The sequence below is a fragment of the Jiella sp. M17.18 genome, assembly GCF_041027365.1.
Lineage (GTDB): Bacteria > Pseudomonadota > Alphaproteobacteria > Rhizobiales > Rhizobiaceae > VKMB-3413.
This window is the reverse complement of record NZ_JBFTEH010000003.1, coordinates 287,197-341,295: the sequence shown is the minus strand read 5'-3', so window position 1 is coordinate 341,295 and position 54,099 is coordinate 287,197. Positions and strand designations below refer to the sequence as shown.

Here is a 54,099-nt window from a genome sequence, read left to right as displayed (position 1 = left end):
GCCGCCGCCAGCCTCGGAGCGCCGGAGCGGACCGTCTCCTTCACCGTGCCGACCGGCAATTTCGGCGACATCTTCGCCGGCTATGCCGCCAAGCGCATGGGCCTGTCGGTCGACAGACTGATCATCGCGACCAATCAGAACGACATCCTGTCCCGCACGCTCGCCACCGGGCGCTACGAGACCGGCGCCCTGCACGCGACCATGTCGCCCTCGATGGACATCCAGGTTTCCTCCAACTTTGAGCGGCTGCTGTTCGAAGCCGGTGGCCGCGACGCCGGCTTGGTGCGGACGATGATGCAGGGGCTGGCGCAGTCCGGCAGCTTCACCCTTCCCGAACCGCTCCTCGAAGCGATCCGGGCGGAATTCGTGGCGGGCGCCAGCGACGAGCAGGCCACCGCCGAAACGATCCGCCGGACGCTCGACACCACCGCATACCTCCTCGACCCGCACACCGCTGTCGGCGTTGGGGTCGCGGAGAGGCATCTCGGCAAGGCGCCCATGATCACCCTCGGCACCGCCCATCCGGCCAAGTTCCCGGCTGCGGTCGAGGCCGCCGCCGGCGTCTCTCCCGCCCTGCCGCCGAGCCATGCGGACCTGATGCAGAAGCGGGAGCGCTTCGATCGACTGGCCGCCGACCTCGAAGCAGTCGAATCTTACATCTCGGCGCGCTCGCGCGCCGTATCAGCGGGGGCCGAGGCATGAGCGTCGACATCACGCGCCTGTCCAACGGGCTGACCATCGCCACCGAAACCATGCCGACGCTCGAAAGCGCGGCGCTCGGCATCTGGGTAAAGGCCGGCGCGCGCGACGAGAGCGAGCGCGAGCACGGCATCGCCCATCTCCTCGAGCACATGGCGTTCAAGGGCACCAGCCGGCGCTCGGCCCGGCAGATCGCCGAGGAGATCGAGGACGTCGGCGGCGACCTCAATGCCGCGACCAGCGTCGAGTCGACCTCCTATTACGCCCGCGTCCTGAAGGACGACGTGCCGCTGGCGCTCGACATCCTGACCGACATCCTTATCGATTCGCGCTTCGACGAAGCCGAGCTCGAGCGCGAGCAGCAGGTCATCCTGCAGGAGATCGGCGCGGCGGAGGACACACCGGACGACATCGTCTTCGACCACTTCCAGGAGACCGCCTATCGCGGCCAGATCATCGGCCGGCCGATCCTCGGTACCCGGAAGACGGTGAAGTCCTTCACGCCGGACGATCTGAGGACCTATCTCGCCCGGCACTACGCGCCGGACAAGATGGTGATCTCCGCCGCCGGCGCGGTGTCGCACCAGGCGATCGTCGACCAGGTGACAGCGATCTTCGGCAAGGGCAAGCCCGAGGCGCTGCCCGAGATTGCCGAGCCGCGCACGGCCGCCTCCTATCTCGGCGGCGAGTTCCGCCAGAGCCGCGACCTTGCGGACGCGCAGATGGTGCTCGGCTTCGAGGGGCGGCCCTATTACGCCCGCGATTTCTACGCCTCGCAGATCCTCTCGCTGATCCTCGGCGGCGGGATGTCCTCGCGGCTGTTCCAGGAAGTGCGCGAGCGCCGCGGCCTCTGCTACGCGATCTACGCCTTCCACTGGAGCTTCTCCGACACCGGCATCTTCGGCGTTCATGCCGCCACCGGCGAGGAGGAGCTCGCCGAACTCGGTCCCGTCATCATCGACGAGCTGATCCAGGCCGCGCAGGGCATCGACGAGAAGGAGGTGACGCGGGCGCGGGCGCAGATGCGCGCCAACCTCCTGATGTCGCAGGAAAGCCCCGCCGCACGTGCGGGCCAGATCGCGCGCCAGCTGCTGTTCAACGAGAAGATCATCCCGAACGAGGAACTGATCTCGCGGCTCGACGCCATCGACGCGCCGCGGCTCGCCGGTCTCGCCGAGCGGATCTTCCTCGGATCGCAGCCGACGCTGGCGGCGATCGGGCCGGTCGACCGGCTGCCGGGGGTCGACGCGATGGTCGAGCGACTCGGCTCCGCCAACGGCGCGGCCGCCCCCAGAGCCGCGTCCGGGCGGTGATCGCCCGGCGATGAGCTTCATCGACCACATCGGACGTCCGCCGCTCCCGGGCCTGACCGGCGAGGGGATCGTGCTGCGCATGCCGCGCCGCGGCGACTTCGCCGCCTGGCGCGACCTTCGCGCCGACAGCCGCGACTTCCTGAAGCCATGGGAGCCGCTCTGGACGATGGACGAGCTCTCCTGGGCGGCCTATCGCCAGCGCATCCGGCGCTACAATCAGGAAGCGCGCGACGGCACGGGCTTCACCTTCTTCCTGTTCGACGAGGCCGGAACGACCCTCTATGGCGGCATCACCGTCGGCCATATCCGGCGCGGGGTCGCGCAATGCTGCACGCTCGGCTACTGGATGGGCGAGCGCTATGCGGGGCTGGGGCTGATGTTCAAGGCGGTCGAGACCATCAAGATGTTCGTCTTCGACCTCGAGGGCCTGCACCGCATCGAAGCCGCGTGCCTGCCGACCAATGCCCGCTCGATCGGCCTCCTGGAGAAGTGCGGGTTCAAGCGCGAGGGGCTGTTGCGGAACTATCTGAAGATCGCCGGGCGGTGGGAGGATCATTGCCTCTATGCGCTGCTTGCCGAAGAATGGTCGTCTTCCAAGGCTAGCTCGCGCGTCCGCGCCGCGGCCCCGGCCTGAGGGGGCCGGTCTTGGGGGTGGCGATCAGGCGTCGGTGGGGCTGGCAAGACAGCATGCATTCTCTGTTCGGGCGGGCGATCGTCCTGTCTTTCATCGTCGTGGTGATGGCGCTGGCGGGGTTCGGCGCGCCGGCGGCGCATGCCCTTGAACCGGTGAGCGTCTCCGGTGACGACGCCGCCGTCGACCTGAAGCCGGCGACCGACATCTATCGCAACCAGGGGCACAGCTTTCAGGTGGCGACCGTCCCCGGGGCGGACGGCATCGTGCGACGGATCGAGGTCGAGGCGAAGTCGCCGCAGGCTTCCGGCAACTGGGCCGTCTTCGCGCTCGCCAACAATTCCGACGACCAGATCGACCGACTGGTCGTGGTGCCGCATTTCCGCCTCGTCGGCTCCGGCCTGCTCTGGCCGGACCTCGGCTCGCAGCGCATCGCCGCGATCACGCCGAGCCAGGGCTTCGCGCTGGAGCGCCAGCCGAGTACCGAGGCGGACGTCTTCCTGGTGACGCTCGATCCCGGCTCGGTCGTCACCTTCGTCGCCGAGATGACCTCGCCGACCCTGCCGGACATCCGGCTGTGGGAGCCGAACGCCTACAAGGACACGATCAACGCCTTCACGCTCTATCGCGGCATCGTGCTCGGCATCGCTGGCCTGCTGGCGGTGTTCCTGACGATCCTCTTCGTGGTGAAGGGTTCGGCGATGTTCCCGGCCGCCGCAGCGCTCGCCTGGGCGGTGCTCGGCTACATCTGCATCGACTTCGACTTCTGGCAGAAGCTCGTGCCGCTGGCGCCCGGGCAGGAACAGGTATGGCGGGCGGGGACGGAAGTCGCCCTCGCCTTCTCCCTGGCGATCTTCCTCTTCGCCTATCTCCACATCAATCGCTGGCACCGGGCGCTGTCGATCTCGCTGGTCCTGTGGCTGCTGCTCCTCGCCGGTCTCGGCGCCGCCGCGGTGTTCGATCCGGTGGTCGCCTCCGGCATCGCGCGGCTGTCGCTGGCTGCGACCGCCGGCATCGGGCTGGCGCTCATCGTCGGCCTCTCGCTGCACGGCTTCGACCGGGCGGTGATGCTGATCCCGACCTGGTGCCTGATCATCCTGTGGCTCGTCGCGGCGTACATGACCGTGACCGGGCGGATCGACAACGACATCATCCAGCCGGCGCTCGGCGGCGGCCTGGTGCTGATCGTGCTGCTCATCGGCTTCACCGTAATGCAGCATGCCTTTGCCGGCGGCACCTTCGCGCAGGGGCTGCTCTCCGACATGGAGCGCCGCGCCCTGGCGCTGGCCGGCACCGGCGACGCCGTCTTCGACTGGGACGTGTCGCGCGACCGGATCTTCGCCGGCGCCGACGGCGAGGCCCTCGCGGGCATGCCGATCGCCTCGATGAACGGGCCGGCGCGCGACTGGCTGCCGATCCTCCACCCCGACGACCGCGACCGCTTCAAGCTGACGCTCGACACCATCCTCGAACACCGGCGCGGGCGGATCGCACAGGAATTCCGGCTGCGCGACGAGGACGGGCACTATCACTGGGTCTCGCTGCGCGCGCGGCCGGTGCTGGGCTCTGACGGCGAGGTGGTCCGCTGCGTCGGCACGCTGAAGGACGTCACCGACGTGAAGAAGGCCGAGGAGCGGCTGCTGCACGACGCCCTGCACGACCAGCTGACCGGCCTGCCGAACCGCGAACTCTTCATGGACCGGCTGCAGGCGATCGGCGTCCTCGCCGACGCGCGCTCGGACGTCCATCCGACGATCTTCGTCATCGACATCGACCGCTTCAAGCAGGTCAACGACGATTTCGGCATCGCCACCGGCGACACCATCCTGCTCACCGTCGGACGGCGGCTGAAGCGCATCCTGAAGCCGCAGGATTCGCTCGCCCGGCTCGGCAGCGACCAGTTCGGCCTGATCCTCGTCTCGGAGGCGGACGTCGCGGCCATCGCCACCTTCGCCGAAACGCTGCGCGAGGCGATCAAGGCGCCGATCGGGTTGGCGGGCCGCGAGATCATCCTCACCGGCTCGATCGGCCTGTCTGGGTGGACGGAGCAGGCGATGCCCGAGGAGGTGCTGAAGGAGGCCGAGCTCGCCATGTACCAGGCGAAGCGCTTCGGCGGCGACCGCATCGAGCCCTTCCGCCCGTCCTACAAGACCATCGGCTCGGGCCGCCTGCAGCTGGAGTCTGACCTGCGCCGAGCCTTCGAGCGCGGCGAAATGTCGCTGGCCTTCCAGCCGATCGTGCGGCTCGACGGTGAGGCCATCGCCGGCTTCGAGGCGCTGATGCGCTGGGAGCATCCCAAGCGCGGCGCGATCTCGCCGGGAGAGTTCGTCCCCGTCGCCGAGAGCACGGGGCTGATCGTCCAGCTCGGCCAGTTCGCCCTGGAGGAAGCCGCCAAACGGCTGAGCGACCTGCAGCGGCTGACCGGCGACACCGACCTCTTCATGTCGGTCAACATCTCCTCGAGCCAGCTCATCCGCCAGGATCTCATCGCCGACGTGAAGGCGGTGATCGAGCGCTACCGGCTTCCGCCGGCGGCGCTGAAGCTGGAGCTGACGGAATCGCTGGTCATGGACAATCCGGAGCGCTCGGCCCAGCTTCTCGCGCGGCTTCGCCAGCTCGGCGTCGGCCTGTCGCTCGACGATTTCGGCACGGGCTATTCCTCGCTCGCCTATCTCCTCCGCTTCCCGTTCGACACCTTGAAGATCGACCAGTCCTTCCTGCGCAACAGCAACAACCAGCCGCAGCGCCCGATCATCCTCCACTCGATCGTGACGATGGCGCACGATCTGGGGCTGAAGGTCGTGGCGGAAGGGGTGGAGAGCGATCTGGACATCGTCCAGCTGCGGCAGCTCAACTGCGAATACGCCCAGAGCTTCGCCTTCTCTCCGCCGCTGAGCATCGACGCGGTGACGCGGCTCCTGCAGGACCGGATGAACGGGATGAAACGGGCGAGCTGACGACGGCGAAGGCGAACGCCCTCAGGCGTGTCCCGCCTCGCCCGTCAGGAAGGCCGGCTCGATGCCGAGGAGGCCGAGGGCCCGGCGATACTTGGCGTCGAGGTCGACGTCGAAGACGATGCCGAGATCGGCCTTGCAGGTCAGCCAGCCGTTTGCCGCGATCTCGCTTTCGAGCTGGCCCGGCGCCCAGCCGGAATAGCCGAGCGCCATGATCGCGGTGCGCGGGCCGATGCCCTGCGACAGGGCCTTCAGGATATCCAGCGTCGGTGTCAGCGAGATGTTGTCGGCGACCGGGACGGTGGACTCGGAATCGTAGTCGTCGGAGTGGAGGACGAAGCCGCGGCCCTTCTCGACGGGACCGCCCATGCACACCGACACCTCGCGCCCGCCTTCCGGCAGGCGGATGTCGTCCTCGCTCTCGACGATGCCGATCTGCGTCAGGAGCGCCGGGAAATCCATCGGCTGCGCCTTGTTGATGATGAAGCCCATCGCCCCGTTCGGCGAATGGGCACAGAGATAGATGACGGTCCGCGCGAAGGGCTCGTCGCTGATGTTGGGCATCGCGATCAGGAAGTGGCCTTCCAGGGAATGCGCCACCCCTTCATGTTCGGTATCGAGATCGAGATCCACGTCCATGTCACCTCGGCATTGGGCCTGCCGCACACATTCTGGTCACGACAAGGTGGCATCGACTCCGCCGACTTGCCAGAGCAGAATTGTCACGTCTCCTTCAGATAATGCGGAAGAAGCCGGGGCGATGCCAGTCGAAGGTGCCAACATTGATTATGCAGCTAATGTCGTCGGCGCGGCGCGGTGAGATGCAGACGCCCGGATGGTTTTCCGCCCTTGCGGATATCCGGCGGACCGGCCTGTCGGTCCTTGCGGCATCCGGACTGCTCGTGGCCGCATCCGTGCCTGCCGCACGGGCCGACGAGGCGCCCGCGACGCTGCGCACAGATCAGGTGACGCTGCGTCTGGTGCGCGAGGCGCCGGCGGCGGACGGGTCGGTGCGCGGCGCGCTCGACATCGACCTGGCGCCCGGCTGGAAGACCTATTGGACCGATCCCGGCGCTGCCGGCATTCCGCCGACCATCGACTTTTCGAAGACCGGCAACCTCGCGAAGGCCGATCTGCGGCTGCCGGCGCCGCGCCGGTTCGGCGAAGGATTCGGCCGCTCGAACGGCTATGAGCGGCCGATCGCCGCAGCCTTCACCCTGACGCCGAAGAAGGGCGCGGCGATCGGCACGGTGACGGCCTCCGTCATGCTCGGCGTCTGCCACGACATCTGCATTCCCGTCCAGGCGACCCTGACGGCGAAGCCGTCGGACGATCCGCAGGCCGTTCAGGCCGCCTTCGCGGGCCTGCCGAAGCCGAACGGCACCGGCGCGACGATCGGGCCGGCGACGGCGGGTCCCAAGGCGGACACGCTGCGGATTCCGGTCGAGGCGCCGGCCGATGGCGGCAGGCCCGATCTCTTCGTTAGCGAACCGGGCGGCTGGTACTTCGACGAGCCGGCCGCGCCGGAGCGCGACGGCGGCGCCTATGTCTTCACCGTCCCCGTCCTGGAGCGCCCGCCGGGCGCGACCGGCGCGCCGGCACGCGTCGACGCGATCTTCACCGCCGGCAGGACCGCGGTCGAGGCGGATGGCCTGAGCGTCGGCGCCGGCTCCTGAGGCGCTGGACAAAGTCCGCCGGAATGCCACATGCCGGTGTCGACGGCCGGGGTGGCCGGATGCCGCCGCAGGCGGCCAACGCTTGGGGATGACGAAATGACGATAAGCGTGGGCGAAAAGATCCCGAACGCGACCTTGAAGACCAAGACGGAGGACGGACCGAAGGACCTGTCGACCGGCGACATCTTCTCCGGCAAGAAGGTGGTGCTCTTCGGCGTGCCCGGCGCCTTCACGCCGACCTGCTCGATGAACCACCTGCCGGGCTTCATCACCCATAACGACGAGATCCGCGCCAAGGGCGTCGACACCATCGCCGTCGTCGCGGTCAACGACGTCTTCGTCATGAACGCCTGGGAGAAGGCGAGCGGCGCCGACGGCAAGATCCTCTTCCTCTCCGACGGCAACGGCGAATTCGCCCGGGCGCTCGGCCTCGACATCGACCTCTCGGTCGCCGGCCTCGGCGTGCGCTCCAAGCGCTTCTCGATGATCGTCGAGGACGGCGTGGTGAAGGCGCTGAACGTCGAGGAGTCGCCGGGCCAGGCCGACAAGTCGAGCGCAGAGGCCCTGCTCGAGCAGCTCTGAACCGCAATTCCGAGCGACGGACCCGCGGCGCCCGTCGCGGCAACGACACGAGCTTGAGATCCGACGCCGGCGAGGCCGTCCGTTCGCCGAAGTCGTTTACGAGCCGTCTGGCCTCCCCAGCGGTCCCGTACTACACCTGACCTGTCGTGCCGTTTCGCGGAGCCAGCCCGCGGGACGGCTTTCGCATGGCCGCGGCGCGTGCCGCGGGACTGTCAGGGAATGAACTGCCGATGTGGACCTATTTTGCCGAGTGGCTGAGCTTTGCGGTGCGCTGGATCCACGTCGTCACCGCCATCGCCTGGATCGGCTCGTCCTTCTACTTCATCGCCCTCGATCTCGGCCTCCGGCGCCGCCGCGCCCTGCCCGAGGGCGTCTCGGGCGAAGCCTGGCAGGTGCATGGCGGCGGCTTCTACCACATGCAGAAATACACACTGGCGCCGGCCGAGCTTCCGGACGAGCTGACCTGGTTCAAATGGGAGAGCTATTCGACCTGGCTGTCCGGCGCCGCGATGCTGATCCTCGTCTATTATCTCGGCGCGAGGCTCTTCCTGATCGATCCGGACAAGGTCGATCTCCCCGTCTGGGGCGCGATCGCCATCTCGATCGGCGGCCTCGCCCTTGGCTGGATCGTCTACGACTTCCTCTGCAAGTCGCCGCTGAAGAAGAACGACACGGCGCTCCTCGCCGTGCTCTTCGTCTATGTCGTCGCGGCGAGCTTTGGCTTCGACCAGGTATTCTCCGGCCGCGGCGCGATGCTCCACACCGGCGCGATGATCGCGACGATCATGACCGCCAACGTCTTCTTCATCATCATCCCGAACCAGACCATCGTCGTCGCCGACCTCAAGGCTGGCCGCACGCCCGAGGCGCGGCTCGGCAAGGAGGCCAAGCAGCGCTCGCTGCACAACAACTACCTGACGCTGCCCGTCGTCTTCCTGATGCTGTCCAACCACTACCCCCTCGCCTTCGCGACTGAGTGGAACTGGGCGATCGCCGGGCTGGTCCTGCTGATCGGCGCCGTGATCCGGCACTTCTTCAACACCATGCATGCGACGGGCCGGCAGCTCTGGTGGTGCTGGGTGGTGGCCGGCCTGCTCTTCGTCGCCGTCATCACGCTCTCCGGCGCGCCGGGCTGGCGGACTGCGGCCGCGCCACAGACCCGGGCCACGCATGAATGGACCGGCGATCCCGAGGTGGCGCTCGCCGCCTCCCCCTATTTCCAGGAGGCGGAGTCGATCGTCGCCTCGCGCTGCTCGATGTGCCACGCCAAGGAGCCGCTCTGGCCGGGGATGATCCACGCGCCGAAGAACATCCGGCTCGACACGGCCGACGCGATGATCCGCTATGCCAGCCTGATCGAGCGCCAGGCGGTTCGCAGCCACGCCATGCCGCCCGCCAACGTCTCGGGGATCGAGCCGTCCGAGCGGGCGCTGCTCGGCAAATGGATCGCGTCGGACTCCGGCCGCTACGACGCCGTGGCAGCCGGGCTATGAGCAGCGCCGCACAAAAGCCGCCGACCGGCAGCGCCGCGATCCGTGGCCGGCTCGTGTGGTTCGACGCCGACCCGGCGGAGGCATCGGAGGAGGACGCGGTCCGCTTCATCGAGGACGGCATCGTCCTCGTCGAGGACGGCGTCATCCGGGCCGTCGGCGAGGCGCCGGCGATGCTGCGCCAGCTGTCGCCGGGCACGCCGGTCGCCGACCACAGGCCGCATCTCGTCATGCCGGGCTTCATCGACCCGCATCTGCACATGCCGCAGACCCAGGTGATCGCCTCCTACGGCACCGAGCTGATGGAGTGGCTGGCGAAGTACACCTTCCCTGAGGAAAGCCGCTACGGAGATCCCGCCGTCGCCGAGGCCGCCTCGCGCTTCCTCCTCGACACGCTCGCCGCCAACGGCACGACGACCGCCGCGGTCTACTGCACCTCGCATCCGGAGAGCGTTTCCGCCTTCTTCACCGAGGCCGAGCGGCGGAACCTCCGCATGGTCGCCGGCAAGGTGATGATGGACCGCAACGCGCCGGAGACGCTGTGCGACACGCCGCAGGGCGGCTACGACCAGTCGAAGGCGCTGATCGCCGAATGGCACGGGCGGGGCCGGCTGGAATACGCCATCACCCCGCGCTTCGCCCCGACCTCCACCGAGGCGCAGCTGGAGGCGACGGCGGCGCTCGCGCGCGAGCATCCGGACCTGCCGATCCAGACGCATCTCTCTGAGAACCACTCGGAGATCGCCTTTGTCGCCGAGGCCTTCCCTTGGTCGAAGGACTACACCGACGTCTACGACCGCTACGGCCTCGTACGGCCCCGGGCGCTGTTCGGCCACTGCATCCATCTCTCGGCGCGCGAGCACGAGGCGCTGGCTGCGGGCGGGGCGACGGCGGTGTTCTGCCCGACGTCCAACCTCTTCCTCGGCTCCGGCCTGTTCGACCGCGCGACGGTGCGCGGTGCCGGCATCAGCGTCGGCATCGCCACCGACATCGGCGGCGGCACCAGCTATTCCATGCTGACGACGGCGGCGGAGGGCTACAAGGTGCTGGCGCTGCTCGGCCAGAAGCTGCCGGCCTTCGAGGCCTTCCACATGATGACGGCCGGCAATGCCCGGGCGATGGGGATCGCGGACAGGGTCGGCCGGATCGCGCCCGGGCTGGAGGCCGATCTCGTCGTGCTCGACTCCCGCGCCACCGCACCGCTGCGCCGCCGCATGGAGCGGGTGGAGACGCTCGCCGAGGAGCTGTTCGCGCTGATGGTCCTCGGCGACGAACGCACCACCGTCGCGACCTATGCGGCGGGGCGGCGCGTCTACGACCGCGCAAGTGCGACGCGGCGGCCGCTCGCGGCGAAGGCCGACAGCGCGCCGCTGACCAGCCCGCGCCAACCGGGCGGGGCGGATCAGTAGGCGCCAATCATCTTCGGCGTCGGCTCCCTACGGCGCCCCCCTCTGCCTGCCGGCATCTCCCCCACAAGGGGTGAGATCGATCCTGCGCGACTGTCTCCGCCAGCCTGCATACGAGCATGACTTGCGCATCCGGCGACGGAAAAGCGCCGTCGGCAACGCTGCTGATCTCCCCCCTCGTGGGGGAGATGTCCGGCAGGACAGAGGGGGGCGCGAAGGCCGCGGCCTATCCTGAACCCCGTCGCGGACCCAGCGGCGCCTGACGGGAAGGTGCCCGTCCCACCCGTTGGCAACTCCGCCGGAGCGGCATAGATCGGAGAACGTACGAACGGACGGGCCTCGCCCGCGCCAGGACATCCCACCCCAGAAGGACCGCGCCCTCGTGAACATCGACCTCCTGAAGCGCCTGTGCGAAACCCCGGGCGTGCCCGGCCGCGAGCACCGGATCCGCGACCTCATCCAGTCCGAGGCGGAAGGCCTCTTCGACGAGATCCGCATCGATGCGCTCGGCTCGCTGATCTGCACCCGCAAGGGCAAGGGCGAGAATCCGAAGAAGCTGATGCTCCTCTGCCATATGGACGAGATCGGCTTCCTGGTCTCCCACGTCACCGACAAGGGCTTCATCAACGTCGATCCGGTCGGCGGCTTCGACCCGCGCAACCTGTTCTCGCGCCGCGTCCTCGTCTGCACCGAGAACGGCGACCACAAGGGCGTGATGAACGCCGAGGGCAAGCCGATCCACATCCAGTCGCCCGAAGAGCGCAAGAAGATGCCGGAGCCGAACGAGTTCTTCGTCGACATCGGCCACGGCCCGGAGACCAAGACCCTCGTCCAGGTCGGCGACTATGTCGTGATGAACGAGCCCTTCGAGGAGATGGGCGAGAAGATCGTCTCCAAGGCGCTCGACAACCGCATCGCCTGCTGGCTCGGCCTCGAAGCCGTGCGCAAGCTCGTCGAGGACGGGCATACGCATGACTGCGAGGTCGTCGTCGCCTTCACCGCGCAGGAGGAAGTCGGCCTCAGGGGCGCCAAGACCGCCGCCTACGGCATTCAGCCGGACATCGGCATCGGCGTCGACACGACGCTTTCCTGCGACACGCCGGGCGTGCCGGACAAGGACCGCACGACGCTGCAGGGCGCGGGCTTCGGCCTCCACATGAAGGACGGCTCCTTCATCGCCGACATCGGCCTCGTGCGCGAGATCGAGGCGCTGGCGAAGGAGAAGGGGATTGCCTACCAGCGCACCATCCTGGCGCGCGGCGGTCAAGACGGCGCGGCGGTGCAGCAGGCGGCGGCGGGCTCGCGCGCCGTCGGCATCGTCGTCGGCACGCGCTACATCCACACTGTCGCCGAGATGATCGACAAGCGCGACCTTCAGGCCGCGCGCGAGATCCTGACCGCGATCATCGCCGCGCACTGACGGAAGCGGCGGGATGAGCCGGCGGGTGGGACCGGCGCACAGGCCGGTCTCTCCCGCCCCGCCCGTCTCACCGCTCGCGCTTCAGCCCCTTCGCCTGCAGTTCGGCGAGATAGCCCTGCCAGCGCTGGTCCTTCTCGCGGCCGAGTTCGGCGAGGTAGGACCAGGTGTAGATGCCGCTGTCGTGGCCGTCGGAAAAGACGATGCGAACGGCGTAATGGCCGATCGGCAGGACGTTGGCGATGGTCACGTCCTTCTTGCCGCCGACGGTCTTGCGCTGCTCCGGCGCGTGGCCCTGAACCTCCGCGGAGGGCGAGAGGACCCGCAGGAATTCGGCGGAAAACTCGTCGCGCGCTCCCCCTGGAAAGACCACCACGAGCATGCGGCGATCGGGGCTGACGCGCAGCTCCTCGGGTGCGGAAACACTCTGGCTCATGGGCGACACCTACTCGAAGATCGCGGCGACACGGGCGAGGACTTCATCGACGATGAAGGACGGGGCGTCCTCGCTCTTCTTCCCACCCCGGGCGCGCAGATCAAGCGTGCGCGGCTGATTGCACAAGACCACGCCCGTCGCATTCGTTCCGGCGCCGCTGAGCGAGACGGCAAAGCCTTGATGCCGGGCGCTGGCGCCGCCGGTCGTGATCGGGACGACGACGGCCATCCCCAGACGGTTGAACGCGTCTCCCGAAACGATCAGGACGTAGCGGGCTCCCTGCTGCTCATGGCCCTTCACCGGGTTCAGATCGCAGTGCCAGATCTCCCCGCGCCGCATCACAGGGCCTCGTCACCGGCCGGCGCATCGTCGAGCCACGCGCGGTCCTCCTCCGTAAGCGGCGCATCGGGATCGCACTGCGCCACGAGCTCCGCCAGCGTATAGCGCGGGCGCGCCGGCCGGACGGTCAGAACGCCGGTCGCTTCGTCGATCGACACGTCGACCGGGGACGAGGGTTGAAGCCGGGCGGCCTCGAGCATCGATGGCGGGATCGCGACCATGACGGAGCCGCCGACTTTGCGTAGCCGTGCCAAGGCCATCGGGATTGTCCTCGCGAAGAAGCGTCGCTGATGCAGCGATCGTGGGTTATATTTCTATATAACTGCCAATGTTTCAAGCGGGAGCAAGAGCGTCCGCCTCAACGGTGCTTCCGCGGCGGATTCATTCCTTCGTTGAATGGCTTGATTGGGAGAGGCCGCTTGACCGACCCGGCCCCGGCTTCCACATTCGGCACATGACCGAGCATCCGCCCCGCCTGCGCTACAACCTCCTCGACAAGACCGGCGTGATCAAGACGCCGCAGCCTGTCGCGGCTGCGCCGATCCTGGCGCCCCGGTCGGCGACGGCTCCGGCGGCGTCTCCGGCGGCGGGGGAGATGATCGACCCGTTCGGCCGGGCGATATCCTATCTGCGCATCTCGGTCACGGACCGCTGCGATTTTCGCTGCGTCTACTGCATGGCGGAGGACATGACCTTCCTGCCGAAGCGGGACCTCCTGACGCTGGAAGAGCTCGACCGGCTGGCGACGACCTTCGTCGAGAAGGGCGTGAAGAAGCTGCGGCTCACCGGCGGCGAGCCGCTGGTGCGCAAGAACATCATGCACCTCATCCGCTCGCTCTCGCGCCATCTCGAATCCGGCGCGCTGGAGGAGCTGACGCTGACGACCAACGGGTCGCAGCTGACGACCTTCGCATCGGAACTCGCGGCATGCGGGGTCAAGCGCCTCAACGTCTCGCTCGACACGCTCGACGCGGACAAGTTCCGCGAGATCACCCGCCGCGGCGACCTCGCGCAGGTGATGGCCGGCATCCATGCGGCGCAGGCGGCCGGCATCCACGTCAAGCTGAACGCCGTCGCCCTGAAGGGCTTCAACGACGCCGAGATCCCCGAGATGATGCGCTTCGCGCATGGCGAAGGCATGGACCTGACGCTGATCGAGACCATGCCGATGGGCGAGATCGACGAGGATCGCACCGACCAGTATCTGCCGCTGAGCGAGGTGCGCAGGAGCCTTGCCGAGCGCTTCACGCTGACCGACGTCCCGTTCAAGACCGGCGGCCCGGCGCGCTATGTTGAGGTTGCCGAGACCGGCGGGCGGCTCGGCTTCATCACGCCGATGACGCATAATTTCTGCGAAAGCTGCAATCGCGTCCGCATCACCTGCACGGGCACCTTGTTCATGTGCCTCGGCCAGGAGGATGCGGCGGACCTTCGCGCACCGCTGAGGGCGTCGGAGGGGAACGAGTTGCTGTCGAGAGCCATTGACGAGGCGATCGGCCGCAAGCCGAAGGGACATGACTTCATCATCGACCGCGCGACCCGGAAGCCTTCGGTCTCGCGGCATATGAGCGTGACCGGAGGATAGCTCGCATGCTGAAATCACTGGTTCTTTCCGCCGCGGGCCTGGCCTTCGCGGCCACGGCGTTCTGCGCCCCTGCCATGGCCGACGAGGTGACCTACAGGAACGACCGCTACGGCACCTCGGCGACCTTCCCATCCTCCGAGTTCCCCGATCGCCTGCCCGCCCCGACGAACGGCGACGGGATGGCCTGGCGATCGCCCGACGGCGCCGAGCTCTTCATCTATGCACGTCACAACAGGGGCAACGAGACGCCGCAGACGATCATCGCCGACCGGACCAAGGCGGACGACGTCACCTACAAGGCCTCCGGCAACACGTGGGCGGTCGTCTCCGGCTATCACGACGGCAAGATCTTCTACGAGCGCTACATCTTCCGCGGCGACCTGATCCACTCGGTCGCGATCCGCTATCCGAAGTCGCTGCGCTCGGAATATGATCCGCTGGTCGGGGAGATCACCAACTCGCTGCGCGGCCCCTCGCGGGAAGGCTGATCCGTCTCCGCAGAACGCCTGCTGCTCTGCGGTGGGGATCTCGTGCCGGCGGTGCTGCTTAGGCCTTTCGGGGCGGGCGGTGGCTTCCGCCTCAGACCGTGCGGATGCGGCCGGTGAGACTGGTGAGAGCGGTGAATTCCACCGGATCGTCCTCGGCGCTGTCGGGCTCGTCATCCGGCAGACGTTCCGGCGTCTCCGGCTGCACCAGGGATTCGCCGCGAGGCTCGGCCGGCACCGGATCCACAGGATCCGGCGCGTTCGCGAGGGCGTCGATCAGGTCCTCGAAGCGCAGTTGCGACAGATCCGCCCGGCTGATGGCCGGTTCCTCCTGCTCACTGCCGATCCTGTACTCGGCGAGGACGGCGGCCTTGTAGCCGTCGCAGGAGAGACCCGGCCCCGCATCGGCCGGAGCTTGCGGGATCGCCGGATTGGCGACGTCGAAGACGGTGCCGATCGCATCCTCCAGCCCGAGGACGCCATGGCCGTCGCTGCCGGTGACCGGCTCGTGATCCAGAGGCGGGGCTTCGGCTTTGGGACCCGCTTTGGTCGCTGCGCCTTTGGCAGCCGAGCGCGATCGCCCGCGGCGCTTCGGCGGCTTCCGGTAGTCTCCGAGAACGGCACTCACTGCAGAAAAGTCGAACGTCATCCTTTTCCTGCCCGGGTGGAGGAGCCCCATCTCCTGTCGGCTTCGTCAATCTACTGGCTATGACTTAAGATTTTCTCCAGCAGATACATGCGATTTGCGGGAAACATCGATCTGCCTCTGCGCGCCGGCTGGCGCGCGCGAGCAACCACTGCGAGGCGCGGCGCCGAGGCCCGACTCACTCGGCGCTCGCTGCCGGGGTGTCGGGCGCCCGCGGCTCGGCAGCCGCGGCCTCCACGGTTTCCGGTTGCGGAGATCCCGCAATTTGGGTGTATGCACAGGGAGGAGGCTCGCAACCGGCCGAATCGCCGGCAGCGACGAGCGCTCTCTTCCTCGAATGGGCCTTGGCTCTTGCCCAGCGACAACATCCGCGCCGCTCTGTTCATGCTCGCCTCGATGGCGGGCTTCGTCGTCAACGACACGCTGGTGAAGCTGTCGACGGCCGACATCCCGGCGGCCGAGATCATGGCGCTGCGCGGCATGGCTGCCTCGCTCCTGCTCCTCGTCATCGCCTGGCGGTTCAACGCCCTGCGTCCGCCGCGCCTGGCGCTGAAGCCGCAGATGATGCTGCGCACGGGCACCGACGTGATGGCGACCCTCACCTACATCACCGCGCTCGGCCATATGCCGATCGCCAACGCCTCGGCCGTCTTCCAGGCGCTGCCGCTGGTGATCACCCTCGCCGCCGCGCTGGTGTTCAAGGAGCCCGTCGGCTGGCGCCGCTGGTCGGCACTCGGCGTCGGCTTCGTCGGCGTGCTGATCATCGTGAGGCCGGGCACCGACGGGTTCAACGCCTATTCGCTCGCCGTGCTCGGCTCGGTCGGCTTCTCGGCGGTGCGGGACCTGACGACCCGCAGGATGGACCGGGCCGTCCCGTCGCTGTTCATTTCGCTCACCACGGCGATCAGCGTCTCCGTCGTCGGCTGGGTGCTCCTGCCGTTTTCGGGCGGCTGGCAGCCGGTGCCGGCACCGGTGCTCGGCTATCTCGGCGGCGCTGCGCTGGCGATCGCCGGCGGCTATATCTGCATCGTGCAGGCGATGCGGGTCGGCGATCCCGGCTTCGTCGCGCCCTTCCGCTATTCGATCCTGCTCTATGCGCTGGTGATGGGCCTCGTCGTCTTCGGCGACCTGCCGTCGGCGGCGACGCTCTTCGGCTCGGCGATCGTCGTCGCCAGCGGCGCCTACACGCTCTACCGCGAGCGGATCAGGGGCGTGCCGAAGGTCGCCAAGGCGCAGGTGCACTGATCGTGGCGGGCAGGACCAGATGGTGACGAGACCGTCTCGGGAGGGATGCGGATGAAGCCGGCCGGACTGATCCTCGCGGGCGGCCGCGGCAGCCGGATGGGCGCCGGTGTGCCGAAGCCGCTGCGGCTTCTCGCGGGCCGCCCGCTCTTGCTTCATGTCGCCGACCGGCTGCGGCCCGCCTGCGAGCCGCTCTGGGTGAATGCGGCGCCGGGCGAGGGTTTCGAAGCCCTCGGCCTCCCTCTGGTGGCGGACCGGCGGCCGGACTTTCGCGGCCCGCTCGCCGGCATCGAGGCCGGGCTGACGCAGCTCGCGGCCGAGGGCGTAGCGACGCATCTCCTCGTCGCGGCCGGCGACACGCCCTTCCTGCGGGCCGACCTCGCGGCCCGGCTCGCGGAACGAGGCGGCGAGCGGCCCCTCGTCGCTCGCCATGCGGGACGTCTGCAGCCGACCGTCGGCCTCTGGCCCCTCACCACGCTTGCCGGTCTGAGCGACTGGCTCGACGCGGGGCAGCCCTTGGCGATCCGCGCCTTCATCGAAGCGACCGGCTACGATGTCCTGGATTTCGCCGGCGGGGCAAACGCCTCCGAAGGTGATCCGTTCTTCAATGTCAACACGCCGGAAGATCTCGAAGACGCCGAGCGCCGGCTCGCAAGGCGATGAATTTGCGCCCAGCCGGAAAAGTCTCGGTTGCCATGGCCGGATCGAAAGTGGCAGCATGCCGGGATTGTGGGCAGGCCTTTCGAACGTGCAGTCGAACGCACGGGCCGCTCATCCTGACAACCAAGGGGGCTTTATGTCTTTCACCAAAATCCTCGCCGTGGCCGCAGCGCTCTCGGCCGCCGTTCTCGGGCCGGCGGCAGCGCAGGACAACGATTCCGGCAAGGACTGGTCCACCGTCCGGATCGGCACCGAAGGCGCCTATCCGCCGTTCAACTATCTCGACGCCTCGGGCAAGCTGAAGGGCTTCGACGTCGACATCGCCCAAGCGCTCTGCGACCACATGAAGGTCAAGTGCACCTTCGTCACGCAGGACTGGGACGGCATGATCCCGGCGCTGAAGAACGGCAATTTCGATGCCATCGTCGCGTCCATGTCGATCACGCCGGAGCGCGAGAAGCAGATCGACTTCACCAACAAGTACTATCAGACGCCGCCGGCGATCGCCGTGCCGAAGGATTCCAGCATCAAGGAGGCGACCGACGCCGCGCTGAAGGGCAAGGAGATCGGCGCACAGGTCTCGACCACGCATGCCCAGGCGGCCAAGGCGCTGTTCCCCGACGCCGACATCCGCCTCTATCCGACCGCCGAGGAATACAAGCTCGACATCGAGAACGGCCGCCTCGACGCAGTGATGGACGACGTCGTCGTGCTGTCGGAGTGGATCAAGAGCGACGAGGGCAAGTGCTGCAAGATCCTGTCGACGCTGCCGGCTGACCCGAAGATCTACGGTCGCGGCGTCGGCATCGGCCTGCGCAAGGGGTCCGACAAGCTGAAGAAGATGTTCAACGACGCGATCGTCGCCATCCGCAAGGACGGCACCTACAAGAAGATCCAGGACAAGTATTTCGACTTCGACGTCTACGGCGCCGAGCCGAAGTAAGAGTCAGTCCGCCATCGCACGGGGAGACCTTCCAGACAAACGGGTCTCCCCGCGTTCGTGACCGCCGCTGCCAGGCCGGCGCTGGCCCGCATGTTTGCCCGGGGCTCGCAGGCCTTGCCGCCCCGCCGCGGGACACGGATGGCAACCCTCTGCTTGCCCAACGATCCGCCGATGGATAAGCCTCGACGCCGATGAACGAGTACCTGACCCTGATCGGCTTCGGCCCCGACGGATGGGGCGACGACCTCCTCTCCGGCGCCTCCGTCACCATCGCACTGTCGCTCGCCACGCTGCCTCTCGGCCTCGTCGTCGGCTTCCTGATCTCGCTCGCCAAGCAGTCGGACGACCGGCTGCTGAACCTGTCGGCGAACATCTACACGACCATCTTCCGCGGACTGCCGGAGCTGCTGACGCTGTTCCTGGTCTATTTCGGCGTCAACAGCGCGCTGCGATCCTTCGGCGAGGCCGTCGGCCTGCCGAATATCGCGCTGTCGAGCTTCGTCTCCGGCATGGTGGCGCTCGGCCTGGTCTTCTCCGCCTTCGCCAGCGAGGTCTTCCTCTCGGCCTTCCGGGCAATCCCGCACGGGCAGCGCGAGGGTGGCGCCGCGCTCGGCCTGCGCAGATCGCGCATCATGCTGCTGATCATCCTGCCGCAGCTGATCCGGATCGCGCTGCCGGGCCTTGCCAATCTCTGGATGAACCTCCTGAAGGACACCGCCCTCGTCTCGGTCATCGGGCTCGCGGACATCCTTCGCCAGTCCGAGATCGCCGCCCGCGTCAGCCGTGAGCCCTTCCTGTTCTTCGGCGCGGCGATCGTGCTCTACCTCGTCCTGACGATGATCTCCTCGATGGGGATCGGGCGGATCGACCGCTGGACCAAGCGCGGCGAGATGGCGAAGTGAGCGAGGCGACGCTGCCCGCGGAGGCGCCGCCCCGCCCGCGACGCCGGCCGAAGCTCGCCGGGCTCGTCGCGATCGCCGTCTGGATCGCCATCGCCGTCCTCTTCGTCGTCTATCTGGCGGAGGTCTTCGACCCGACGCTGTTCACGCGCTTCGGCTGGAATTATCTCGGCGGCCTCGGGGTGACGGTGTCGCTGGTGCTCGTTTCCTTCGTCTGCGGCGCGATCGTGTCGCTGCCGGTTGCGCTCGGGCGCATGGCGAAGAACCCGGTCGGGCGCGGCGCCTCCTTCGCCTTCGTCTACTTCTTCCGGGGCACGCCGCTGATCGCCCAGATCTTCCTCGTCTACTACGGCTTCGCGGAATTCCGGCACTTCTTCGAGGCGGTCGACCTGTGGTGGTTCTTCCGCGAGGCCTGGTACTGCGCGCTGTTTTCGCTGGCCCTCAATACGGCGGCCTACCAGGCTGAGATCCTGCGCGGCGCGATCGAAAGCGTGCCGCGCGGCCAGTGGGAGGGCGCGCGCTCGCTCGGCCTGTCGCGCACGGTGATCTTCTTCAAGGTGGTCATGCCGCAGGCGATGATCGTGGCGCTGCGGCCCTATGCCAACGAGATCATCCTGATGATCAAGGCCTCGGCGATCGTCGCGATCATTACCGTCTACGATCTCTTCGGCGTCACGCGGCAGGCCTATTCGCGCACCTACGACTTCCAGACCTATGTCTGGGCCGCGATCCTCTACCTCGCGATCGTCGAGGCGCTGCGGATCGTGACGAACCTCGCCGAGAAGCGGCTGACGCGGCACCTCACGCGTTAGCTCTGGGGCGGTCTGTGAGGCCTCGTATCCTCTCGATCACTCGAGATCCCGCTCAAAGTTGCGTCCTCCGTAGAAGACGCCCTCGATCACCACGACATCCTGATGGACCGTGAAGGCGATACTGACGCGGCGCTTGAAACCGACTACGCGAAGGCCTGGCAGAATATCGTCGCGACAAGATCCCCGCAGCGGAAATGTCGCCAGCGATCTGCAGAAAAGCAGGATGCGGTCGGTGTAGCTGTCGGCGCCGGCCTCGGATGTCTCGGCCGAGATGTATGCGTGCAGACTTTGAATATGACGTCCGGCGCGAGGGGTGAAAACGACACGCACCGGCCGGCTCAACCGGCAGCGGGAGGGCGCCGCTTGATCCAGTCGAGGATCTCGTCGGCCGGAATGGCGGCAGACGGATCGGCCAAATATTCCTGATGTCCGGGGACGACCTCTTCCAGGAGCCACCGGTCAATTGCGGCATCACGCTCTGCAAGAGCGCGCATGCCGTCCCCGACGACCTCGCTGATCGACTGATAGTCGCCAGATGCAACCTTGCTTTCGGCCATTTCCGCCAGATCGTCGGGCAGTACGATGCGGAATTCGGTGTTCGCAGCCATGGATGATCCTAACGCGAACTCGAACGAGCGGCCAGTCCGGCCTTCTTGCAATGCGAAGGTCCGCCTTGGAAGTCGCGACGCGACCCCGTCACTCGAACACGATCGACGGCGCCCGGGGCGCCGCGGCGCCGTCCGACAGCTGCGCCAGGACGCGCGCCGCCATGTCCAGATAGACGCGCGCATGCGGGCCGTCCGGCTCGCCCACGACAATCGGCTTGCCAGCGTCCGAGGTCTCGCGGATCGCCATCTCCAGCGGCACCTCGCCGAGGAAGGGGACGCCGAGCTTCTCGGCCTCGGCCTTCGCGCCGCCATGGCCGAAGATGTCGTAGCGCTTGCCGGTGTCGGGGGCGACGAAATAGCTCATGTTCTCGACGATGCCGAGCACCGGCACGTCCACCTTGCGGAACATCGCCAGCCCCTTGCGCGCGTCGATCAGCGCGAGGTCCTGCGGTGTGGAGACGATGACGGCGCCGGCGAGTGGCACCTGCTGCGCCATGGTCAGCTGCGCGTCGCCGGTGCCGGGCGGCATATCGACGACCAGCAGGTCGAGCTCGCCCCATTCCACCTCGCGCAGCATCTGCGTCAGCGCCGACATCACCATCGGGCCACGCCAGATCATCGGCGTGTCCTCGTCGACGAGGAGGCCCATCGACATCGCCTTCAGGCCGTAGGCGTCGAGCGGGACGATGGTGCGCCCGCCGGCCGAGCGCGGCTTGTCCCTGAGCGCCAAGAGCCGCGGGATCGACGGGCCGTAGATGTCGGCGTCGAGGATGCCGACCTTCAGGCCCAGCGCCTGCAGCGCCAGCGCCAGGTTGACGGCGGTCGTCGACTTGCCGACGCCGCCCTTGCCGGAGGCGACCGCGATGATCTGCTTGATGCCGGGAACGCCGGGCTTCTGCGCGGCGGGGCGCTGCTGCTGCGGCGCGGCCCCTGATGCCGCCGGAGGCGGGCGGCGAGCCGGGGCCGACGGGGCGGTGGCGGGCGGCGCACCGGCGGTCTTCTCGGCGGTCAGCGCCACCATGGCGCTGGAGATGCCGGCAATGCCCTTCACCCGCCGCTCCGCCTCGCGGCAGAACGGCTCGAAACGCTCCGCCTCACTCGCCGGAACGGTGATCGAGAAGAACGCCTTGCCGTCGGCGATAAAGATATCCGAGACGAGCCGCCGCGTGACGACGTCCCCCTTCCCGTCCGGTGCGTCCATCGCCTTCAAGATGGCGAGGATCTCCGTCTTCCCAGCGTCGCTCACGATCCCAGTCTCCGTCGTCGCATGTTGGCGCCCCCGTGGGAGCCGCTGCCGCTGATATCGTGCAACGGCGCAAAGTTCCAACCGCTCCCGCAGCGCCGTCCGTTCTTCGGCGGCAGACGCCGAAGGAGGGAGGGGATGCCGCGGCGCGGAGCGATCCCTATTTCTTTCGGCATGAGCGATCCGAACGACTCCGACCAGGGCCGGTTGCAACAGGGCGAAGCGCCGGCTTCTGTCCCTCAAAGCTTCCTGCAGCCGGTGGACGAGGAGACGCGCCGGCTCGCGCGCCGGCTCCTGCGGGGCGCCCGGACGGCGGCGCTCGCCGTGCTTCGGCCGCATGACGGATTTCCTGCCGCGAGCCGGGTGCTGATCGCGACGGAGTTCTCCGGGCGCCCCCTGCTGCTCGTTTCCGGCCTGTCGCTGCACGCCAGGGCGCTGGCGATCGATGCGCGCTGCTCCCTGCTTGTCGGGGAGAGCGGCAAGGGCGACCCGCTCGCCCATCCCCGCATGACGGTCTTTTCGAAGGCGACCATCGTCTCGCCGGACGATCCCGAGCGGGAACGGCTGCGGGAGCGGTTTCTCGCGCGGCACCCGAAGGCCGCGCTCTATGCCGACTTTCCGGACTTCCGCTTCGTGCGGCTGGAGCCGACCGGAGCGTCCCTGAACGGCGGCTTTGCGCGCGCCTTCGAACTCGATCCGGACGATCTCCTGGACGAGGCGGTCGAGGGGCTCGAGGCGGAAGCGATCCGCGCGCGCGACCACATGAATGCCGATCATGCGGATGCCGTGGGCGCGATCGCCGAGCGTTGTGCGAAGACCGAAGCCGCGGGCTGGCGGATCGCCACCGTTGACCGCGCGGGCTTCGAGATCGCCCGCGGCGATCGCCTCGAGCGGATCGAATTTCCCGGCGGTCCGGTTGCGCGAGGCGGCTACCGGCAGGCCTTCGTGGATCTGGTGACGCGGCCGAACGCACGTTCCGCGTAGACGGGTCGCTGAGCGTGTCGCCCCGTCTGCGCTGGCCTATCCGACGGCGCCTGCGTTCCGGTCGATCTCAGCCCTGATAGCCCTGCGGACAGGGCGCGACGAACCGCCGGCTGTTCTTGCCCCTGACATAGATGCACTGGCTCGGCTGGTTGGCGGCAAGGCCGAGGACACGGTCCCCCGGTTCCACGACCGGTTTCGGGATCTGGCCGAGCCGGTAAGGCACGGTTTCTGCGCCGGGCACGCCGAAGACGGCACCGAAGACCGGCGGAAGTTGACCGTGCGAGCCGCTGCAGCCGCCGAGGATGGCCAAGGCGGCGAGGCCGCCCGCTGCGAACGCCGTTCGCATGCGCGCCGGACGCCCGGCGGCCGCTGCCGCGCCGCAAGTCATCGCTCCGTCGGCCCTGTTCATGCCCATGCCCCTTCTGCGGTTCCCCGGCGGCGGCCTCGCCTTGCGACGGCATCGCCGTCACGCCGGAATCGCGTGCTTCCGATTCGCTGCCCACGATGCCACAGGATCGGCGCCAAACGAAAACGCCGCCGGAGTCTCCTCCGGCGGCGCCATGATGATTGCCCGATGCGCTATGCGCTTACCGGTAGCCGCGCGGGCAGCGATAGACGTTGCCGTCGGAATACCGGCACAGGGGCTGACCCTGTTTGTTCCGGCCGATGGCATTGCCGACGACCGCGCCGACACCGGCGCCCAGCGCGCCACCGACCAGTGCGCCCTCGGTGGAGTTGCCGGCGACGGCCGCGCCGATGGCGGCACCGCCGAGACCACCGATACCCGCGCCGCCCGCGGTGTAGCGATCTTCCGTCGTGCAGCCCGCCAGGAAGGCGATCGTCATCAGGGCGGCGATAGCCAGCGTAAATTTCTTGATCATGTTACCTCTCACACACGTGATCGTCCCAATAGCCGAAAGGATAGGGTGAACTTTCGCTTCGTCACCATCCCGTTAGCCGAGACCGATAGGAATTTTAGCGGGACGCCACCAGGCGCGGCGTGGACTGGAAATCGATCGACAACTGGCCCGATCGGCTGACCGACCAGTCGAGCGACGCCGACTGCTGGAACTCGTCGGCCGTCACGGGCTTGCACGCCCCGAAGACCTTATTGTCACTCGTCCCGCTGAGCCGAATCTGAAGTGAAAGATTGCTCTCGCAGTCCGCAACACTCTGATAGGTCGGCACAGGTACCGGTATTTCCTTGCAAACGGAAAGATCTCCCGTGCAGCCCACAAGCAACATGAACGCAGCAATATGTTCCATGGGACCCTCTCCTTCGGTCAGAAAAACGAAGGACCCCGGCATTCGTTCCCGCAGCGGGCGCGAAATGCGTCACAGATTCGTGAAATTTCCGCCGAAACGGTTGACATCGAAACGGCCGGCCGCCCGTACAGTGTGGGGGCGCCCGCATCGCCGAGGCCGGGCGTCAGCGCCAGCCGTGGCCGGCGCTCAGTCCTCGGAGGCTTGGCCCCGCGGCCGGCTGGTGATCTCGTACTGCGCCTCCGGGATCCGCAGCGTGTAGCGGATGCCCTCCGGCCGGTAGTCGAGGCTCGCCGTACCGCCGACGGCGTTCGGCACGATCCGCTCCAGCGTGGAGGTCCCGAAGCGGGCGTCGCGCTCGGCGCGCACGCGCGGTCCGTTCATCTCCTGCCAGACGAGAACCAGCATCCGGTCCCCGTCCTGCTCCTCGAACTGCGTTGTGATGGAGACCTTGCCGCCCGGCACCGACAGCGAGCCATAGGACGCGGCATTGACCGCCAGCTCATGCAGAGCGAGGCCGACATGCAGCGAGGCGGTCGGCGAGAGGTAGATGTCCACCGCCTCGAATTCGATCTGGTCCATCCCGTCCGGCGCGTAGCGCTCGACCTGCGTCGTGACGAGGCTCTGCAGGTCGGCACCGCGCCAGTCGGCGTCGGTGACGATGTCCTGGGAGTAGGAGAGCGACTGGATGCGGCCGCGGAACCGCACCAGGAATTCCGGTACCGTCAGCGAGTGGCGCGCCGTCTGGCTGGCCAGGCTCTGGATGATCGCGAGAAGGTTTTTCGAGCGGTGCGAGAGCTCGCGAAGCAGCGTCTTCAGCGTCTCCTCGCGGCGCTTCTGCTCGGTGATGTCGAAGGAGGTCCCGATGATGCCGCAGACCGTGCCTTCCGCGTCACGGTCCACGTCAAGGCGGATATCGTACCAGCGCACGGAGCCGCCGCGCGCGATCGCCATCTCGAACCGGGCCGGCCGATGCGAGCGGATCACTTCCTTCTTCATCGAAATCGAGCGATCGGACGCTGCCGGCGAGAGCAGTTCCGAATCCGTCATCCCCTCGCGTGCGGCCGCCAGCCAGGACTGGCCGGGATTGCACACCCAGGAGTAGCGCAGATCCAAGTCTTGCGTGAACACGGACATTTCCGTGTTGCCGATCGCGCGCAAGACTTTGGTTGCCAACATCAAACGAAGCTCGAACAAGGCGGAGCGGAGAGGCGCCTGCCCCCTCGGGTCGCCCGGCACCCCTGCCGCGCAGACGCCCTGGCGCACCGACAAGGAATACTGCGGGCACCTCTGGGCGAACCGGCCGCTCCCAATGAAGCCTGAATGCGTGCAACCGGCCGAAGTTCCGGCCCCGCCGCGCCGAGACGGCTGTCACCGGCTCGGCGTCCAAGGTCGGTCGAAGGGCGGGAGGGGCCGGCCCACGGCATCGGCCCCATTTTCCGCCGGATGGCCCGGTCCCACGCCATCGGAGCGGAGCGGCTAGGCCGCCGCCCGCTTGTCGCTCTCGAAGAACAGAGCCTGGCTGATCAGCGCCTTCACCATGTCCGGGTTGAAGGGCTTGGTCACCAGGAAGGTCGGCTCCGGCCGCTCGCCCGTGAGCAGCCGCTCCGGGAAGGCGGTGATGAAGATCACCGGGACAGACACCTTCGCCAGGATGTCGTTCACCGCGTCGATGCCGGAACTGCCGTCGGCGAGCTGGATGTCGGCCAGCACCATGCCGGGGTTCTGCCGCTCGAACAGCGCGATCGCTTCCTTGTGCGTCCGCGCGATGCCGGTGACCGTGTGCCCGAGGCTCTCGACCATCTGCTCGATGTCCATCGCGATCAGCGGCTCGTCCTCGATGACCATGATGTTGGTGGACACCTGGCGGCCGATGTCGGAACTCGCTTGGTCGATCAACCGCGAGAATTCGGCGTCGTCGATCCCGAGGATCATCGCCGCCTCCTCGGTGGTGAAGCCCTCGACCGCGACGAGCAGGAATGCCTGGCGCGGCAGCGGCGCGATGGCCTTGAGGTTGCGCGAGGTGCGTTCCTCCCAGGCGGAGACCGGCGCATCCTCGCGGATGTTCACGTCCAGCGACTGCCACAGCGAGGAGAACAGCTTGTAGAGCGAGATGCGCGGGGAGCGATCGTCGGGGAAGAGGCTGGGATCAGCGATCAGCGCTTCCAGGACAGCGGCAACATAGGCATCGCCGCTGGCCTGCGAGCCTGTGAGTGCCCGGGAATAGCGCCTGAGGTAAGGGATATGCGGCGCTATGCGCGAAGACATCGACATGAAAACTCCCCTCGTGTCGATCGGGATGGACCACAATTGGACTAGAATGACCACGGGATCGTTTAGTTCCAGAGCATGGAACCTCCGCTTCCCTTGCTTCGTTGAAATGGGGTTGAGCCTCCGGGGGAAAAGCCCGGTGACCAAATTTCGATCTAGGCGCATCTCTCCGCCTTGAGGCCTGCCCGGCCGCCTTTATGTAGCGACCACAGCACGCACGAACCACGCGAAGCATTCGCTCTTCTGTCGAAGACGGCTACGAACGGGCTGGCGCCTAAGGGGAAATTCGAGACAGCAAATGGACGATCGCGAGACCAAGGACGACATGTTGCAGACGACGCACGCCCAGCGATCCCAGGCAGGAGCCCCCGACCTCGGGGCCAACACTGCGATCGGCAAGCGCCTGAAGGCGTATTACGACGACGTTGCCAGCGAGCCGGTTCCCGATCGGTTCCTCGCGCTTCTGGACGCGCTCGACAAGGCGGAATCCGCCTCGAAGACTTCGGATCGCGAATAGGGTTCTGATGAGTGAACAATCCGATTTCCGGCGGGAACTGATTGCGATCATTCCCAACCTCCGCGCTTTTGCGGCCTCGTTGTCCGGCTCGTTCGACCGGGCGGACGATCTGGTCCAGGAGACGCTGGTGAAGGCGTGGGACAAGCAGCACACCTTCCAGCCCGGCACGAACATGAAGGCCTGGCTCTTCACCATTCTGCGCAACGAGTTCTACACGCAGATGCGCAAGAAGGGCCGCGAAGTGCAGGATGTCGACGGTATCCATGCAATGCAGCTCGCCGGCCATCCCGAACAGCAGGGCCATCTCGACCTGCAGGACTTCCGCAAGGCCTTGGAAATGCTTCCCGACGACCAGCGCGAGGCGCTGATCCTGATCGGGGCCTCCGGCTTCTCCTACGAAGAGGCTGCGGAAATCTGCAAATGCGCCGTCGGCACGATCAAGAGCCGGGTTTCGCGGGCACGCACCCGGATCGCGGAAATCCTCAAGATCGAGGGTGACGGCGACTACGGGCCGGATTCGATCTCGTCCCAGATCATCGGCGTCGCGCCGGCCGCCTGAACCGGTTCACCATACAGGGCACGATCGGCCGCGGGCGATGGAACCTCCCGCTCGCGAGATGGTTTCGATCACGACCAGTTGGCTGCCGCGCGACATGCGGCGACCGGAGCGCTACCTGGGACAGGCAACTGAGCGACCAAGAGCAACACAGCGAGGCGGGATTTCACCATGGCATCCGACAATACATCCAGCGATTTCACGGCGGGCTCCTCGACCGGGCCGGGCGGCCATGAGGGAACACGCTCGGATGTCGAGGCGCAGATCGCCCGGCTCCGGGAGGATGTCGCCGGTCTCAGCGAGTCCCTGAAGTCGCTCGCCTCGCACCAGGCGGACGAGGCGCGCAAGCAGGCCTACGCCCTGCGCGACGACGTGCGCGACCGCGGCGAGCGGTACTGGCGACAGGCACAGGACACGGCCTCCGAACTGGAGGACGAGGTCAGCGAAAAGATCCGCGCGGAGCCGATCAAGGCTGTGCTGATCGCCGCCGGCATCGGCTATCTCTACGCCCGGCTGTTCCGCTGACCGATGGTCTGGCAGCTCGTCGCCAAGCTTCTGACCGGTGAGGCAGGAGTCTACATTGCCCGGATGAGACGGCTGGTGGTGCTCTACGCGGCACTGACCGTCTTCCTGCTGATGATGCTCGGCTTCCTGACGGGAGCGCTGTTCATCTATATCGCCGGTTTCTTCGGCGACCTCTATACGGCGCTGCTGTTCGCAGCGGTGTGCTTCTTCCTCATCCTCGTCACCTGGATCCTGACCATCGTCGTCCGGCGGCCGCTGCGCAAGCGCGCGGACGACCGGCTGCAACGCGACATCGCCGCGATCGCGGGGACGGCGGCTCTGACCAACGCGCCGCTGATCTTCGAGTCGATGAAGAAGCGGAAGGGGCTGCTGATCCTTCCGGTCCTGGCCGCCGTCGGCTACGGCGCCTGGCGTGCTGTTTCCGGCTATGGCGAGCGCATCCGTTAGGGCGGTCGGGCGTTTAGATGGATGGGCGGCCCTTCGGGGCGGCCCCCATCGAAATTCAGACTAGGGAGTTGCGCCATGGCCGCTCTACGGATCGACAACCACACCTGGATTCTCGTTGCGGACGGCGAGAAGGCATTGTTTCTGGAGAATGCCGGCGACGCGACGCTGCCGAATTTCCAGGTGCGCCGCGTCGAGGAGCATGACAACCCGCCCGACCGTGAGCAGGGTGCCGACCGGCCCGGGCGCATGTCCGACGACACGACCGGGAGCCACCGTTCGGCAGTCGCCGACACGGACTGGCACGTGATCGAAAAGGATCGCTTCGCCAAGGAGATCGCGGACATCCTCTACAAGATGGCGCACCGGGGCCGGTTCGAGCGCATCGTGATCGTCGCTCCGCCCCACATCCTCGGCGATCTGCGACAGGAGATTCACAAGGAGGTGGCGGACAAGGTGGTCGGCGAGGTCGCGAAAACCCTGACCAACCATCCGGTCGACAAGATCGAGACGCTGCTCGCGGCCTGATCGTCGTTTCCGTGACTGTAGGTCCAGATCACGCCGCCGGAGGGGACCGTTCTCCAGCGCCAGACGCAGATCGCGACGGGGTTCCCCGCAGCGACAAGGCGACGCCGGTCCTGCTGTTCCTCGCCTGCAGCCTGGCAATCGCGGCGCTCGCGCTGACCGGCTTCGACGCCTATCGCTGGATGACGACGAAGGGACCGGCGGTGAAGGATGCGGCCGCTCCGGCGCTGACCACCACCATCAAGCCCGTGACCGACGACCAGCCGCCGGCCGTGACGCTCGTTCCGGCCGGCGACGCCGCGGACAAGGGATAATCCCGTCCGCCTCGACATCGAGGCGGCCCCATCGAAGGAAGGACGTCACATGTCCAATACCCACGACCGCAGCGAAGGCGATGTCCTTCCCCTCGACATCGCGGTCGGCGACGACGCCGATCAGCCGGGCATCAGCCAGCCCGTCACCCAGGCCGAGATCGACGACATCCTCAACGATCCCGACATGCTGATCGAGGAACGGCAGGCAAGACTGCAGGAGCTGGCCGACCGGGTGGGCATGCGCGAGAACATCGATCGCGGCGACGAGTTCGACCCGCTGATGATGCAGATCAGCGAGGCGCTCAACATGGTCGCCGCGGGCGGCCATACCTACGGCACGCTCACCGGCGCCGGGCTTGATCGCGATGCGCGCTCGGATGCGCGCGCCGCCGACGAGCAGCCCGTCGAACGCGACGAGGAGTCGGACATCTGAGGCTTTGATGCCGGGTGGAGACGCGGCCGGCGCCTGCGGGCGGCGCTGCGAGCCCGGCCGAAGCTCCCTCGCCGCCCGGGCTCCGGCGCTTGCCGACGAGACAGGGCGGAAGGCCGCCGCGCCCCCGGCAGCGATACATTATATCGCGTCGGCCGGATGCGCTGTGGCGGTCTGCGCCGCCGCCTCGCTGCCGTGCGGCAAGTACGTCGCATCCGACGGCACCAGAACCTTGAGCGCCAGCGGCTTGATCTCCACGATCGAGCGATCGTCGAGGAGGTCCAGCTCGCCGTCCCGCACGGCCCTGTTGGAGTGGTTCCGGCCGGAATAGGCGATCTCGACCCGATGCGCGCTCTGCACTTCCAGGTCGGGGTTGCCGCGCCAGCGTCCCACCAGGATGTCCATCGTCAGCTTCATCACGCGGCGCATGTTCCGCTGGCGGCAGACATAGACCCCCAGGACGCCGCCGCGCGGGTTGTCGGCAAAGGGCAGATGGCCCGGACCGTAGAGATTGTTCGAGATCGCCACGGCCGAGGATTTGATCCGTTCGACCTTGCCGTCGATGTCGATGGTCAGTTCCACCACCGGCAGGCGCCGCAGCGCCAGGAAGACCGCCCGGGTCGTCGCCCACATCTTGCCGATGCGCGAACCGTAGGCGATGTGCTCGCGGAACCGCACCATGCGCGCGTGCAGACCGACGGCATACTGATGGACGAAGGGCTCGTCGTTGACCATGCCCATGTCCACCTCGGTGGTGGTGCCCGACGCGAGCGCCGCGACCGCCTGCGGAATGTCGAGCGGGATCTGCAGGCTGCGGGCGAACAGGTTCATCGTGCCCGCCGGCAGGATCCCCAGCGCCACCGATCCGCCCATCAGCGCGCTCGCAGCCGCTGAAACGGTGCCGTCGCCGCCGCCGACGAGGAGAACGTCGATGTCGTTCCGCGAAGCGTGCCGCCGGATCGCCTCGACGATGCCCTTTCCGGCGCAGCGCTCGACCGTGATCTCATGCCCGTGGACCTGGAACTCGTCGCGCAGCAGCTCCGACAGCCAGTCGAGATCGGTGGTCTTCAAGGTGCCGCCGTCGCGATTGAGGAGAACGAGGATCTTCATACAGGCGTCCGGTGTCGGGAGGGGTGGCTGGCGCGTCGACGCCTTTACTTAGGCACGAAACAGGGCGCGTCGAAGAGCCGTTCGGCCGATGCATGCGGCGCCCGCCCGCGGGGACGCTCGGCACCGTCGGACGGCGGCCGGCCCGCCGCAACGGGAACCGTTGCTAATGGAACCGATCGGGGAAGCCGTCGTTCCGCTCCGACCGCCGGGCAGGGGTTCGGCTCTTCAGAGGAGCATTCCATGATCACGTGGATCATCATCTTGCTGATCGTCGCGGCGATCGCCAGCCTGCTCGGCTTTCAGGGCGCCGCCGGCGCTGCGGCGGGAATCGCTAAGGTCCTGATCTTCGTGGTCCTCTTGGGACTGCTGCTTATGGTCATCTTCGGATTTCTCGTGGTCGCCTGAGCACAGGCAGCAAAGCCGAGAGAGGCCGATGCTTTTTTCCCCTTCGACGAAATCATTTGGCCGGCGGAACCGATCGCCGGCCAAATGATTTTCCCGGCTACAAAGCTCCGCGGCTTTCGCCACATCCCCGGCCGCGCGGCTCGTCTATCGAATACAATAGACAGAGGTAATCCCATGACCATCCGCAAACTCTTCGCCACCACCGCTCTCGCCGGTATCCTGGCGGCGTCCGGCGCCTATGCGCAGGATGCGAACACCGCCAACCAGTCGATGCAGACGCCGGCGGCGACGCAGTCCCAGTCGAACGACCAGATGCAGTCGAACACGGCGGGCGGCCAGCAGGCTTCCGCCATGCAGGGCAACTTCCTGCAGAAGCTGTCGAACGATCAGTACCTGGCGTCGAACCTGACGGGCAAGTCGCTCTACCAGGGCAATTCGCAGGACGCCAAGAGCATCGGCGACATCAAGAACTTCCTGATCGACAAGAACGGCAAGGTCGTCGCGGCGATCGTCGATGCCTCGATCAACGACCAGTCGAAGACCGTGGCCATCCCCTTCCAGCAGATCAGCTGGACGATGGACAAGAACAACGAGCCGCGCGCGGTTCTGTCGGGCGACATGAATGCCCTGAACAGCGCCCCGGCCTTCAAGACCCCGAGCGAGCAGCAGTCGGCTCAGCAGAATGCCGCCGCGACCGCCGGTGCGGGCGCCAACGGCACCGCCTCCGGCACCATGGCCGCCAACGGCGGCGCCGGCATGAACGCCGCCTCCCCGGCTCCGGCCGCCGGTTCGCAGGACATGGCCGCGAACTCCCAGGCGAGCGCTCCGGCTGCCGGCGACCAGGCGCAGACCGCGTCTGCAAACACCTCCGCCAACGGCCAGTATCCCGCTTCGGCCGGCCCGGACCAGTTCCTGTCGGAGAACCTGATCGGCACCAGCGTCTATGACGGCACCGGCGACAAGGCCGACAATGTCGGCGACATCAACGATCTCGTCTTCGCCTCGTCGGGCCAGATCGACGCGGCGGTGATCGGCGTCGGCGGCTTCCTCGGCATCGGCGAGAAGGACGTCGCCGTTCCGCTCGACCAGCTGCAGATGAGCCGCGATCAGAACAACGACATCCACATCGTCGCGCAGCTGAACAAGGACCAGCTCGACAAGGCGCCGGAGTTCGACGACAGCCGCGACAACGCGCAGAACCAGAACACCGCTTCGGCCGCCGGCTCGAACGCGGGCGCGGCGATGAACAACGCCGTGGATCAGACCCAGCAGGCGGCGAACAACGCCGGGAATGCGCTGAGCAGCGCGGGCGCTGCCGCGACCGGTGCCGCCACCGGCGCAGCCGCCGGCATGACCGCCAACAACAACGCGTCTGCCGACGCCACCACGACGGCCTCGACCGGCGGCCAGAGCATGAAGGCGCAGATGACGCCGGTGAAGGACAGCGAGCAGCTGACCGCCAAGGATCTGATGGGCACCACCGTCTATGGTCCGAACGACGACACCGTCGGCGATATCGGCAACCTGGCGATGACCTCGTCGGGCAAGATCGACGCGGTGATCGTCGACGTCGGCGGCTTCCTCGGCATCGGCCAGAAGCCGGTCGCGGTCGGCATGGATAACCTCAACTTCATGCGCGACAAGAACGGCAAGCTGTACCTCTACACCGACTTCACCGAGGATCAGCTGAAGAATGCGCCGGCCTACGACAAGCAGACCTACGCGCAGAACCGCGACACGATGCGGCTGAACGCCTCGGGCGGCAATGCGAACAACGCCAACATGTCGAACGGCAACGGTGCGGCGAACCAGCCTCAGGGCGTCGCCGACCCGAATGCCAATGGTGCGGCGAACACCGCCCAGTAAGACTTCGACATCGACAGCATGCGAAGGGTCCGCCGAAAGGCGGGCCCTTTTTCGTGCGGCGTGCGGCCATTCACGCCCGACATGCCGCAAGTGTGATGGCGGCCGGCGGGCGACATCGCAGATCGTAACGAATTCAGTGAGAAAGCTGCCTTAGTATCGGCTAGGCTGCGGCGGCGCAGACCCCAGGGGTAAATGACACTCCCGACAGCACGGACCGCGACCTTTCGCCGATGGCCTTTCTGAAGCAGATCCTCGTCACCATCCTCGTTCTGCTCCTCGCGGGGGCGGTCTATCTGAAGTTCGATCCGGAAGCCGCCCGCCCCCTGCTTTCGCCCGACACGTCGCTGCCGGCCCCTTTGCGCACCGCCCTCGTCTGGATTGCGCCGGAGGCCGCTGGTCCCCCACCGGTGGGACCCACCGAGGCCGCCGGTGGCAGACACGGCCGCGGCGGACCGACCCTCGTCGTCACCGATCCGGTCAGGGTCGGCCGCACCAGCACGCAGATGCGCGCGATCGGCACCGGCGAGGCACAGCACTCCGTCACCGTCTATCCCGACAACACGACAGGCATCGTCGACGCGGTGGCGGTGAATTCCGGCGACAGGGTGAAGGCCGGGGCCGTGCTCGTCCAGCTGGAGCAGGCCACGGAGGAACTGGCGGTTTCGCGCGCGCAGATCGCGCTCGACGCGGCCGAGGCCAAGCTGCAGCGCTATGAGAGGCTGGCACAGGCCCGCACCGCCTCCACGGTCGAGGTCGACGACGCCATACGCGCGCGGGACAACGCCAAGCTCGATCTGCGCTCCGCGCAAATCGCGCTCGGCAAACGGGCGATCCGGGCGCCGCTCGAAGGCCGTGTCGGCATCGTCGGCGTCGAGAAGGGCGATCTCGTCACCAGCCAGTCGGCGATCGCGACGGTGGACGACCGGTCGAAGCTGAAGGTGATCTTCTATACGCCGGAGCGCTTCGTCGACGCGCTGAAGGTCGGCCTTCCGATCGAGGCCGTCTCCACCGCGCAGCCCGGCAAGGTCTATCAGGGCCAAATCAGCGCGATCGATTCGCGCCTCGACGAGGCGAGCCGCACGCTGAAGACCGAGGCCTTGATCGACAATTCCGCCGATACGCTTCGGCCCGGCATGTCCTTCACGATCTCGCTGTCGCTGGAAGGCCGCGACTATCTCTCCGTCGATCCGATCGCCGTCGTCTGGGAGCGAACAGGGCCGATCGTCTGGCAGGTCGAGGGCGGCAAGGCGAAGAAGGTTCCCATCCGCATCGTCGAACGCAATATCGACCGCGTGCTCGTCGCGTCCAAGGCGCTTGCGGCGGGCGACCCGGTGATCGTGGAAGGGCTGCAGTCGGTTCGCGAGAACGGCCCGGTGACGGTTCAGAACCAGCCGGCCCCCGCGACGCCGAGGACGGGCGCCGATGCGCCTCAGGGTGGCGCGGCCCCTTCGAGCGAAAAGACCGCGTCGTCCGGCGGTCCCGCCCCCGCCGCGTCCGCCGGCGGCGCACCCGGCCTCGTCGAGGCCCGCGCCGACGAACCCCGCCAGTCGGCCGAGACATCGTCCGCCACCAGTCCCACGCCTGCCGCGAGCACCGCTCGATGAGCGGCGGCAAGCCGATCGACGGGCTGACCGCTTTCACCAGCCTGTTCATCCGCCGGCCGGTGCTGACGATCGTCATCAACCTCCTGATCGTCGTCGCCGGCCTTGCTGCCCTCGGCGCCGTTGAAATCCGCGAACTGCCGAACGTCGACCGGCCGGTGATCACCGTGACGGTCGACTTCGAGGGCGCCTCGCCGGAAACGGTCGACCGGCAGATCACCGGCCAGATCGAGAGTGCCGTCGCGCGCGTTTCCGGCATCGCGTCGGTCTCCTCGCAGTCGCAGTTCGGCTCCAGCCGGGTGACCATTGAGTTCACCGACAAGACCGATCTCAACGTCGCGGCGAGCGACGTGCGCGACGCCATCGGGCGGATCGTGAAGGCTCTTCCGGACGGCGCCGACGAGCCGCGCATCGTCAAGGCCGATGCCGACGCGCAGGCGATCATGCGGCTGGCGGTCACCGCGCCGGGGATGAAGATCGAGGACCTGACGACCCTCGTCGACGACCGCATCACCGATCAGCTCTCCGCCGTCGACGGCGTCGCCGACGTCCAGGTCTACGGCGACCGCGAAAAGCTGATCTATGTCGACATCGACCCGGACAAGCTCGCGACCCGCGGCCTGACGATCGGCAATGTCGCGACGGCGCTGCAGAGCGTCGCCATGGACGTGCCGGCCGGCTCGCTCGCCTCGCCGACGCAGGAGCTGATCGTTCGCGCCGACGCCAATGTCGACACGCCGGAGGCCTTCGAGAAGATCTATCTCGACAGCCGCACAAGGCTCGGCGACGTCGCCAATGTCCGCTTCGGCCCGGACCAGGAAGGCACCCAGCTCCGCGTCAACCGGATGACCGGCATCGGCCTCGGCATCGTGCGCCAGGCCGGTTCCTCCACCCTCGACATTTCCAGGGGCGTCCGGCGCGAGGTCGCCAATCTCAACCGGACCCTGCCGGACGGCGTGTCGGTCCGCGTCACCAGCGACGACGCCGTCTTCATCAACGGTGCGCTGCACGAGGTGGAGCTCGCGATCGGCCTCGCCGTGCTGATCGTCGTCGCGGTGATCTTCCTGTTCCTCCTGAACCTGCGCGCGACCTTCATCCCCGCGGTGACCATGCCGATCGCGATGATCGGGGTCATCAGCTTCATCTATCTCGCCGGCTTCTCCATCAACATCCTGACGCTGCTCGCCCTGGTGCTGGCGACCGGCATGGTGGTCGACGACGCGATCATCGTCCTCGAGAACATCGTGCGCCGGCGCGACATGGGCGTGCCGCCGAAGGCCGCGGCGGTGCTCGGCACGCGCGAGGTGTTCTTCGCGGTGATCTCGACGACGGCGACGCTCGCCGCCGTCTTCGTACCAATCTCCTTCCTGCCCGGCCAGGCGGGCGGGCTGTTCCGCGAGTTCGGCTTCGTGCTCGCCAGCGCCGTCGTCATCTCCTCCTTCATCGCGCTGACGCTCTGCCCGATGCTCGCGGCGCATTTCCTGAAGGCGCGCGAGGACGAGACGGCGCCCGGCCTGTTCGCACGGGCGACGCAGTGGATCGGCGGCCGGCTCGCCGGCCTCTACGCCGTCTGCCTGCGGTTCTGCCTCGCCTTCCCGCTGCTCGTGGTGATCGGCGCCGGCCTCTTCTCCTTCGCCGCCTACACCGTCTTCCGGACGATGCCGCAGGAACTGACGCCGTCGGAAGACCGCGGCGTCGTCCTGATGCGCATCAGCGCCCCGCAGAGCGCCAGCCTCGACTATACGAGCGTCGAGGTGCGGCGCGTCGAGGACGTGCTGATGCCCTATGTGAAGAGCGGCGAGGCCGACAACGTCTTCGCCATGACCGGGCGCGGCGGCTCCAACCAGGCCTTCGTCGTCCTCAGCCTCGTCGACTGGGCGAAGCGCCAGCGCTCGCAGCAGGCGATCGTGGCCGAGATCAACGGCAAGCTGCGCGACATCGCCGGTGTCCGGGCCTTCGCCATCCAGCCGAATTCGCTCGGCATCCGCGGCGGCGGCCAGGGCCTGCAGTTCGCCATCGCCGGCCAGAACTTCGGCGAACTGGCGCAGAGCGCCGACAAGCTGCTGGCGGCGATGCAGAAGGACGGGCGCTGGGGCCTCGTGCGGCTGTCGCAGGACGCCACGCAGCCGCAGCTCTCGGTGAAGATCGACCGCACGAGGGCGTCCGATCTCGGCATCGACGTCACCGGCCTCGCCACCGCCATGCAGGCGGTGCTCGACGGCGACGAGATCGGCCAGACCTACATCCAGGACAAGCAGGTGCCGATCCGGCTGATCTCGACCAGCGATCCGGTCAACGATCCCGGCGATCTCAGCAACGTCTTCCTGAAAGCCAAGGACGGACGGATCGTGCCGATGTCCTCGGTCGCGAGCGTCGAGGAGAAGCCGATCGCGCCGACGCTGTCGCGCGAGAACCGCGCCCGCGCCGTCGGCCTCGCCGCGCAGCTGCGGGACGGCTACTCGATCCAGCAGGGCTGGACCGACGTGCAGGAACTGGCGAAGACCATCCTGCCGCCGACGCAGCGCCTCGTCCCGCTCGCCGAGGCCGCGACCCTGAAGGAGACCAATAACGGCCTCGCCATGGTCTTCGGCTTCGCCGTCGTGGTGGTCGTCCTGGTGCTGGCGGCGCAGTTCGAGAGCTTCGTCTCCGCCCTCATCATCGTCGCCACCGTGCCGCTCGGCGTCGCCTGCGCGATCTTCGCGCTCAACTTCTTCGGCGAGAGCCTCAACCTCTACAGCCAGATCGGCCTCGTCCTGCTCGTCGGCATCATGGCGAAGAACGGCATCCTGATCGTCGAATTCGCCAACCAGCTGCGCGAGCGCGGCATCGCCCTGCGGCCGGCGATCGAGCAGGCGGCGCTGATCCGGCTGCGGCCGGTGATGATGACCATGGTCGCGACGGTCGTCGGCGGCGTGCCGCTGGTCTTCGCCTCGGGCGCCGGGGCCGAGGCGCGCATCTCGCTCGGCTATGTCATCGTCGGCGGCCTCGGCCTCGCGACCTTCTCGACCCTGTTCGTCACGCCCGTCGCCTATCTGATCCTCGGGCGGTTCTCGCAACCGGTCGCCGAGAAGACCGCCGAACTCCACCGCGACATCGCGGCGGCGGAAGCGGAGTACGGAGCCGGGCACGAGGGGTCGGCGTCCCTTCCGGCGGAGGAGCCGCGCAAGGGACGGCGGGGAGAAGCGCCTGACGACGGCGCCTTCGCGCCGGCGGAATAGCGAGGAGGCCGCTCGGACCTCCCGTTCGGGCCGGTTCACGCGCGGCGACCGGACGGGCGGGCAGCCGCCCTGCCCTTCGCCTTCGCCTTCGCCTTCGGAAAATCCGATTCCGATTTGCCGGGCGATGCTCTAGAACGCGGCCATGGCACCCCCTCCCCTTCTCCGCCTCGACGGCGTGCGCCTCACCTTCGGCGGCACGCCGCTGCTCACCGGCGTCGAACTCAATGTCCTTCCCGGCGACCGGATCGCGCTGGTCGGGCGCAACGGCTCGGGCAAGTCGACCCTCCTGAAGATCGCCGCGCGCCAGGTCGAGCCCGACGGCGGCGAGGTCTTCCTGAAGCCCGGCACGACGCTGCGCTACCTGCCGCAGGAGCCGGACTTCGGCGACTTCCGCACGGTCGGCGACTACGTCTCCTCCGGCCTCGGGCCGGCCGACGATCCGTACCGGGTGACGATGTGCCTCGACGCCCTCGGCCTCACCGAGGACATGGTGCCGGCGAACCTCTCCGGCGGCGAGGCGCGGCGGGCAGCGCTCGCCCGCACGCTGGCGCCGGAACCGGACATCATCCTGCTCGACGAGCCGACCAACCATCTGGACCTTCCGACCATCGAGTGGCTGGAGGGCGAGATCCGGTCGATGAAGAGCGCCATGGTGGTGATCAGCCACGACCGCCGCTTCCTCGACACCGTCACGAAGGCCACCGTCTGGCTCGACCGGGGCACGGCACGCCGGCTCGACGAAGGGTTCGCGGGCTTCGAGGGCTGGCGCGACAAGCTGCTTGAGGAGGAGGAGCGCGACCTCCAGAAGCTCGACCGCAAGATCGTGCGCGAGGAGCACTGGCTGCGCTACGGCGTCACCGCAAGGCGCACCCGCAATCAGCGCCGGCTGGAAGCGCTGCACACCATGCGCCAGGAGCGGCGCGACGCCCGCCGCGCCGTCGGGCAGGCGGTGATGCAGGCGGGCGAGACGCGCGAGAGCGGCAAGCTGGTGATCGAGGCGGAGGGCATCTCCAAGGCCTATGACGGGCGCGAACTCGTCAAGGACTTCTCGACCCGGATCGCGAGGGGCGACCGTGTCGGCCTCGTCGGGCCGAATGGCGCCGGCAAGACGACGCTCCTGAAGATCCTCATCGGCGAACTCCAGCCGGATTCCGGCCGCGTGCGCATGGGCACCAATCTCGACCTCGCCTTCCTCGACCAGAAGCGCGCCGCCCTGCGCGACGACCTCTCCGTCTCCGACGCGCTCACCGACGGGCGCGGCGATCAGGTGATGGTGAACGGCGAGGCACGCCATGTCGCCGGCTATCTGAAGGACTTCCTGTTCGCCCCCGAGCAGATCCGCACGCCGGTCGGCAACCTCTCCGGCGGCGAGCGGGCGCGGCTCTTGCTCGCCAAGACGCTGGCGACGCCCGCGAACCTCCTCGTCCTCGACGAGCCGACCAACGATCTCGACATGGAGACGCTGGACCTGTTGCAGGAGCTGATCGCCAACTATCCCGGCACCGTGCTCCTCGTCTCCCACGACCGCGACTTCCTCGACCGCACGGTGACCAGCGTCATCTCGCCGGACGGCACCGGCCGCTGGCTGGAATATGCCGGCGGCTATACGGACATGCTGGCGCAGAAGCGCGAAGCGGCTGCTGCGTCGCCGGCAAAGGGCGGCGGCAAGGCCTCGGCACCGTCTCCCGGCAAGGCGGCGCCGGCGGGTGGCCAGACGTCCGGAGGCGGCGAAGGCGGCGGCAAGTCCGCAACGTCGAAGCTGTCGTTCAAGCAGAAGTTCGCGCTGGAGACCCTGCCGAAGACCATGGCCGGCCTCGAAGCCTCGATCGCCAAGGCCGAGGCCGAGATGGCCGATCCGAACCTCTTCTCGAAGAACCCGCAGCGCTTCCAGACGCTGGCAAAGACGCTCGACGAGGACCGGCAAGCGCTGGCGAAGGCCGAGGACGAGTGGCTGGAGCTGGAGATGCTGAAGGCCGAGATCGAGGGCTGACCCGCCCGAACGGCGCGGAGCCGTTCGGCTGGCCTGACCGCCGCCTCTGTGACACACAGCATCCGCCAGGCGCGCGCCAAACGCCCCATGACGAACCCCATGCAGACGGTGCCCCGATGATCCTCTATCCCGCCATCGACCTGAAGGACGGCGCCTGCGTGCGCCTCAAGCTCGGCCTGATGGAGGAGGCGACGGTCTACAATCCCGACCCCGCCGGCCAGGCCCGCGCCTTTCAGGACGCCGGCTTCAGCCATCTCCATGTCGTGGACCTCAACGGCGCCTTCGCCGGCAAGGCGGTCAACGATGCGGCGGTAGATGCAATCCTCGGTGCCGTCGGAGCAAAGATGAAGGTGCAGCTCGGCGGCGGCATCCGGACGATGGCCGACATCGAGCGCTGGCTGGAGAAGGGCCTCGCCCGCGTCATCCTCGGCACGGTGGCGGTGCGCGATCCGCAGTTGGTCAAGGACGCGGCGAAGCGCTTCCCCGGCAAGGTCGCCGTCGGCATCGACGCCAAGGGCGGCAAGGTCGCCGTGGAGGGCTGGGCGGAGACGTCGGAGCTGTCCGCCGTCGATCTCGCCCGCCAGTTCGAGGACGCCGGGGTCGCGGCGATCATCTACACCGACATCGATCGCGACGGGGTGCTCGCCGGCATTAATTGGGAGGCGACCATCGCCCTCGCCGAAGCGATCCGGGTCCCGGTCATCGCATCCGGCGGCCTCGCCTCGATGGACGACGTCCGGCGCCTGACGCAGCCGGACGCGGCGAAGCTCGAGGGCGCGATCTCCGGCCGCGCGCTCTATGACGGCCGCATCGATGCAGCGGAAGCGCTCAAGGTGCTCGCCGGCCGGCGGTAGGCCGGATAATCGCCTGAGAAACCGCGCGATCCGTGTCGCTCCGATCTCCCCCCTTGTGGGGGAGATGGGTGGCAACCAAGAAGGGCGTAAGGAACCGCCGCCGCCGCGAGCCGCACTCGAAAGAGCGAGGAGACGAGATTCCCTTCGGCTTACATCCCTCTGCCTGCCGGCATCTCCCCACAACGGGGAGATCCTGCTGCTTGCCTCACCTGGGCGCCCTTCATCGGGCGCCGCTCGGGGACTACCTCCTCATCCGTCAATCGGTCAGATCGACGGCGCGCCGCGGCGCGGCTCCTTGTCCTCGGCCTCGATGTCCAGTCCCTCGAAGAGGGCGGTCGAGAGGTAACGCTCGGCGAAGGACGGGATGATGACGACGATGTTCTTGCCCGCCATGTCGTCGCGCTGGCCGACCTTGATCGCCGCCGACAGAGCAGCTCCGGACGAGATACCGACCGGTACGCCTTCCAGCCGCGCGACCAGGCGGGCGATCTCGAAGGATTCGTCGTTGGTGACCTGCACGACCTCGTCGTAGATCTCGCGGTCGAGGATCGCCGGTGCAAAGCCCGCGCCGATGCCCTGAATCTTGTGTGGGCCGGGTTCGCCGCCGGAGAGGACGTGCGAGGCCTCCGGCTCGACCGCGACGACGCGGATACCGGGCTTTCGCTGCTTCAGCACCTGACCGGCACCGGTGATCGTGCCGCCGGTGCCGATGCCGGCGACCAGCACGTCGACGCTGCCGCCCGTGTCGTTCCAGATCTCCTCGGCCGTGGTGACGCGGTGGATCTGCGGATTCGCCGGATTCTCGAACTGCTGCGGCATCACCGCATCGGGAATCTCGGCGATCAGTTCCTCGGCCTTGGCGATGGCCCCCTTCATGCCTTTCGCCCCCTCCGTCAGGACGAGATCGGCGCCGAGGAGCCGCAGCATCTTGCGCCGCTCGATCGACATCGTCTCGGGCATGGTCAGGATCAGCCGGTAACCCTTGGCGGCGGCGGCGAAAGCGAGCGCGATGCCGGTGTTGCCGGAGGTCGGCTCGACCAGCGTCGTCTTGCCCGGCTGGACCTTGCCGTCCGCCTCGAGCTTCTCGATCATCGCGACGCCGATGCGGTCCTTCACGCTGGCGATCGGGTTGAAGAATTCGAGCTTGGCGAGAAGGTTCGCCTTCACGCCCTTCTCGCGCGCCAGCTTGTTCAGCCGCACGATTGGGGTGTCGCCGATCGTGTCGACGATGGAGTCGTAGATCTTGCCGCGGCCTTTGGTGCGGGCCTGGCTCCCGGTGGCAGGCTTGTCCATGAGGATCCTCCGTCTGCGGCGGCCATTCGCAAGCGGCCGTCTGTGAATTCGACGACCCCAATCTAGGTCAGGATGCCGCAGGCGTTGAGGTCATCCCATGCCAAAGCCGTGCCGCTTGCCGGAAAACCGTTCCCGCCAGCGCGCCCTGCCGGCACGAAGGCCGGAAATGCCGTCGATCGCTCGATTGCGACGGATTGGCGAAAGATTTTGTTTCTGCGGTCGCGGCATGATGGGCGCTCGGGGACGGAAGGAGAGTTTGGTTCGCCGGTGCGCCGGGGGAGATCGTCATGCGTCGCTCGTTTGCCCATGTTCAGGCCATCTGCGGTGAGTTCCTGTTGATCGTGGGGGCGGTGACACTCGTCTCCCTCCTCGCGGCCTTCACGCTGTTCAAGCCCTATGGCGAGGGAGCGCTGCTGAACGCGCTCGTCCTTTCGGTCGCGATCCCGCTGATCAGCGCGATCCCCTACCTCATCTACATCGCTCTGCGCGTCACCAATCTCATGGCCGACAATGACGGTCTGCAGCGGGCCGCCACCACCGACCGGCTGACCGGCGTCCTCAACCGCCAGGGCTTCGACCGCAGGGTGCGGCGGCACATCCAGGCGCTCGCGGGGCCGACGAGCCATGGCCTCCTCGTGCTCATCGTCGATGCGGACCACTTCAAGCGCATCAACGACCGGCTCGGTCATCCCGTCGGCGATATCGCGCTGAAGAAGATCGCCGCGACGCTGCAGCGCTCGATCCGGTCCAGCGATGCGGTGGGGCGGCTCGGCGGCGAAGAATTCGTCGTCTCGCTTCCGTGCACCGATCCGGAACAGGGCATGGCGATCGCCGAGCGCCTGCGCCTCGCGATCAACCGTCATGTCGTCGGCCAGGGCACGAAGAGCGCGCAGCTGTCCGTCTCGATCGGCGGCGCCTTCCTGAAGACGCCGCAGCCCTTCGACCGGATCTACGCCGTCGCCGACGCGAACCTCTATCGCTCGAAGCAGGACGGCCGGAACCGCTGCACCATCACCTCGATCGCCGCCGGCGGCCGCGGGCATCTGCGAACTCCGTCGGCACGGCCGCTTGCACTGGTCGACGCGCGGTAGGCGCAAGCCGCGGGGTCGAGCCGATGCGCCGCCGCTCGGCATCCCGGCTCCGCCTTGCCCCTCACGCGCCGCTCTCGCCTCGCGGGCGATGAACAGCAGGCTCGTCAGGACAGGCCGGTGGAGCCGAAGCCGCCGGTGCCGCGAGGCGTTTCGGTCAGCTCCGCCGCTTCAAAAAAGCGCGCCCTCGCCACCGGCGCGACCACGATCTGCGCAATCCGGTCTCCCCGGGCGATCGTCACCGGCTCGGTGCCGAGATTGACGAGGATCACCATCACCTCGCCGCGATAGTCGCTGTCGATCGTGCCCGGCGTGTTGAGGACGGTCACGCCGTGGCGCGCCGCGAGCCCGGAGCGCGGGCGCACCTGCACCTCGAAGCCGTCGGGGATTTCGAAGCTCAGCCCGGTCGGAACGAGGGCCCGGGATCCCGGCAGGAGTTCCAGGGGCTCCGCGATCGCCGCTCGAAGATCCGCCCCGGCAGCGCCGGCGGTGGCATAGTGCGGCAAGGCGAGGCCTTCGCCATGCGGCAGCCGGCGGATGGCAACGGTCGGCGCGCTCGTCATGCCCGCTCCGCCGCGTCCAGTCGCGCGGCAATCCAGGCCGCCAGCCGCCGCGCCACCTCGGTCTTGTCCATCTGCGGCCAGTCCTCGACCCCCTCGCGGGTCAGGATATGCACCGTGTTCGCCGTCCCCCCCATCACCCCGCCAGCTGCCGAAACGTCGTTGGCGACGATCGCGTCGGCTCCCTTGCGCTCGAGCTTCGCCGCCGCGTGTTGCAGGAGATTGTCGGTCTCTGCGGCGAAGCCGACGACGAGACGCGGCCGGTTCGGCGCATGTCCGATGGTCGCGAGGATGTCCGGGTTCTCCGCCAAGGGCAGGCTCGGCGGGCCGGCGTCGCCCTTCTTGATCTTGGCCTCGCTCGCCGCCGCCACCCGCCAGTCCGCGACCGCCGCAACGAAGACGGCAATGTCGGCCGGCAGCGCCGCTTCGACGGCGGCCAGCATTTCGCGCGCCGTCTCCACGTGCCGCGCGGCAACGCCGGCGGGATCAGGGATCGAAACGGGACCGCTCACCAGCGTCACCTCGGCGCCGAGCGCGGCGAGCGCCGCGGCGATCGCATGGCCCTGCCGGCCGGAGGAGCGGTTGGCGATGTAGCGCACCGGGTCGATCGGCTCGTGCGTCGGACCGGAGGTGACGATGGCGCGGCGTCCGGCGAGCGGGCCGGCGGCCGGCGCTTCTCGCCCTTCCGCGAACAGAGCCTCCGCTGCCGCCACGATCTCCAGCGGCTCGGCCATGCGACCGATCCCCGCTTCGCCGCTCTCGGCCATCTCGCCCGCCTTCGGGCCGACGAAGCGCACGCCGTCGGCGGCGAGTTGGGCGACGTTGCGCCGGGTCGCCGGATGGTCCCACATCGCCGGGTTCATCGCCGGCGCCATCAGCACCGGCGCCCGCGTCGCCAGCAAGACCGCCGTGGCGAGGTCGTCAGCCGCGCCATGCGCGCTGCGCGCCATGAAGTTCGCCGTCGCCGGTGCGACGATCATCGCGTCCGCACCGCGCGCGAGACGGATATGCCCGACATCGTGCTCGTCCTCGCGGTCGAAGAGGTCCTCGAACAGCTTCGACGCCGAGAGGGCGCCGACGGCAAGGGGCGTGACGAAATGCTTCGCCGCCGCGGTCATGACCGGGGTGACGATGGCGCCCCGTTCCCGCAGCCGGCGGATGAGGTCGAGCGCCTTGTAGGCCGCGATGCCGCCGCCGATGACGAGGAGAATGCGTTTGTCGGACAGAGAACTCATGCCACGCGAACCAGTTCGACATCGGTATGGCCGAAGTCGTCGCCCTTGAACAGCAGCGGGGCGCCGAGCGACAGGGCGAGGGCGTAGGAGAAGCAGTCGCCGAAATTCAGCCGCGCCGGGCTGCCCGATCCGCGGCCGTAGCGCCGCCACGCGCCGGCGATGTCGGCCTGTGCGGCGTCGAAGGGTATGACTGTGATCTTGGAACCGTCAATCAAGTCGCGAACCAGATCCGCGCCCTCGACCGGAAACCGGCTGCTCGCCACAATGTGGGCCTCCAGCATAGTCGGCGCAGCAATTGCCAAATTCGCCGCAGCTGAGATGGTCAACATCAGCTGGCCTGCGTCGGGCTCGCTTTGAATGATCGCGATGATGGCCGAGGTGTCGACCACGATCATTCGACAAAGCTCCAAAGCTCGTCGGTGAACGCCTTCTGGTCAAAGGGCTCATCAAGCTTGCGCCCAAGCGATTGGAGAAGCTTCAGAACCCTCTCTTGTTCTCCCGGAGAGCGACGCGGCTGCCCCTTCAGGAACGTGTCCGCGTTTCTTTGCTCGGGCTTGAGGGCCTCGGCTCCCGACACCCGCGCCGTCAGCACCCCCTTCGCTTCCTCTTCGACCGAGCGGCCGTTGGCGCGCGCGATCGCCTCCAGCCGGCGCAGGGCGTCGTCGTCGAGATCGGGGATGGTCAGGCTCGCCATGGTTGCCTCGCAAGAAAGGCCGCGGCGCTTCGCCGCTTCGCCTTCCAATCTAAGCGGCGCCGGGCGGGCGGGCAACGGCTCGGCGCGAGCCAGGCCATCCCGTGGCGCTCCGGCTGTGGCCGCTTCGGCGGAGACTCATAGACCCCGGCGAAGCGGGTGGCGCCTCAGCCGAAGATCAGCGCCGCTGCGATCCCCACCAGCGCCAGCGCGATGATGCTGCGCTCGATATGGCCGAAGACGATCGAGGTCTTGGAATCCTTCACCAGCTCGACCAGCGTGTCGTCGTTCAGCCTGAGGCCGTTCTCGATCAGCTCCGGCAGCTGCGTCGACAGGACGTCGAGGCCGACGGCGAAATCCGGCAGGCGGCGGGCGAGCCGCGCCACCGCCTCGATGCCGGCCCGCGCGTCGCGCAGCTTCGCCGCGGGGCCGAGCTCGTTCATGATGTAGTCGGAGACGACGGGCTCGGCCGCGACCCACATGTTGAACTTCGGATCGAAGGTCCGCGCGACACCCTCGACGACGACCATGGTCTTCTGCAGGAGGATCAGCTCGGGGCGCGTCTCCATGTCGAACAGCTCCGTCACCTCGAAGAGCAGCGACAACAGGTGCCCCATCGAGATGGTCTCGGCCGGCTGCCCATAGATCGGCTCGCCGATGGCGCGCAGCGCCTGCGCAAAGCTCGCGACATCCTGGTTGCGGGGCACGTATCCCGCCTCGAAATGCAGTTCCGCGACCCGCCGATAGTCGCGCCGGATGAAGCCGTAGAGGATTTCCGCCAGGAAACGCTTGGAGTTGTCCGACAGCCGCCCGACGATGCCGAGATCGACCGCGACGATCGCCCCGTCGGGCGCGACGAACAGGTTCCCCTGATGCATGTCGGCGTGAAAGAAGCCGTCGCGCATGGCGTGACGGAGGAAGGACTGCACGACGGTGACGCCGAGCTGCTTCAGGTCATGGCCGGCCGCCGCCACGGCGGCGACGTCGTTCATCTTGATGCCCTCGATCCACTCCATGGTGAGGACGTCGCGGCCGGTGCGCTCCCAGTCGATGCGCGGCACCCGGAAATCGAGGTCGTCGGCGGTATTGTCGGCCATTTCCGAGGAGGCGGCGGCCTCGAGGCGCAGGTCCATCTCGATCTTGGTCGACTGCGCGAGGGTCTGGACGATCGCGACGGGCCGCAGCCGGCGCGAGGAGCGCACGAAGCGCTCGAGAAAGCGCGCGATGAAGCCGAAGGCCTCCAGTTCGCGGCGGAACTGGCTCCTAATGCCCGGCCGGATGACCTTGACCGCCGCGATGCGCTCGGTGCCGTCCTCGTTGCGGATCCGCGCCTTGTAGACCTGCGCGATCGAGGCGGCGCCGACCACCTCGCCGAGGTCGATGAAGAGATCCTCGACCTTGCGCCCCAGCGTCGTCTCGATCTCGGCGACGGCCTGCTCGCGGGGAAAGGGCGGCACCTTGTCCTGCAGGCTGCCGAGGGCCCGGGCGATGTCCGGGCCGACGATGTCCGGCCGCGTCGCCAGGAACTGCCCGAGCTTCACGTAGGAGGGCCCCAGGCGATGCAGCGCGCGGGAAAGATTGTCGGAACTCGCCCGGTCCTCCGCCGAGCCGCGCGCCATCAGCCGCGCGACGCCGTGCATCAAGAGCGCGCCCGGCGGCAGGCCGTCGGTCGGGAAGGCGGCGAATACGCCTTCGCGCGCCAGAACATAGACTGCCCGAACGAGCGCGAGCGTACCGTAGACGGGATTGGCCAAGGCTTCGTTCGCCCAGTCTTGTCAGAATTTCCAGCCGGAATGGATTGCCGCGATGCCGCCAGACAAGTTGCGGTAGTCGACGCGCTCGAAGCCGGCTTCCCGGATGGCGGTGGCAAAATTCGCCTGGTTCGGAAAGCGGCGGATCGATTCCACCAGATATTCGTAGGATTCGCGGTCGCGCGCCACCATCTCGCCGATCCGCGGGATCGCCTTGAACGACCAGGCCTCGTAGAGCCGGTCGAGGCCGGGCATGTCGACCTCGGAAAACTCAAGGCACATGAAACGGCCGCCGGGCTTCAGGACCCGGTACGCCTCGGAGAGGGCGACGCCGATCCGCGGCACGTTCCGGATGCCGAAGGCGATCGTATAGGCGTCGAAGCTGGCATCGGGAAACTTCAGGGATTCGGCGTTGTTCTCGACGAACACGAGATTCTCGTCGAGGCCGCGCTTGGCGGCGCGCTCGGCGCCGACGCCGAGCATCGATGCGTTGATGTCGACGACCGTGCCGCGCGCCCGCCGGCGCGAGGCCTCGACGATGCGGAAAGCCACGTCGCCGGTGCCGCCGGCGACATCGACGAACTCCCAGCCGGCCCGGTGCGGCGGGCTCAGCCAGGCGACCATCGCGTTCTTCCAGAGCCGATGCATGCCGCCCGACATCAGATCGTTCATCAGATCGTAGCGCTCGGCGACCCGGTGGAAGACGGCGTTGACGCGCTCCTGCTTCTCGGCACCACCGGTAACGGTCGAATAGCCGTAGGCGGTCTCCATGGCATCGGCGCCGGTCACGCGGGTCTGCGACATCACTTCACCTTCGTTGCAACGCATCGCGCCGATGCGGATATAGGCGGAAGAGCCGCAGCGCGTCCCGGCTTCGGGGCGTCAGAGCGGCGATTCGCGCGAGGAGGGCCTCACGCGATCCTGGATGTGGGACTTAAGCGAAAATGCCGGAATTGCCAGAGGTGGAGACGGTGCGCCGCGGTCTTCTCCCCGTTCTCGAGGGCGCGCGGATCGAGCGCGTCGACCTCAGGCGGCCGGATCTCCGTTTTCCCCTGCCCGAGAACTTCGCCGAGCGCCTCGCGGGACGGCGGATCGAAAGCCTCTCGCGACGTGCCAAATATCTGATGGCCGACATCGAAGGTGGCGCGGTGCTGGCGATGCATCTCGGCATGTCCGGGTCGTTCCGCATCGAGAGCCGGGAGGGCACGAGCCTGCCCGGCCAGTTCGTCCATCCGCGCTCGACTGAACGGCTGCACGACCACGTCCGCTTCGAGGTGGTGTCGCGCGAAGGCACGCCCGCCTCGGTCGTGTTCAACGATCCGCGGCGCTTCGGCTACATGACCCTCGTCGCCCGCTCCGACCTCGGCGCCCACCCCTATTTCCGCGGTCTCGGCATCGAGCCGACCGGCAACGCTCTTTCCGGCGCGGCGCTGGCACCGTCCTTCGCAGGGCGTTCGGCGCCGCTGAAGGCGGTGCTGCTCGACCAGCGGGTGATCGCCGGCCTCGGCAACATCTACGTCTGCGAGGCCTTGTGGCGCGCCCGCCTGTCGCCGCGAAGGGCGGCTGGCACCCTCGTGAACACCAACGGCGCGCCGACCCGGCGGCTCGAGGACCTCGCGGTCCATATCCGCGAGACCATCGCCGATGCGATCGCGGCGGGCGGCTCCTCGCTGCGCGACTACCGACAGGCGGACGGCTCGCTCGGCTATTTCCAGCATTCCTTCGCCGTCTACGATCGCGAGGACCAGCCCTGCCGGCACGAGACCTGCCGCGGCATCGTCAAGCGAATCGTCCAGTCCGGCCGCTCGACCTTCTTCTGCCCCGTCTGCCAGCGGTGACGGCGCGGCCGCGGCGCGGCCGCAGCGCGCGGAAAGGCTTTGGTCGTCAAGAAGGGGCGACGTCCCGCCGGATTGCGTTCGCGGGATCGATCGGCCACTCATGGCAACAAGGGCGTCGGTCGGCGCCCACACCGTCCGTTTGGGAGGACCGCATGGCCTACGACACGATCAAGGTGGAGACGCGCGGCCGCGTCGGACTGATCACGCTGAACCGCCCGAAGGCGCTGAATGCGCTGTCGATCCAGATGATGCACGAGATCCTGCAGGCGATGGGCGGGTTCGGCGGTGACGCGAAGATCGGGGCGGTCGTCCTGACCGGCTCGGAGAAAGCCTTCGCCGCCGGTGCGGACATCAAGGAGATGCAGCAGATCAGCTTCGCCGATGCGGCTCTCGCCGACCTCTGGGGCGAGTGGGAGACGTTTGGGCGGTTCCGCAAGCCGACGATCGCGGCGGTCGCAGGCTATGCGCTGGGGGGCGGCTGCGAGGTCGCGCTGATGTGCGACTTCATCATCGCCGCCGACAACGCCAAGTTCGGCCAGCCGGAGATCACCCTCGGCACGCTGCCGGGCATGGGCGGCACGCAGCGCCTCGCCCGCTCCATCGGCAAGGCCAAGACCATGGACCTCTGCCTGACCGGCCGGCTGATGGACGCCGCCGAGGCCGAGCGGTGCGGCCTCGTCGCCCGGATCGTGGCGGCGACGGATCTGATCGAGGAGGCGCTTCGTGCCGCCGAGAAGATCGCGGACTTCTCCCTGCCCGCCGTCATGATGGCCAAGGAATCGGTCAACCAGGCCTTCGAGACCCCTCTTTCCCAGGGGCTGCGCTTCGAGCGCCGCCTGTTCCATTCGACCTTCGCAACCGACGACCGCGCGGAAGGCATGGAGGCCTTCGTCCAGAAGCGCAGCCCGCAGTTTCGCAACCGCTGAGGACGTCCTGGCGGGTTCGACGGGCGGGCGGGCACATGAAGCTCGGGCCGACGGCCCATGCGGGCGCCCTACGGTGTTCGCCGAGGGTCATCGGCCGCGGCAATAGCGGACGAGTCACGGGCTGCGGCGGTCGTCGGCGCTGACAGGCGAGGTCGGACGTGACTGCCGGCCGAATGTCGACCACTCCGCGGGATCGGCCGGCCGCGCTCGGATCCACGGCGCGGCACGCAACGGCTCCGCAGATCACGATATTCGCCCGAGTAAAAAAGTCATAAGCCTCGCAGACGAAGAATAAGCTTCGTCTGACGGACTCGTGATCAGCTGTCGCGGCGTCGAAACGTTCACAACGCTCTTGCCAATTTCGGCTGCCGATGGAATCATTCTCGCGGGGCTGCATCGTGGCAAGATAAAATGCTCATCCATTTTCCTGGCCGGCTCGACCTGGTTCGAGATGCGCTCCCCTTTGCATCCGTTTCCCCCGCCAACTGGCGCGTTGTTCTGCGTGCGGCGGAACGGATTCTCCCTCGCTGTAGAATTCGGCTGGACGCGGTGACCCTCGGCGTCGCCGATGTCGGCAAGGCGACGCTCGCCGTCGGCGGCTCGGCCGGGAACTCGTTCGACGAAGCGGGCCCGTGCGGCGGCCTCGCCAGCCTCGCCGCCGGATCGATCTTCGAGATCGACGGCGCGCCGGAGTGGCGCATGGCGCCACACGAATGGGTCCCGCCGGAGCCCTCCGCCAGCTGCGGCGCCGGGCTGGTGCTCGAGGCGCGGCCGGGCCTGCGCTGGGTGTTCTCGGCGCTGGGTCCTGCCGGTGCAGGCCGATCCTACGTGCCGGCCATCCGCGCCGTTCTTCGCCGACTGGCGCCGGAGTTGCAGCAGGCCTTCGCGGTCTCTCACGGGCTCGGGACGCAGCGACAGCCGCCACGCACGGCCATCGAGGCGGCGTGGGACCGGCTGGAAACGCCCGTCATGCTGCTCCGTGCCGACATGTCGGCGGAAGCCATGAACGTCGCGGCCGAGGAACTGCTGTCGGCACGGCGGCTGTTCATGCCGCCCGGCCCCGGGCATCGGCTGAGAGCAGCCTCGCCCGCGGACCGGGAGCGGCTGTTGCAGGCGGCCGAGCGGATCCGCGGGGGGCTGCGCAAACGCGCAAGGCTGGTTCTGACAGGTAGGCGCAGGGACGTCGCGCTGCCGGTGGAACTGTCTCTGGCCGGCGGAACGGAGGGCCACCGTCCCGGCGATCAGTGCGGGCTCCTGGCGGTGTTCGGCGAAATCGCCGACCGCCGCTGAGCGCAATCCTCGACGTCCGCTCCGTCGCGGCATCGGGCAAACCGATCTGCCGCCATCTCTGCAAAGCGGCGGCTCGCGCATCTCTGCTTTGCGCGCCGTTACGTGCTCGGCAGGGAGATTCCCGCGACCACGCGCTCATCTCTCCATGGGACACAGCGGACGGCAAAGCCGATGGATATGCGGCTTTGGAGCGCCGGAAACGAGACGACGAGCCTCTGTCTCGGCGGATGCCAGGATCGGCATCGGCCGAGAGGGACAAGGCGATCACGGGCGGCGGACCGGCGAGCGCAGCTCCGCCGCTCGGGGACTGTCAGCCGCGGGGCGCCAGCACCATCATCATCTGACGGCCTTCGAGCTTCGGCTCGGCTTCGACCTTCGAGAAATCGGCGGTCTCTTCGCGGACGCGGTTGAGGAGCTGCATGCCGAGTTCCTGGTGCGCCATCTCGCGCCCGCGGAACCGCAGCGTCACCTTCACCTTGTCGCCCTCGTCGAAAAACCGGCGGACCGACTTCATCTTGGTCTCGTAGTCGTGCTCGTCGATGTTCGGACGCATCTTGATCTCTTTGACCTCGATGGTCTTCTGACGACGGCGCGCCTCTGCGGCCTTCTTCTGGCCCTCGTATTTCAGCTTGCCGAGGTCGAGGATCTTGCAGACGGGAGGATTGGCGGTCGGCACGATCTCGACGAGATCAAGCCCGGCCTCCTCCGCCAGCGCCAACGCTTCAGAAGTGTCGGTGGGGCCGCGGTTCTGGCCCTCTGCATCGATCAACTGGACCTGCGGAACCCGGATCTCCCGGTTCGAACGCGGCCCTTCCTTCTGGGTCGGGGGTGCACGAAATGGTCTGCGAATGGTCGTTTTCTCCTGTTTTTGACGACGAACACTGCATATAGGGACGTGCGGACGAAATGCGACCGCTGCCGCATCCGATTGCCCGCGTCACGCGTCGAGCACGGCCTTATAGCATCTGCCGGGCGCTTTGGCACGCCCGGCGTGCCACAAAATGGCGGTGGCGGCCTCGCGTTCCGGCTTTGCGGAGGCGATGACGCGGTCTTTTGCGCGATGCGCCCTCCCGCCGAACGACGGAGACCGAGATGACCGAGAAGGACGCGATCGACCAGCCAGGGACGCTTCTCGTCGGCACCGGCGAGAACGCCCGACAAATCGGGTTCCGCAGCCGCCCGGGCGCCGAGCCGACGCTGGTCTGGCTGGGCGGCTACCGCTCCGACATGCGCGGCACCAAGGCCGAGCATCTCGCGGCGACGGCGGCGGACGCCGGTCTCGGATTCTGCCGGCTCGACTATTCCGGCCACGGCATCTCCGGCGGCCGCTTCGAAGACGGCACGATCAGCCGATGGACCGAAGAGGCGGCCGCCGTCATCGCGCACGCGGTCTCCGGCCGGATGATCCTCGTCGCCTCGTCGATGGGCGCCTGGATCGCGCTCCGCCTCGTGCAGCGCGCCGCCGAATTCGCCCTCTCCGGCCGGATCGCCGGCCTGCTCCTCCTGGCGCCCGCGCCCGACTTCACGCACCGGCTGATGAAGCCGCAGATGAGCGAGGAACATTTCCGCGCGCTTCGCACCGACGGCTTCTTCACCGAGCCCTCCGAATACGGGCCGGAGCCGAACATCTACACGCGCGCGCTGTTCGACGACGGCGACGCGAACCTCGTGATGGAAGACCTGATCGAAACGCACTGCCCGGTGACCATCATCCAGGGCATGTCCGATCCGGACGTCCCTTACCAACATGCGCTGGAACTCGTCTCGCACCTGCCGTTCCACGGCGTGGTGACGACCCTCGTACGCGACGGCGACCATCGGCTCTCCCGTCCGCAGGATCTCGCCCTGATCCGGCGGGCGGTCCTGGATCTGGCGGATTCGATCGCCAAGGAGGGCTGACAGAAAGGTTCCATGAGCGTAGCGATTTCATCACGTTAGCGGGCAGCTGTGTCGGTTTTGTCACGCTCTCGAAGTCCGTTTCCGGAAGCCCTTCCAAAACAAACACTTGCCCCTAAGCGGCGGGACGCCAGGCAGGCGCACCGGGCCAGATTTCGGCCGGTCGGACCGCAATATCTGGTGCGAAGCTTGAAAATGCCCTCCTGAGGGCACTGCCCAATCGATTGACAGCTCTCCGGATTGCTCCGAACATCGCCACCTAACGATCCTGTCGACTGCGCATGAGGGGGGCTCATGGTGGAAATTCGCGCGATTGGCGCCACGGCATTGCTGTGCCTTGCGATGGCGGCTCAGCCGGCTGCGGCCGAGGTCCGAGGACCCTTCATGACGATCGGCGCGCAGACCAGCCGACCGATCGGCCACGAGCAGTTCTGCCATGTCCATCCGGCGGAATGCCGTCCCCTGGATGCGCACCAGAGTCACCGGCCGCTGAAGCTCACGCCGGCGATGATCGTCGCCATCTCAGCCGTCAACACGGGCGTCAACGTCGAGATCAAGCCGGAGTCGGACCAGAAGGTCTACGGCGTGAAGG

At 67.8% G+C, this 54,099-nt stretch carries 58 protein-coding genes (2 of these 58 cut by a window edge); 36 read left to right on the top strand and 22 right to left on the bottom strand.

The genetic code is table 11. From position 1 onward, the window contains the following. The 4 genes from thrC to AB5S17_RS07995 form a co-directional block, all read left to right on the top strand. Positions 1-702 carry the end of a threonine synthase gene (gene thrC / locus AB5S17_RS08010; RefSeq protein WP_369237984.1) on the top strand. Its footprint begins 708 nt before the window's first position, so the window shows 702 of its 1,410 coding nt (coding positions 709-1,410); the start codon falls outside the window, past its left edge; its stop codon occupies positions 700-702. Beyond that, positions 699-2,012 (top strand): M16 family metallopeptidase, encoded by a 1,314-nt coding sequence (locus AB5S17_RS08005; protein WP_369237982.1) that lies wholly within the window; start codon positions 699-701, stop codon positions 2,010-2,012. Before thrC ends, AB5S17_RS08005 begins: the two co-directional genes overlap by 4 nt. A 10-nt stretch (positions 2,013-2,022) precedes the next feature. Then, a complete protein-coding gene (locus AB5S17_RS08000) occupies positions 2,023-2,646 on the top strand; it encodes a GNAT family N-acetyltransferase (RefSeq protein ID WP_369237980.1) in 624 nt (207 codons plus the stop codon). A gap of 104 nt (positions 2,647-2,750) precedes the next feature. After that, the gene (locus tag AB5S17_RS07995) at positions 2,751-5,600 is read left to right on the top strand and encodes an EAL domain-containing protein (RefSeq protein ID WP_369238340.1); all 2,850 of its coding nucleotides are present in this window, start codon (positions 2,751-2,753) and stop codon (positions 5,598-5,600) included. Positions 5,601-5,621: 21 nt separating this feature from the next. On the opposite strand, the gene AB5S17_RS07990 is transcribed toward AB5S17_RS07995, so the two are convergent. Further along, positions 5,622-6,236 (bottom strand): YqgE/AlgH family protein, encoded by a 615-nt coding sequence (locus tag AB5S17_RS07990; protein ID WP_369237978.1) that lies wholly within the window; start codon positions 6,234-6,236, stop codon positions 5,622-5,624. A gap of 182 nt (positions 6,237-6,418) precedes the next feature. Between AB5S17_RS07990 and AB5S17_RS07985 the strand changes: the two genes are divergently transcribed. From AB5S17_RS07985 to AB5S17_RS07965, 5 genes are all read left to right on the top strand, one after another. Continuing rightward, positions 6,419-7,273, top strand: coding sequence for a protein-disulfide reductase DsbD domain-containing protein (locus AB5S17_RS07985; protein ID WP_369237976.1), 855 nt, complete (start codon positions 6,419-6,421; stop codon positions 7,271-7,273). A 96-nt stretch (positions 7,274-7,369) separates the two neighbouring features. Beyond that, entirely contained in the window at positions 7,370-7,855 is a 486-nt protein-coding gene (locus AB5S17_RS07980) for a peroxiredoxin (protein ID WP_369237974.1), read from the top strand. Positions 7,856-8,085: 230 nt separating this feature from the next. After that, positions 8,086-9,348 carry a urate hydroxylase PuuD gene (locus tag AB5S17_RS07975; RefSeq protein WP_369237972.1) on the top strand — a complete coding sequence of 421 codons (1,263 nt, stop codon included), beginning with the start codon at positions 8,086-8,088 and terminating at the stop codon, positions 9,346-9,348. Beyond that, entirely contained in the window at positions 9,345-10,754 is a 1,410-nt protein-coding gene (gene guaD / locus AB5S17_RS07970; RefSeq protein WP_369237970.1) for a guanine deaminase, read from the top strand. The genes AB5S17_RS07975 and guaD overlap by 4 nt, the downstream gene beginning before the upstream one ends. 379 nt (positions 10,755-11,133) lie before the next feature. Then, positions 11,134-12,171 carry a M42 family metallopeptidase gene (locus tag AB5S17_RS07965; protein WP_369237968.1) on the top strand — a complete coding sequence of 346 codons (1,038 nt, stop codon included), beginning with the start codon at positions 11,134-11,136 and terminating at the stop codon, positions 12,169-12,171. Positions 12,172-12,238: 67 nt separating this feature from the next. Here AB5S17_RS07965 and AB5S17_RS07960 read toward each other — a convergent pair whose 3' ends face one another. From AB5S17_RS07960 to AB5S17_RS07950, 3 genes are read right to left on the bottom strand one after another with little or no spacing between them, the layout of a single operon-like run. Then, positions 12,239-12,604 carry a gamma-butyrobetaine hydroxylase-like domain-containing protein gene (locus tag AB5S17_RS07960; protein ID WP_369237966.1) on the bottom strand — a complete coding sequence of 122 codons (366 nt, stop codon included), beginning with the start codon at positions 12,602-12,604 and terminating at the stop codon, positions 12,239-12,241. 9 nt (positions 12,605-12,613) lie between these two features. Beyond that, on the bottom strand, positions 12,614-12,943 hold the full coding sequence (locus AB5S17_RS07955; RefSeq protein WP_369237964.1) for a type II toxin-antitoxin system PemK/MazF family toxin: 330 nt from the start codon (positions 12,941-12,943) through the stop codon (positions 12,614-12,616). Beyond that, a complete protein-coding gene (locus AB5S17_RS07950; RefSeq protein ID WP_369237962.1) occupies positions 12,943-13,203 on the bottom strand; it encodes an antitoxin in 261 nt (86 codons plus the stop codon). Before AB5S17_RS07950 ends, AB5S17_RS07955 begins: the two co-directional genes overlap by 1 nt. A 335-nt stretch (positions 13,204-13,538) precedes the next feature. Here AB5S17_RS07950 and moaA point away from each other — a divergent pair, with 335 nt between their 5' ends. Together moaA and AB5S17_RS07940 are read left to right on the top strand one after the other, a co-directional pair. Continuing rightward, positions 13,539-14,528, top strand: coding sequence for a GTP 3',8-cyclase MoaA (moaA, locus tag AB5S17_RS07945; RefSeq protein ID WP_369238338.1), 990 nt, complete (start codon positions 13,539-13,541; stop codon positions 14,526-14,528). A gap of 5 nt (positions 14,529-14,533) precedes the next feature. Then, positions 14,534-15,016 carry a hypothetical protein gene (locus AB5S17_RS07940; protein WP_369237960.1) on the top strand — a complete coding sequence of 161 codons (483 nt, stop codon included), beginning with the start codon at positions 14,534-14,536 and terminating at the stop codon, positions 15,014-15,016. Between the two features lie 91 nt (positions 15,017-15,107). Here the strand turns inward: AB5S17_RS07940 and AB5S17_RS07935 are convergent, their stop codons facing one another. After that, entirely contained in the window at positions 15,108-15,662 is a 555-nt protein-coding gene (locus AB5S17_RS07935) for a hypothetical protein (RefSeq protein ID WP_369237958.1), read from the bottom strand. Between the two features lie 348 nt (positions 15,663-16,010). On the opposite strand from AB5S17_RS07935, the gene AB5S17_RS07930 reads away from it, so the two are divergent. From AB5S17_RS07930 to AB5S17_RS07910, 5 genes are all read left to right on the top strand, one after another. Continuing rightward, positions 16,011-16,904 (top strand): DMT family transporter, encoded by an 894-nt coding sequence (locus AB5S17_RS07930; RefSeq protein ID WP_369237956.1) that lies wholly within the window; start codon positions 16,011-16,013, stop codon positions 16,902-16,904. 51 nt (positions 16,905-16,955) lie between these two features. Continuing rightward, positions 16,956-17,564 carry a molybdenum cofactor guanylyltransferase gene (locus tag AB5S17_RS07925; RefSeq protein ID WP_369237954.1) on the top strand — a complete coding sequence of 203 codons (609 nt, stop codon included), beginning with the start codon at positions 16,956-16,958 and terminating at the stop codon, positions 17,562-17,564. Between the two features lie 133 nt (positions 17,565-17,697). Further along, positions 17,698-18,504, top strand: a complete 807-nt coding sequence (locus AB5S17_RS07920) for an ABC transporter substrate-binding protein (RefSeq protein WP_369237952.1) — start codon at positions 17,698-17,700, stop codon at positions 18,502-18,504. A 191-nt stretch (positions 18,505-18,695) separates the two neighbouring features. Continuing rightward, positions 18,696-19,406: an ABC transporter permease gene (locus tag AB5S17_RS07915; RefSeq protein WP_369237950.1), complete on the top strand. Its 711-nt coding sequence runs from the start codon at positions 18,696-18,698 to the stop codon at positions 19,404-19,406. Then, positions 19,403-20,215, top strand: a complete 813-nt coding sequence (locus AB5S17_RS07910; protein ID WP_369237948.1) for an ABC transporter permease — start codon at positions 19,403-19,405, stop codon at positions 20,213-20,215. The genes AB5S17_RS07915 and AB5S17_RS07910 overlap by 4 nt, the downstream gene beginning before the upstream one ends. Before the next feature lie 36 nt (positions 20,216-20,251). Here AB5S17_RS07910 and AB5S17_RS07905 read toward each other — a convergent pair whose 3' ends face one another. From AB5S17_RS07905 to apbC, 3 genes are all read right to left on the bottom strand, one after another. After that, on the bottom strand, positions 20,252-20,545 hold the full coding sequence (locus AB5S17_RS07905; RefSeq protein ID WP_369237946.1) for a type II toxin-antitoxin system RelE/ParE family toxin: 294 nt from the start codon (positions 20,543-20,545) through the stop codon (positions 20,252-20,254). Between the two features lie 8 nt (positions 20,546-20,553). After that, positions 20,554-20,823, bottom strand: a complete 270-nt coding sequence (locus tag AB5S17_RS07900) for a type II toxin-antitoxin system ParD family antitoxin (RefSeq protein ID WP_369237944.1) — start codon at positions 20,821-20,823, stop codon at positions 20,554-20,556. An 88-nt stretch (positions 20,824-20,911) separates the two neighbouring features. Next, positions 20,912-22,069, bottom strand: coding sequence for an iron-sulfur cluster carrier protein ApbC (gene apbC / locus AB5S17_RS07895; RefSeq protein WP_369237942.1), 1,158 nt, complete (start codon positions 22,067-22,069; stop codon positions 20,912-20,914). A 135-nt stretch (positions 22,070-22,204) separates the two neighbouring features. Here apbC and AB5S17_RS07890 point away from each other — a divergent pair, with 135 nt between their 5' ends. Continuing rightward, positions 22,205-23,050: a HugZ family protein gene (locus AB5S17_RS07890; protein ID WP_369237940.1), complete on the top strand. Its 846-nt coding sequence runs from the start codon at positions 22,205-22,207 to the stop codon at positions 23,048-23,050. A 67-nt stretch (positions 23,051-23,117) separates the two neighbouring features. Here the strand turns inward: AB5S17_RS07890 and AB5S17_RS07885 are convergent, their stop codons facing one another. The 5 genes from AB5S17_RS07885 to AB5S17_RS07865 form a co-directional block, all read right to left on the bottom strand. Continuing rightward, positions 23,118-23,459 carry a hypothetical protein gene (locus AB5S17_RS07885; protein ID WP_369237938.1) on the bottom strand — a complete coding sequence of 114 codons (342 nt, stop codon included), beginning with the start codon at positions 23,457-23,459 and terminating at the stop codon, positions 23,118-23,120. Positions 23,460-23,637: 178 nt separating this feature from the next. Continuing rightward, positions 23,638-23,895 (bottom strand): hypothetical protein, encoded by a 258-nt coding sequence (locus AB5S17_RS07880; RefSeq protein WP_369238336.1) that lies wholly within the window; start codon positions 23,893-23,895, stop codon positions 23,638-23,640. A gap of 130 nt (positions 23,896-24,025) precedes the next feature. Then, on the bottom strand, positions 24,026-24,316 hold the full coding sequence (locus AB5S17_RS07875) for a hypothetical protein (protein ID WP_369237936.1): 291 nt from the start codon (positions 24,314-24,316) through the stop codon (positions 24,026-24,028). 186 nt (positions 24,317-24,502) lie between these two features. Next, the gene (locus tag AB5S17_RS07870; RefSeq protein ID WP_369237934.1) at positions 24,503-25,450 is read right to left on the bottom strand and encodes a sensor histidine kinase; all 948 of its coding nucleotides are present in this window, start codon (positions 25,448-25,450) and stop codon (positions 24,503-24,505) included. Positions 25,451-25,792: 342 nt separating this feature from the next. Further along, the gene (locus AB5S17_RS07865) at positions 25,793-26,587 is read right to left on the bottom strand and encodes a response regulator (protein WP_369237932.1); all 795 of its coding nucleotides are present in this window, start codon (positions 26,585-26,587) and stop codon (positions 25,793-25,795) included. Between the two features lie 295 nt (positions 26,588-26,882). Between AB5S17_RS07865 and AB5S17_RS07860 the strand changes: the two genes are divergently transcribed. The 7 genes from AB5S17_RS07860 to AB5S17_RS07830 all read left to right on the top strand — a co-directional run bounded on the left by AB5S17_RS07860 (position 26,883) and on the right by AB5S17_RS07830 (position 29,898). After that, positions 26,883-27,101, top strand: coding sequence for a NepR family anti-sigma factor (locus AB5S17_RS07860; RefSeq protein WP_369237930.1), 219 nt, complete (start codon positions 26,883-26,885; stop codon positions 27,099-27,101). Positions 27,102-27,108: 7 nt separating this feature from the next. After that, positions 27,109-27,660, top strand: coding sequence for a sigma-70 family RNA polymerase sigma factor (locus tag AB5S17_RS07855; protein ID WP_369237928.1), 552 nt, complete (start codon positions 27,109-27,111; stop codon positions 27,658-27,660). Between the two features lie 168 nt (positions 27,661-27,828). Next, on the top strand, positions 27,829-28,182 hold the full coding sequence (locus AB5S17_RS07850) for a YqjD family protein (RefSeq protein ID WP_369237926.1): 354 nt from the start codon (positions 27,829-27,831) through the stop codon (positions 28,180-28,182). A gap of 3 nt (positions 28,183-28,185) precedes the next feature. Continuing rightward, positions 28,186-28,629 (top strand): hypothetical protein, encoded by a 444-nt coding sequence (locus AB5S17_RS07845; RefSeq protein WP_369237924.1) that lies wholly within the window; start codon positions 28,186-28,188, stop codon positions 28,627-28,629. A 75-nt stretch (positions 28,630-28,704) separates the two neighbouring features. After that, positions 28,705-29,154: a host attachment family protein gene (locus AB5S17_RS07840; RefSeq protein WP_369237922.1), complete on the top strand. Its 450-nt coding sequence runs from the start codon at positions 28,705-28,707 to the stop codon at positions 29,152-29,154. An 11-nt stretch (positions 29,155-29,165) separates the two neighbouring features. Then, positions 29,166-29,465 carry a hypothetical protein gene (locus AB5S17_RS07835; RefSeq protein ID WP_369237920.1) on the top strand — a complete coding sequence of 100 codons (300 nt, stop codon included), beginning with the start codon at positions 29,166-29,168 and terminating at the stop codon, positions 29,463-29,465. 49 nt (positions 29,466-29,514) lie between these two features. Beyond that, positions 29,515-29,898 (top strand): hypothetical protein, encoded by a 384-nt coding sequence (locus tag AB5S17_RS07830; protein WP_369237918.1) that lies wholly within the window; start codon positions 29,515-29,517, stop codon positions 29,896-29,898. Between the two features lie 138 nt (positions 29,899-30,036). On the opposite strand, the gene AB5S17_RS07825 is transcribed toward AB5S17_RS07830, so the two are convergent. After that, positions 30,037-31,005, bottom strand: coding sequence for a diacylglycerol kinase family protein (locus tag AB5S17_RS07825; RefSeq protein WP_369237916.1), 969 nt, complete (start codon positions 31,003-31,005; stop codon positions 30,037-30,039). Between the two features lie 240 nt (positions 31,006-31,245). Here AB5S17_RS07825 and AB5S17_RS07820 point away from each other — a divergent pair, with 240 nt between their 5' ends. From AB5S17_RS07820 to hisA, 6 genes are all read left to right on the top strand, one after another. Next, a complete protein-coding gene (locus AB5S17_RS07820; RefSeq protein WP_369237914.1) occupies positions 31,246-31,410 on the top strand; it encodes a DUF1328 family protein in 165 nt (54 codons plus the stop codon). A 174-nt stretch (positions 31,411-31,584) separates the two neighbouring features. Then, the gene (locus AB5S17_RS07815) at positions 31,585-33,276 is read left to right on the top strand and encodes a PRC-barrel domain-containing protein (RefSeq protein ID WP_369237912.1); all 1,692 of its coding nucleotides are present in this window, start codon (positions 31,585-31,587) and stop codon (positions 33,274-33,276) included. Between the two features lie 230 nt (positions 33,277-33,506). After that, positions 33,507-34,880, top strand: coding sequence for an efflux RND transporter periplasmic adaptor subunit (locus AB5S17_RS07810; protein ID WP_369237910.1), 1,374 nt, complete (start codon positions 33,507-33,509; stop codon positions 34,878-34,880). Then, entirely contained in the window at positions 34,877-38,095 is a 3,219-nt protein-coding gene (locus AB5S17_RS07805) for an efflux RND transporter permease subunit (protein WP_369237908.1), read from the top strand. The genes AB5S17_RS07810 and AB5S17_RS07805 overlap by 4 nt, the downstream gene beginning before the upstream one ends. A 142-nt stretch (positions 38,096-38,237) precedes the next feature. Next, positions 38,238-40,085, top strand: a complete 1,848-nt coding sequence (locus tag AB5S17_RS07800) for an ATP-binding cassette domain-containing protein (RefSeq protein ID WP_369237906.1) — start codon at positions 38,238-38,240, stop codon at positions 40,083-40,085. Between the two features lie 116 nt (positions 40,086-40,201). Further along, positions 40,202-40,939 (top strand): 1-(5-phosphoribosyl)-5-[(5-phosphoribosylamino)methylideneamino]imidazole-4-carboxamide isomerase, encoded by a 738-nt coding sequence (gene hisA / locus AB5S17_RS07795; RefSeq protein ID WP_369237904.1) that lies wholly within the window; start codon positions 40,202-40,204, stop codon positions 40,937-40,939. 264 nt (positions 40,940-41,203) lie between these two features. Here hisA and cysK read toward each other — a convergent pair whose 3' ends face one another. Beyond that, complete coding sequence (cysK, locus tag AB5S17_RS07790) at positions 41,204-42,232, bottom strand: cysteine synthase A (protein ID WP_369237902.1); 1,029 nt, start codon at positions 42,230-42,232, stop codon at positions 41,204-41,206. 287 nt (positions 42,233-42,519) lie between these two features. Between cysK and AB5S17_RS07785 the strand changes: the two genes are divergently transcribed. Next, complete coding sequence (locus AB5S17_RS07785; RefSeq protein ID WP_369237900.1) at positions 42,520-43,323, top strand: GGDEF domain-containing protein; 804 nt, start codon at positions 42,520-42,522, stop codon at positions 43,321-43,323. Positions 43,324-43,427: 104 nt separating this feature from the next. On the opposite strand, the gene dut is transcribed toward AB5S17_RS07785, so the two are convergent. The 6 genes from dut to ubiE form a co-directional block, all read right to left on the bottom strand. Beyond that, entirely contained in the window at positions 43,428-43,883 is a 456-nt protein-coding gene (dut, locus tag AB5S17_RS07780) for a dUTP diphosphatase (RefSeq protein ID WP_369237898.1), read from the bottom strand. Further along, positions 43,880-45,115, bottom strand: a complete 1,236-nt coding sequence (coaBC, locus tag AB5S17_RS07775) for a bifunctional phosphopantothenoylcysteine decarboxylase/phosphopantothenate--cysteine ligase CoaBC (protein ID WP_369237896.1) — start codon at positions 45,113-45,115, stop codon at positions 43,880-43,882. Before coaBC ends, dut begins: the two co-directional genes overlap by 4 nt. Next, complete coding sequence (locus AB5S17_RS07770; protein ID WP_369237894.1) at positions 45,112-45,510, bottom strand: type II toxin-antitoxin system VapC family toxin; 399 nt, start codon at positions 45,508-45,510, stop codon at positions 45,112-45,114. The genes coaBC and AB5S17_RS07770 overlap by 4 nt, the downstream gene beginning before the upstream one ends. After that, positions 45,507-45,809 carry a hypothetical protein gene (locus AB5S17_RS07765; RefSeq protein ID WP_369237892.1) on the bottom strand — a complete coding sequence of 101 codons (303 nt, stop codon included), beginning with the start codon at positions 45,807-45,809 and terminating at the stop codon, positions 45,507-45,509. The genes AB5S17_RS07770 and AB5S17_RS07765 overlap by 4 nt, the downstream gene beginning before the upstream one ends. Positions 45,810-45,973: 164 nt before the next feature. Then, a complete protein-coding gene (ubiB, locus tag AB5S17_RS07760; RefSeq protein WP_369237890.1) occupies positions 45,974-47,560 on the bottom strand; it encodes a 2-polyprenylphenol 6-hydroxylase in 1,587 nt (528 codons plus the stop codon). Positions 47,561-47,581: 21 nt separating this feature from the next. Further along, the gene (gene ubiE / locus AB5S17_RS07755) at positions 47,582-48,361 is read right to left on the bottom strand and encodes a bifunctional demethylmenaquinone methyltransferase/2-methoxy-6-polyprenyl-1,4-benzoquinol methylase UbiE (protein WP_369237888.1); all 780 of its coding nucleotides are present in this window, start codon (positions 48,359-48,361) and stop codon (positions 47,582-47,584) included. Positions 48,362-48,501: 140 nt separating this feature from the next. Here ubiE and mutM point away from each other — a divergent pair, with 140 nt between their 5' ends. The 3 genes from mutM (at position 48,502) to AB5S17_RS07740 (ending at position 51,611) form a co-directional block, all read left to right on the top strand. Next, positions 48,502-49,395, top strand: a complete 894-nt coding sequence (gene mutM / locus AB5S17_RS07750; protein WP_369237886.1) for a bifunctional DNA-formamidopyrimidine glycosylase/DNA-(apurinic or apyrimidinic site) lyase — start codon at positions 48,502-48,504, stop codon at positions 49,393-49,395. Between the two features lie 152 nt (positions 49,396-49,547). Then, the gene (locus tag AB5S17_RS07745; RefSeq protein WP_369237884.1) at positions 49,548-50,321 is read left to right on the top strand and encodes an enoyl-CoA hydratase; all 774 of its coding nucleotides are present in this window, start codon (positions 49,548-49,550) and stop codon (positions 50,319-50,321) included. Positions 50,322-50,732: 411 nt separating this feature from the next. Continuing rightward, the gene (locus AB5S17_RS07740) at positions 50,733-51,611 is read left to right on the top strand and encodes a hypothetical protein (protein WP_369237882.1); all 879 of its coding nucleotides are present in this window, start codon (positions 50,733-50,735) and stop codon (positions 51,609-51,611) included. A gap of 310 nt (positions 51,612-51,921) precedes the next feature. Here AB5S17_RS07740 and infC read toward each other — a convergent pair whose 3' ends face one another. Beyond that, the gene (infC, locus tag AB5S17_RS07735) at positions 51,922-52,461 is read right to left on the bottom strand and encodes a translation initiation factor IF-3 (protein WP_369238334.1); all 540 of its coding nucleotides are present in this window, start codon (positions 52,459-52,461) and stop codon (positions 51,922-51,924) included. A gap of 242 nt (positions 52,462-52,703) precedes the next feature. Between infC and AB5S17_RS07730 the strand changes: the two genes are divergently transcribed. Beyond that, complete coding sequence (locus AB5S17_RS07730; RefSeq protein WP_369237880.1) at positions 52,704-53,510, top strand: alpha/beta hydrolase; 807 nt, start codon at positions 52,704-52,706, stop codon at positions 53,508-53,510. Between the two features lie 381 nt (positions 53,511-53,891). Continuing rightward, positions 53,892-54,099, top strand: partial view of a transglutaminase-like cysteine peptidase gene (locus AB5S17_RS07725; protein ID WP_369237878.1) — the start only. The gene runs 320 nt beyond the window's last position; only the first 208 of its 528 coding nucleotides appear in the window; the start codon lies at positions 53,892-53,894; its stop codon lies off the right edge, out of view.

What these genes read in the sequence shown, in the direction of transcription:
- AB5S17_RS08005 (WP_369237982.1), top strand. Translation starts at nt 699, where the DNA reads ATGAGCGTCGACATCACGCGCCTGTCCAACGGGCTGACCATCGCCACC.
- AB5S17_RS08000 (WP_369237980.1), top strand. Translation starts at nt 2,023, where the DNA reads ATGAGCTTCATCGACCACATCGGACGTCCGCCGCTCCCGGGCCTGACC.
- AB5S17_RS07995 (WP_369238340.1), top strand. Translation starts at nt 2,751, where the DNA reads ATGGCGCTGGCGGGGTTCGGCGCGCCGGCGGCGCATGCCCTTGAACCG.
- AB5S17_RS07990 (WP_369237978.1), bottom strand. Translation starts at nt 6,236, where the DNA reads ATGGACGTGGATCTCGATCTCGATACCGAACATGAAGGGGTGGCGCAT.
- AB5S17_RS07985 (WP_369237976.1), top strand. Translation starts at nt 6,419, where the DNA reads ATGCAGACGCCCGGATGGTTTTCCGCCCTTGCGGATATCCGGCGGACC.
- AB5S17_RS07980 (WP_369237974.1), top strand. Translation starts at nt 7,370, where the DNA reads ATGACGATAAGCGTGGGCGAAAAGATCCCGAACGCGACCTTGAAGACC.
- AB5S17_RS07975 (WP_369237972.1), top strand. Translation starts at nt 8,086, where the DNA reads ATGTGGACCTATTTTGCCGAGTGGCTGAGCTTTGCGGTGCGCTGGATC.
- guaD (WP_369237970.1), top strand. Translation starts at nt 9,345, where the DNA reads ATGAGCAGCGCCGCACAAAAGCCGCCGACCGGCAGCGCCGCGATCCGT.
- AB5S17_RS07960 (WP_369237966.1), bottom strand. Translation starts at nt 12,604, where the DNA reads ATGAGCCAGAGTGTTTCCGCACCCGAGGAGCTGCGCGTCAGCCCCGAT.
- AB5S17_RS07955 (WP_369237964.1), bottom strand. Translation starts at nt 12,943, where the DNA reads ATGCGGCGCGGGGAGATCTGGCACTGCGATCTGAACCCGGTGAAGGGC.
- AB5S17_RS07950 (WP_369237962.1), bottom strand. Translation starts at nt 13,203, where the DNA reads ATGGCCTTGGCACGGCTACGCAAAGTCGGCGGCTCCGTCATGGTCGCG.
- moaA (WP_369238338.1), top strand. Translation starts at nt 13,539, where the DNA reads ATGATCGACCCGTTCGGCCGGGCGATATCCTATCTGCGCATCTCGGTC.
- AB5S17_RS07940 (WP_369237960.1), top strand. Translation starts at nt 14,534, where the DNA reads ATGCTGAAATCACTGGTTCTTTCCGCCGCGGGCCTGGCCTTCGCGGCC.
- AB5S17_RS07935 (WP_369237958.1), bottom strand. Translation starts at nt 15,662, where the DNA reads ATGACGTTCGACTTTTCTGCAGTGAGTGCCGTTCTCGGAGACTACCGG.
- AB5S17_RS07925 (WP_369237954.1), top strand. Translation starts at nt 16,956, where the DNA reads ATGAAGCCGGCCGGACTGATCCTCGCGGGCGGCCGCGGCAGCCGGATG.
- AB5S17_RS07920 (WP_369237952.1), top strand. Translation starts at nt 17,698, where the DNA reads ATGTCTTTCACCAAAATCCTCGCCGTGGCCGCAGCGCTCTCGGCCGCC.
- AB5S17_RS07915 (WP_369237950.1), top strand. Translation starts at nt 18,696, where the DNA reads ATGAACGAGTACCTGACCCTGATCGGCTTCGGCCCCGACGGATGGGGC.
- AB5S17_RS07900 (WP_369237944.1), bottom strand. Translation starts at nt 20,823, where the DNA reads ATGGCTGCGAACACCGAATTCCGCATCGTACTGCCCGACGATCTGGCG.
- AB5S17_RS07890 (WP_369237940.1), top strand. Translation starts at nt 22,205, where the DNA reads ATGCCGCGGCGCGGAGCGATCCCTATTTCTTTCGGCATGAGCGATCCG.
- AB5S17_RS07885 (WP_369237938.1), bottom strand. Translation starts at nt 23,459, where the DNA reads ATGAACAGGGCCGACGGAGCGATGACTTGCGGCGCGGCAGCGGCCGCC.
- AB5S17_RS07880 (WP_369238336.1), bottom strand. Translation starts at nt 23,895, where the DNA reads ATGACGATCGCCTTCCTGGCGGGCTGCACGACGGAAGATCGCTACACC.
- AB5S17_RS07875 (WP_369237936.1), bottom strand. Translation starts at nt 24,316, where the DNA reads ATGGAACATATTGCTGCGTTCATGTTGCTTGTGGGCTGCACGGGAGAT.
- AB5S17_RS07870 (WP_369237934.1), bottom strand. Translation starts at nt 25,450, where the DNA reads ATGTCCGTGTTCACGCAAGACTTGGATCTGCGCTACTCCTGGGTGTGC.
- AB5S17_RS07865 (WP_369237932.1), bottom strand. Translation starts at nt 26,587, where the DNA reads ATGTCGATGTCTTCGCGCATAGCGCCGCATATCCCTTACCTCAGGCGC.
- AB5S17_RS07860 (WP_369237930.1), top strand. Translation starts at nt 26,883, where the DNA reads ATGGACGATCGCGAGACCAAGGACGACATGTTGCAGACGACGCACGCC.
- AB5S17_RS07855 (WP_369237928.1), top strand. Translation starts at nt 27,109, where the DNA reads ATGAGTGAACAATCCGATTTCCGGCGGGAACTGATTGCGATCATTCCC.
- AB5S17_RS07850 (WP_369237926.1), top strand. Translation starts at nt 27,829, where the DNA reads ATGGCATCCGACAATACATCCAGCGATTTCACGGCGGGCTCCTCGACC.
- AB5S17_RS07845 (WP_369237924.1), top strand. Translation starts at nt 28,186, where the DNA reads ATGGTCTGGCAGCTCGTCGCCAAGCTTCTGACCGGTGAGGCAGGAGTC.
- AB5S17_RS07840 (WP_369237922.1), top strand. Translation starts at nt 28,705, where the DNA reads ATGGCCGCTCTACGGATCGACAACCACACCTGGATTCTCGTTGCGGAC.
- AB5S17_RS07830 (WP_369237918.1), top strand. Translation starts at nt 29,515, where the DNA reads ATGTCCAATACCCACGACCGCAGCGAAGGCGATGTCCTTCCCCTCGAC.
- AB5S17_RS07825 (WP_369237916.1), bottom strand. Translation starts at nt 31,005, where the DNA reads ATGAAGATCCTCGTTCTCCTCAATCGCGACGGCGGCACCTTGAAGACC.
- AB5S17_RS07820 (WP_369237914.1), top strand. Translation starts at nt 31,246, where the DNA reads ATGATCACGTGGATCATCATCTTGCTGATCGTCGCGGCGATCGCCAGC.
- AB5S17_RS07815 (WP_369237912.1), top strand. Translation starts at nt 31,585, where the DNA reads ATGACCATCCGCAAACTCTTCGCCACCACCGCTCTCGCCGGTATCCTG.
- AB5S17_RS07810 (WP_369237910.1), top strand. Translation starts at nt 33,507, where the DNA reads ATGGCCTTTCTGAAGCAGATCCTCGTCACCATCCTCGTTCTGCTCCTC.
- AB5S17_RS07805 (WP_369237908.1), top strand. Translation starts at nt 34,877, where the DNA reads ATGAGCGGCGGCAAGCCGATCGACGGGCTGACCGCTTTCACCAGCCTG.
- AB5S17_RS07800 (WP_369237906.1), top strand. Translation starts at nt 38,238, where the DNA reads ATGGCACCCCCTCCCCTTCTCCGCCTCGACGGCGTGCGCCTCACCTTC.
- hisA (WP_369237904.1), top strand. Translation starts at nt 40,202, where the DNA reads ATGATCCTCTATCCCGCCATCGACCTGAAGGACGGCGCCTGCGTGCGC.
- cysK (WP_369237902.1), bottom strand. Translation starts at nt 42,232, where the DNA reads ATGGACAAGCCTGCCACCGGGAGCCAGGCCCGCACCAAAGGCCGCGGC.
- AB5S17_RS07785 (WP_369237900.1), top strand. Translation starts at nt 42,520, where the DNA reads ATGCGTCGCTCGTTTGCCCATGTTCAGGCCATCTGCGGTGAGTTCCTG.
- dut (WP_369237898.1), bottom strand. Translation starts at nt 43,883, where the DNA reads ATGACGAGCGCGCCGACCGTTGCCATCCGCCGGCTGCCGCATGGCGAA.
- coaBC (WP_369237896.1), bottom strand. Translation starts at nt 45,115, where the DNA reads ATGAGTTCTCTGTCCGACAAACGCATTCTCCTCGTCATCGGCGGCGGC.
- AB5S17_RS07770 (WP_369237894.1), bottom strand. Translation starts at nt 45,510, where the DNA reads ATGATCGTGGTCGACACCTCGGCCATCATCGCGATCATTCAAAGCGAG.
- AB5S17_RS07765 (WP_369237892.1), bottom strand. Translation starts at nt 45,809, where the DNA reads ATGGCGAGCCTGACCATCCCCGATCTCGACGACGACGCCCTGCGCCGG.
- ubiE (WP_369237888.1), bottom strand. Translation starts at nt 48,361, where the DNA reads ATGTCGCAGACCCGCGTGACCGGCGCCGATGCCATGGAGACCGCCTAC.
- mutM (WP_369237886.1), top strand. Translation starts at nt 48,502, where the DNA reads ATGCCGGAATTGCCAGAGGTGGAGACGGTGCGCCGCGGTCTTCTCCCC.
- AB5S17_RS07745 (WP_369237884.1), top strand. Translation starts at nt 49,548, where the DNA reads ATGGCCTACGACACGATCAAGGTGGAGACGCGCGGCCGCGTCGGACTG.
- AB5S17_RS07740 (WP_369237882.1), top strand. Translation starts at nt 50,733, where the DNA reads ATGCTCATCCATTTTCCTGGCCGGCTCGACCTGGTTCGAGATGCGCTC.
- AB5S17_RS07730 (WP_369237880.1), top strand. Translation starts at nt 52,704, where the DNA reads ATGACCGAGAAGGACGCGATCGACCAGCCAGGGACGCTTCTCGTCGGC.